Source organism: Streptomyces sp. NPDC005803, assembly GCF_040630435.1.
Taxonomy (GTDB): Bacteria; Actinomycetota; Actinomycetes; order Streptomycetales; family Streptomycetaceae; genus Streptomyces.
Genome location: NZ_JBEXXO010000009.1, coordinates 1 through 57671 on the forward strand (window position 1 = coordinate 1; position 57671 = coordinate 57671).

Annotated in this window: 35 protein-coding genes (1 of these 35 running past the window's edge); 27 read left to right on the forward strand and 8 right to left on the reverse strand. The window is 73.4% G+C overall.

All coding sequences use genetic code 11. The annotated features are described in order from the left end of the window. Positions 1–164: 164 nt before the first annotated feature. Positions 165–1340, reverse strand: a complete 1176-nt coding sequence (locus tag ABZ454_RS14735; RefSeq protein WP_359538086.1) for a macrolide family glycosyltransferase — start codon at positions 1338–1340, stop codon at positions 165–167. A gap of 426 nt (positions 1341–1766) precedes the next feature. Beyond that, on the reverse strand, positions 1767–3173 hold the full coding sequence (locus ABZ454_RS14740) for a lipase family protein (RefSeq protein WP_359538087.1): 1407 nt from the start codon (positions 3171–3173) through the stop codon (positions 1767–1769). A gap of 420 nt (positions 3174–3593) precedes the next feature. On the opposite strand from ABZ454_RS14740, the gene ABZ454_RS14745 reads away from it, so the two are divergent. Next, positions 3594–5123 (forward strand): glycoside hydrolase family 43 protein, encoded by a 1530-nt coding sequence (locus ABZ454_RS14745; RefSeq protein ID WP_359538088.1) that lies wholly within the window; start codon positions 3594–3596, stop codon positions 5121–5123. Between the two features lie 69 nt (positions 5124–5192). Here ABZ454_RS14745 and ABZ454_RS14750 read toward each other — a convergent pair whose 3' ends face one another. Continuing rightward, the gene (locus tag ABZ454_RS14750; RefSeq protein ID WP_359538089.1) at positions 5193–5903 is read right to left on the reverse strand and encodes a hypothetical protein; all 711 of its coding nucleotides are present in this window, start codon (positions 5901–5903) and stop codon (positions 5193–5195) included. Between the two features lie 298 nt (positions 5904–6201). Beyond that, positions 6202–6786: a TetR/AcrR family transcriptional regulator gene (locus ABZ454_RS14755; protein WP_359538091.1), complete on the reverse strand. Its 585-nt coding sequence runs from the start codon at positions 6784–6786 to the stop codon at positions 6202–6204. Positions 6787–7085: 299 nt separating this feature from the next. Here ABZ454_RS14755 and ABZ454_RS14760 point away from each other — a divergent pair, with 299 nt between their 5' ends. The 3 genes from ABZ454_RS14760 to ABZ454_RS14770 all read left to right on the forward strand — a co-directional run bounded on the left by ABZ454_RS14760 (position 7086) and on the right by ABZ454_RS14770 (position 10900). After that, positions 7086–7646, forward strand: a complete 561-nt coding sequence (locus tag ABZ454_RS14760; RefSeq protein ID WP_356321581.1) for a hypothetical protein — start codon at positions 7086–7088, stop codon at positions 7644–7646. Between the two features lie 314 nt (positions 7647–7960). After that, positions 7961–9433, forward strand: a complete 1473-nt coding sequence (locus ABZ454_RS14765) for a DNA/RNA helicase domain-containing protein (protein ID WP_359538093.1) — start codon at positions 7961–7963, stop codon at positions 9431–9433. Positions 9434–9718: 285 nt separating this feature from the next. Next, entirely contained in the window at positions 9719–10900 is a 1182-nt protein-coding gene (locus ABZ454_RS14770) for a PP2C family protein-serine/threonine phosphatase (protein WP_359538094.1), read from the forward strand. Positions 10901–11083: 183 nt separating this feature from the next. On the opposite strand, the gene ABZ454_RS14775 is transcribed toward ABZ454_RS14770, so the two are convergent. The 3 genes from ABZ454_RS14775 to ABZ454_RS14785 form a co-directional block, all read right to left on the reverse strand. Further along, a complete protein-coding gene (locus ABZ454_RS14775) occupies positions 11084–11605 on the reverse strand; it encodes a hypothetical protein (RefSeq protein ID WP_356321584.1) in 522 nt (173 codons plus the stop codon). 225 nt (positions 11606–11830) lie between these two features. Further along, positions 11831–12712 carry an ABC transporter permease gene (locus tag ABZ454_RS14780; protein WP_359538096.1) on the reverse strand — a complete coding sequence of 294 codons (882 nt, stop codon included), beginning with the start codon at positions 12710–12712 and terminating at the stop codon, positions 11831–11833. Continuing rightward, positions 12709–13323, reverse strand: a complete 615-nt coding sequence (locus tag ABZ454_RS14785; protein WP_356321586.1) for an ABC transporter ATP-binding protein — start codon at positions 13321–13323, stop codon at positions 12709–12711. Before ABZ454_RS14785 ends, ABZ454_RS14780 begins: the two co-directional genes overlap by 4 nt. A gap of 533 nt (positions 13324–13856) precedes the next feature. On the opposite strand from ABZ454_RS14785, the gene ABZ454_RS14790 reads away from it, so the two are divergent. Continuing rightward, positions 13857–15224 carry an NAD(P)-binding domain-containing protein gene (locus ABZ454_RS14790; RefSeq protein WP_359538099.1) on the forward strand — a complete coding sequence of 456 codons (1368 nt, stop codon included), beginning with the start codon at positions 13857–13859 and terminating at the stop codon, positions 15222–15224. A gap of 156 nt (positions 15225–15380) precedes the next feature. Here ABZ454_RS14790 and ABZ454_RS14795 read toward each other — a convergent pair whose 3' ends face one another. Next, positions 15381–16730 (reverse strand): hypothetical protein, encoded by a 1350-nt coding sequence (locus tag ABZ454_RS14795; RefSeq protein WP_359538100.1) that lies wholly within the window; start codon positions 16728–16730, stop codon positions 15381–15383. A gap of 774 nt (positions 16731–17504) precedes the next feature. Here ABZ454_RS14795 and ABZ454_RS14800 point away from each other — a divergent pair. The 22 genes from ABZ454_RS14800 to ABZ454_RS14905 form a co-directional block, all read left to right on the forward strand. Next, positions 17505–18737 carry an SDR family oxidoreductase gene (locus ABZ454_RS14800; protein WP_359538101.1) on the forward strand — a complete coding sequence of 411 codons (1233 nt, stop codon included), beginning with the start codon at positions 17505–17507 and terminating at the stop codon, positions 18735–18737. A gap of 33 nt (positions 18738–18770) precedes the next feature. Continuing rightward, positions 18771–20354 (forward strand): PfaD family polyunsaturated fatty acid/polyketide biosynthesis protein, encoded by a 1584-nt coding sequence (locus tag ABZ454_RS14805; RefSeq protein WP_359538103.1) that lies wholly within the window; start codon positions 18771–18773, stop codon positions 20352–20354. A 56-nt stretch (positions 20355–20410) separates the two neighbouring features. Beyond that, the gene (locus ABZ454_RS14810) at positions 20411–26461 is read left to right on the forward strand and encodes an SDR family NAD(P)-dependent oxidoreductase (protein WP_359538105.1); all 6051 of its coding nucleotides are present in this window, start codon (positions 20411–20413) and stop codon (positions 26459–26461) included. A gap of 42 nt (positions 26462–26503) precedes the next feature. Next, complete coding sequence (locus ABZ454_RS14815) at positions 26504–33298, forward strand: beta-ketoacyl synthase N-terminal-like domain-containing protein (RefSeq protein ID WP_359538107.1); 6795 nt, start codon at positions 26504–26506, stop codon at positions 33296–33298. Between the two features lie 671 nt (positions 33299–33969). Further along, positions 33970–35448, forward strand: a complete 1479-nt coding sequence (locus ABZ454_RS14820; protein ID WP_359538109.1) for a sugar transferase — start codon at positions 33970–33972, stop codon at positions 35446–35448. A gap of 70 nt (positions 35449–35518) precedes the next feature. Continuing rightward, positions 35519–36835: a nucleotide sugar dehydrogenase gene (locus ABZ454_RS14825; RefSeq protein ID WP_359538111.1), complete on the forward strand. Its 1317-nt coding sequence runs from the start codon at positions 35519–35521 to the stop codon at positions 36833–36835. Continuing rightward, the gene (locus ABZ454_RS14830; protein ID WP_359538113.1) at positions 36825–38090 is read left to right on the forward strand and encodes a glycosyltransferase family 4 protein; all 1266 of its coding nucleotides are present in this window, start codon (positions 36825–36827) and stop codon (positions 38088–38090) included. The genes ABZ454_RS14825 and ABZ454_RS14830 overlap by 11 nt, the downstream gene beginning before the upstream one ends. Continuing rightward, positions 38087–39481 carry a Wzz/FepE/Etk N-terminal domain-containing protein gene (locus tag ABZ454_RS14835; protein WP_359538114.1) on the forward strand — a complete coding sequence of 465 codons (1395 nt, stop codon included), beginning with the start codon at positions 38087–38089 and terminating at the stop codon, positions 39479–39481. Before ABZ454_RS14830 ends, ABZ454_RS14835 begins: the two co-directional genes overlap by 4 nt. Continuing rightward, on the forward strand, positions 39478–41007 hold the full coding sequence (locus ABZ454_RS14840; protein WP_359538115.1) for a Wzz/FepE/Etk N-terminal domain-containing protein: 1530 nt from the start codon (positions 39478–39480) through the stop codon (positions 41005–41007). Before ABZ454_RS14835 ends, ABZ454_RS14840 begins: the two co-directional genes overlap by 4 nt. Positions 41008–41010: 3 nt before the next feature. Continuing rightward, a complete protein-coding gene (gene asnB, locus ABZ454_RS14845) occupies positions 41011–42945 on the forward strand; it encodes an asparagine synthase (glutamine-hydrolyzing) (protein WP_359538116.1) in 1935 nt (644 codons plus the stop codon). A 17-nt stretch (positions 42946–42962) separates the two neighbouring features. After that, positions 42963–45143: a bi-domain-containing oxidoreductase gene (locus ABZ454_RS14850; RefSeq protein WP_359538117.1), complete on the forward strand. Its 2181-nt coding sequence runs from the start codon at positions 42963–42965 to the stop codon at positions 45141–45143. Beyond that, on the forward strand, positions 45140–47083 hold the full coding sequence (locus ABZ454_RS14855) for an alginate lyase family protein (RefSeq protein WP_359538118.1): 1944 nt from the start codon (positions 45140–45142) through the stop codon (positions 47081–47083). Before ABZ454_RS14850 ends, ABZ454_RS14855 begins: the two co-directional genes overlap by 4 nt. Positions 47084–47281: 198 nt before the next feature. Next, positions 47282–48802 (forward strand): right-handed parallel beta-helix repeat-containing protein, encoded by a 1521-nt coding sequence (locus tag ABZ454_RS14860; protein ID WP_359538120.1) that lies wholly within the window; start codon positions 47282–47284, stop codon positions 48800–48802. A 1-nt stretch (position 48803) separates the two neighbouring features. Next, a complete protein-coding gene (locus ABZ454_RS14865) occupies positions 48804–50036 on the forward strand; it encodes an O-antigen ligase domain-containing protein (RefSeq protein WP_359538122.1) in 1233 nt (410 codons plus the stop codon). Positions 50037–50038: 2 nt separating this feature from the next. Then, the gene (locus ABZ454_RS14870; protein WP_359538124.1) at positions 50039–51313 is read left to right on the forward strand and encodes a glycosyltransferase; all 1275 of its coding nucleotides are present in this window, start codon (positions 50039–50041) and stop codon (positions 51311–51313) included. Then, positions 51310–52545, forward strand: a complete 1236-nt coding sequence (locus ABZ454_RS14875) for a class I SAM-dependent methyltransferase (protein ID WP_359538126.1) — start codon at positions 51310–51312, stop codon at positions 52543–52545. The genes ABZ454_RS14870 and ABZ454_RS14875 overlap by 4 nt, the downstream gene beginning before the upstream one ends. Beyond that, positions 52542–53351 (forward strand): glucose-1-phosphate cytidylyltransferase, encoded by an 810-nt coding sequence (locus ABZ454_RS14880; protein WP_359538128.1) that lies wholly within the window; start codon positions 52542–52544, stop codon positions 53349–53351. The genes ABZ454_RS14875 and ABZ454_RS14880 overlap by 4 nt, the downstream gene beginning before the upstream one ends. Beyond that, positions 53348–53995: a PIG-L family deacetylase gene (locus ABZ454_RS14885; RefSeq protein WP_359538130.1), complete on the forward strand. Its 648-nt coding sequence runs from the start codon at positions 53348–53350 to the stop codon at positions 53993–53995. The genes ABZ454_RS14880 and ABZ454_RS14885 overlap by 4 nt, the downstream gene beginning before the upstream one ends. Before the next feature lie 3 nt (positions 53996–53998). Continuing rightward, a complete protein-coding gene (locus ABZ454_RS14890) occupies positions 53999–55024 on the forward strand; it encodes an SDR family oxidoreductase (protein WP_359538132.1) in 1026 nt (341 codons plus the stop codon). Further along, positions 55012–56310: a DUF4910 domain-containing protein gene (locus ABZ454_RS14895; RefSeq protein WP_356321608.1), complete on the forward strand. Its 1299-nt coding sequence runs from the start codon at positions 55012–55014 to the stop codon at positions 56308–56310. Before ABZ454_RS14890 ends, ABZ454_RS14895 begins: the two co-directional genes overlap by 13 nt. 4 nt (positions 56311–56314) lie before the next feature. Next, positions 56315–57613, forward strand: a complete 1299-nt coding sequence (locus tag ABZ454_RS14900; protein ID WP_359538134.1) for a hypothetical protein — start codon at positions 56315–56317, stop codon at positions 57611–57613. After that, positions 57610–57671 carry the start of a glycosyltransferase family 2 protein gene (locus ABZ454_RS14905; RefSeq protein ID WP_359538136.1) on the forward strand. It continues 886 nt past the right edge of the window, so only the first 62 of its 948 coding nucleotides appear in the window; its start codon is at positions 57610–57612; its stop codon lies beyond the right edge, outside the window. Before ABZ454_RS14900 ends, ABZ454_RS14905 begins: the two co-directional genes overlap by 4 nt.

Sequence of the window (57671 nt, forward strand, 5' to 3'; positions counted from 1 at the left end):
CGGCGTCGTCGGCGACCTCTTCACCGTCGTGCCCCAGCTCACCGAGGAGATCACCGCCCGCAAGGGCTGACCCCGCAGCACGCCACACAGCACACGGCACGGCCAACGGCCCGGGGCCGCACGGTGAAACCCACCGCGCGGCCCCGCGCCGTCGTGCCGACCTGTCAGCCCAGCAGTTCCTCGACGAGGTCGGCGGCCCGCGGGGTGCCGCCTTCGGCCCGCGCCTCGGCCCGCAGCCTCGCCGAACGGCCGGCGACCTCGGGGTCGGCGACGAGTTCCGTCAGTGCCGTACGCAGCGCCTCGGCGGTGGCGTCCGCGGTGTCGAGGCGGCGGGCGACGCCCAGTTCCACGAGCCGGTCGGCATTCATGAACTGTTCGGCGCCCTGCGGGACGGCGATCATCGGCACTCCGGTGTACAGACCCTCGGAGCTGCCGCCCATGCCGGCATGGGTGACGAAGGCGTCAGCCTGTTCCAGGATCGCCAACTGCGGCACCCAGGAGTGCACTTCGACGTTGTCCGGAATGGTGCCGAGCTCCGCCCGGTCGGTGTGCCTGCCGACCTGGAGCACGACGTGCCAGCCGGGCAGGTCGCCGTACGCGGCCAGGCACTGCCGGTAGAACTCCGGCCGGTTGGTGTAAGCCGAACCCAGCGAGACCAGCAGGACGCGCTCCGCGGCCGCGGGGCGCGTCCAGCTCTGCTCGGCCGCGCGTCCCCCGAAGCAGGGGCCGACGAACGTCACGGTGTCCGTGTCGACGTCGTCGCCGTGCGGCTGCATCGCCCGGGGGATCAGGGCGAGGGTGTGCGCGGGCCGGCCGGAGAACGCCTCCATGTCGGTGGTGGAAGCGCCGCAGTCGGCCAGCCACCGGGTGAACCGCGCCCGGTAGGCGTCGGCACCGGGAAGTGCCCACAGCTGCGCCGACACGTCCTGTCCGTAGCCTTCCCAGGCGACGAGCGTCGGGGACAGCTGCATGAGGGGGCGCTTCTGCGACTCGGCCAGCGCACGCGCGGCGTAGGCGCCGATGTCGTACAGGTAGAGGTCGGCCGGGTCGTCGTCGTAGACGGCCCTCAGCTGCGGGAGGGCCTGGACGGCGTCGTCGAGGAAGAGGCCCATCGCGGCGATGGGATCGTCCGGCCAGTTGTTGTCGGCGACCGGCAGGACGGAGCCGTACGGGACGAACTCGGCGCCGGTGGCCTCGATCCGGTCGGCCACCGCCGAGTCGTTGGCGTACGTCACCCGGTGGCCGCGGGCCACCAGTTCACGGATGACCTCAAGACTGGGCAGGACGTGGCTGACGGCGGGGATGCCGACCATGGCGATGTGGGAACGGCGGCGTGACATGGAAGATCACTCCATTCAGATCTGCGGCGAAGAGGACACGGCTCACCCGCGCGTCGGCACCTCCGGCACGAAAGCCGGGCCGTGGGCGCGCACAGGGCATGCCGGACGGAGGCGGGGCGCTGCCCCGTCCCGCGTCAGCCGTAGAGCTGCTGGAAGATCATGCGCGGAACGCTATCCGGTGCCCCGGGCCCGCCGCACCCGGTTTTCGGCGGCCCCGGGCACGCCGTCACTCGGACGGGGCGGCGGCTTCGAGCGCGTCGACGGTGCCCGACATGATCGTGCGGACGTGGGCGGTGGGCCGGGGCGGCGGTCGGGGCCCGCGTCTTCCTCATCCCGGTTCGCGCCCGCGGAGGCCGTCGGTGTGGAGAACATGACTGCCGGACGGACCGGAGGTCCGCCCGGCAGTCCGGGTGAGGCGTCGGGGCGTCAGGGCTGGAGCGGCATCGTCCAGCAGTTGGACGAGGTGCCCTTGCCGGAGAGGCGGTCGGTCATCCAGGAGATCGCGTCGCCCTGGTCGGTGATCAGCGGGACCAGGTGGTTGGTCAGGAGCTTGTCGCCGAGGTTCGGCAGGACGATGGCGTCGTAGGTGACGTCGGCGCCCTTGCGGCACCAGTCGACGGCCAGTTGGCGCGCCTGGGCGTGGGGCACGATGTCGTCCTGCACGCCGGTCGCCAGGCGCACCGGGCCGGTGGGCTTCAGCGTGCCGATGCGCTGACGGTCGAGGGCGGCCTGCGCCCCGGGCTCGGCGGCTATGACGTCTCCGAGGGACTTCCCGGAGGTGGTCCACTTGGTGCTCTTGGTGAAGCCGTAGCCGAAGATCGCATCGCCGACGCACATGGTCGAGGCGTCCTTCAGCGCGGCCCGGCCGGCGTCGTTGACGTTGGCCTCGACGACATCCCTCAGATCGGGGTCGGCCTGGGCGAAGCCGTTGATCGACCAGGCCAGGGCGCCGGCGAGGGCGCTGCCGTCGATGCCCTTCATCACCGCGGTCAGGTCGGCCGGCGGGGCCCCGGCGTAGGTGCCGGCGAGCTTGACGTCCGGTGCGTAGGACGGCTGGAGTTCGGCCGCGGACGCGCTGGCCCCGCCACCCTGGCTGTAGCCGTACAGGCCGGTGCGCGAGTCGGGCGTGATCGAGGCGCCGGGCAGCTGGTGCGCGGCGCGGGCCGCGTCCAGCAGGGCGTGGCCCTGGTCGAGCCGGTTGACGTAGGTGTGGAGCCGGTCGGTCGTGCCCAGACCGACGTAGTCGGTGACCACGACGGCGACGCCGGCGGAGAGCAGCCGGTAGATCGCCAGGGTCTCGTAGCCGACGGACACGGTCTCGCCGCTCAGGGTCAGCGGGTACTGGAGGGTCATGGAGGGCGCGCACTGGTCGCCCTGTCCCACGGTTCCCGAGGCAAGCGCCACCAGCGGACGCGGACCGGAGCCCTTCCATGCGGCGGACGGCTCGATGTAGGCGCCGGTCACCGCGACGGCCTGCCCGCCCGAGTCGGTGGAGCGATACATCAGCCGGGTCGCCGTGCCCGGCATCGGGCGGCCGTCCAGCCCCGGCAGGCTCAGCCCGAGCGGCAGCGGCTCGTGGCGGATCACCGCGCCGTTGGCGGCGGGCAGCCCGGCCGGCGGGTTGTAGAAGGCCGGGATGGTGACCCCCCGGGACACCACGGGCTGCGACCCGTCGGTGGCGGACGCGGGCGCCGCGTACGCGGCCACGCAGGCCGCCGCCGTCACGGCGACGGCCACCGCGCGGATGCCGCCGGGGCGCGGCCGGCGGGCAGGGGGAACCAGGGGGGACGCGGTGGGGGCGGTGGAAGGCGAACGGGTGCTCTTGCGGCTCACAGCTCACTCCTCGCTCTGCTCGGAATGCGGGTGAACGCAAGCTAGCAGCGGCACTTACCGAAGGTAACCCGTCAGTAAGTTACGCTGTGGTAACTGTCTGACCGGCCCCGGCGGCGACGAGGGCGGCCCGCCGTTCCGACACCCGGCGCACAGGCGCCGGCCGCGCGTCAGCCCGCCGCGCACGCACGCGGTCCGGCATCCGGCGCCGGCGCCCGCCCCTGCAGGACCGGACGGCGTCTCCGCCCGCACGGACCGTCAGCTCCGCCCTCGCCCCGTCGGGAGCGAGCCGGACCGTTCTTCGAAAGCCGCCCGTTTTCCATTGACAGCGCCCCTTCCCCCTGCGAGCGTCGAAGCGCTTCGACGATCGTGGCGGTGCGGCGGGCAGCCGGTCCCGCCACCCGACCACCTCCTGGGACGGACATGGCCCTCTTCGACAACCCCGTGATACCCGGCTTCAGTCCGGATCCGAGCATCTGCCGGGCGGGCGACGACTACTACGTGGCGACGTCCAGCTTCGAGTACGTGCCCGGGGTGCCCCTGTGGCACAGCCGCGACCTGGTGAACTGGCGGCTGATCGGACACGCGCTGGACCGCCCGGGCCAGTTGGAGCTCCCGGAGACGGTTCCGGCCTCGTGCGGTGTGTACGCGCCCACCCTGCGGCACCACGACGGCCGCTTCTGGATGATCACGACCGTGGTCACCGACGCCGGCACCGTCCTGGTGACCGCGAAGGACCCCGCCGGGCCCTGGTCGGACCCGGTGACGGTCGGCGTGCCGGGCATCGATCCGGATCTGGCCTGGGACGAGGACGGCACCTGCTGGTGCGTGTACTCGGACGACGGCATCCACGCTGTGCGCATCGATCCGGAAACCGGCGAAGTGCTGAGCGAGCCGGTCGCGTTGTGGTCGGGCAGCGGGCTGCAGTACCCGGAAGGGCCGCACCTGTACCGGATCGGCGACTGGTGGTACCTGCTGTTGTCCGAGGGCGGCACCGAACGCGGCCACGCCATGTCGGTGGCCCGGGCCCGCAGTCTGCCGGGGCCGTTCGAGCCGCACCCGGACAATCCTGTGCTCTCCCACCGCAGTACCGGCCACCCCGTGCAGAACGTCGGCCACGGAGACCTCGTCCAGGCACATGACGACACCTGGTGGATGGTGCTTCTCGGCACCCGCCCCCGCGGCGACACCCCGAAGTACCACGGCCTGGGCCGGGAGACGTTCCTGGCGCCGGTCCGCTGGGAGGACGAGTGGCCGCTGCCGGGTCCGGTGGACCTGCGGGCGCAGGCCCCCGCGCTGTCGCCGCACCCGTGGCCGGACGAGCCGGAGCGGGACGAGTTCGACTCCCCCGCGCTCGCGCCGTGCTGGGTGTCCCTGAGGCGCCACGACCCGGCTGCCGTCCGCCTGGACGAGCGACCGGGTCATCTGGTGCTGCACGCCCGCGCGGACAGCCTCGACGTGCCCGGCGCGCTCTTCGTGGGCCGGCGCCAGCGGGACCCCGACTGCACGGCCCGTACCCGGGTCGACGTCGCCGCGGGCGGCCTGGGCGGGCTCGCCGTACGGATCGACGAGGCGCACCACTACCGGGTGGAGTCGGACGGCGCCGGCACGGTCCGCGTGGTCGCCAGGATCGGCCCGCTGTGCCGGACCGTGGCCGAACACGCCGTGCCGCCCGGCCCGTCGACCCTGCGGATCGACGTCACCACGAGCGTGGTCCTGCCCCCCTCCGTCACGGATCCGGCGGCGACGGCCCCGCCCGGCCTCCGCGTCGGCGGCCCCGACACCTTCCACCTGGGGTACGAGACGGACGACGGCCGCTTCGAGGTCCTGGCCGCGCTCGACGGCCGCTACCTCACCACGGAGGTCGCCGGCGGCTTCACCGGCCGGGTCATCGGCATGTACGCGACCCGGGGCAGTGCCGCGTTCGACTGGTTCGGCCTGCGCCCGGCCTGACACCGGGACGGGGACGGGACGCCCGCCCGCGGACGGCGCGCGTCCTGTCCCGTCGGCGCGGCGCGGCGCTCAGTTCTGGCAGACCGGCCAGACGGCCGCCGGGTCGCAGTGGGCGGGACACGCCAGCAGGTAGACCTCGTTGCCGAGGAACATGCCGTACGCGTCGGGCCCCACGCTGTAGGGCTGCTCCGGCAGGCCGGGACGGACCGCGAACTCCATGCCCTCGGGCACCTGGCACAGGTACTCCAGCTCGGCGCCGCACGCGCACGTGTAGGACTCGGGGTCCTGCGCCCAGGACGGCATACCCCCCAGCTTGAAGGTCTGGGCTCCGATCCCGCGGTCGTCGGGGGCGTCCACGAAGGGCCGCAGCGTCAACGGCATTGCGCGGACCGACGGTTCGGGCTCCGCGGCCGGAAGCGCCGCCTGCCGCTGGAGCAGAATGCGCCAGAAGGGCCGGGGGTACGGCAGTTGCGGGGCGTCCCAGTACCGGGGCACGAGCCGGCCCCCCGCGCACTCGGGCTCCGACGCGTCATTGTGCGCCCGGCAGTGGAACACCAGCAGATGGTCCCCGCCGAAGGGCTCCAGGCCCTGGGGAACGTCGAGTTGGAAGAGGAGAGCCAGTTTCTCCCCGCAGAAACACGAGGGCCACTCCTGCGCGTCGTCGAGGAACGGCCACCCCCCGACCGAGTCACGCTCCGGCCGGACCAGCGGCTCGTCCCCGACCTCTATCACGTGGGCGGGCAGCGCCGCCCGCTGTTTCTGCGCGTCCTGTACGTCCATCCGCTCACCCTAATCACTGCCCCGTGCCCCCCCGGCGGGCGCACGACGACCGCTACGGGGCCGCGCGCGGGTGCGGCCCCCGGGCGGGCGGGCCGGGCCGTGACCGGTGCGCCGGCATCGGGAAGCACCCCGCACCGTCGAGGAGTTCGAGGACGCGCTGCGGGCGCTGAAGGGGCTCGGCGGTGGCGCCGGGCCGTACGCCGCGGCCATCGAGGTCGCGCGGCTCAGGGACATCTTCCCGTGGATCGGTCCGCGCCGGCCGAGGGCGCCCGGCGGGGTGGCCCTCTCCGCGCGGCGCTCAGACGGTGCGCGCCCGCAGGATTCCTTCGACGCCCTGCAGGAAGGTTTCGGAGACGAGTTCCGGGTCGAAGAGACAGCCCTCCGTCATGGCGCCGTCCCGCAGCATGACGAAGTGCCGGCCGGCCGCGTCGGCGGGCACGTGGCCGGCCTGTGCCAGCAACTCCGTGACGGTGTCCAGGAACCATTGCCGGTGGGCCAGTACCGCTCGGTGGATGGGGTGGCCGGGGTCGGGGTATTCGGCCACCGCGTTGAGGAAGGCGCACCCGCGGAAACCGGGGGACCGAATGCCTTCGGTGATGGCCCGGCCGACGGCCCGGACCTTGTCGTCTGCCGACTCCCCGCCCGCCTGCGCGCCCTCGACCTGCGCCCGGATCCCCCGGTCGGCCTGGTCGAGATAAGCGAGGACGAGTTCCTCCTTGCCCGCGAAGTGCCGGTACAGCGTCGCCCGCGTGACCTGCGCCTCGGCGATGATCCGGTCGACGCCGACGGAATGGATGCCCTCCGCGTAGAAGACCCTCGTCGCCGTGCCGAGCAACCTGGATCGCGCCTCGGACGTGCTGCCGTCTTTCGTGCCCCGACTCATGCGGTCGAGACTACCAAACGGATGAGGGAGAACGTTCGGTCTTGACAGCCGCGGCGGCAGCCCCCTTAGATACGCAAGAGACCGAACGTTCTCCCTCATCTCTGGGGCCGCTCCGAAGCCGGTGCTCCCTTCATGGCTGACCGTCACCGGACCGCTCGCCGGGCCCCGCCCGGCGGGCGGGCGTCAGCTTCGTGGAGGGGACGGCCGGCACGGTCCGGTGCCCGGTCGAGCAAGCGGACCACGGCACCTGAAGCGCCCATTCATCCCGCACCGTTTCGACGTCACCGGAAGGCACAGCCATGGACACCCTCGTCCGCACCACCCCCGCCCCCGTTTCCGCGGCCCTGCGGAAGCTGTACTTCGTACGCTTCGCGTTCGCCGTCGTCTGGGCCGCCCTGCTGTTCACGACCGCCGACACGCTGGGCCCGTTGAGCGCGACCCTGCTGGTCCTCTACCCGCTGTTCGACGTGGCGTGCGCCGTCGTCGACAGCAGGTCCGCCCGCGCGAACGACGGCCCGGTCCGCGGCCTGTACGCGAACATCGCGCTCAGCACCCTCACCGCCATCGGCCTCGCCGTCGCCGCCACCTCCGGCACCCCGGCGGTCCTGCGCGTCTGGGGCGTCTGGGCCGTCACCGCGGGCCTCGTCCAACTCGTCGTCGGCGCCGCCCGGCGCCGCATGGGCGGCCAGTGGGCCATGATCGCCAGCGGCGCCATCTCCACCCTCGCCGGCGCGTCCTTCTTCGCACAGGCGGGCAAGGACGACGCCACCCTGGGCAACCTGGCCGGCTACGCCGTCCTCGGTGGCGTCTTCTTCCTCGTCTCCGCCCTCCGCCTGCAGCGCGCCGGCCACGACGCATGACCCCACCTGGGAAGAGGCGAAGCAGTCCGCCACCCCGGCCGACCTGCCTGCCGCCGCCGCGACGTCGGCGAACGCTGCTCCGGACATCTCGAACATGGGGAGGGCCGGTGCCACCCGCTACGCCGAGCGAGCCCTGCACCACCACGCCATGGTCACCCTCGCGTGCCTGCGACTGCGGCTTCCACGACCCCGCGGACCCGTCCTAGGATGAGCGAGATCATCTGCGGCCCGACGGGCTTCCGTTCCGCGTCAGCGGACTGAAGAGGACATGCCCCCACCCGCACGAGTTACTTCGTGCTGCCTGGGGGCATTCCTTGCTGTTCCGCGAGTCCGTCGCAACCGTCGCCGCCCGCACTCTTGAGGGGACGCTGGCGCTGCACCTGATGGAGAACTTCCAGCACGCGCACGGCCACCGCCCCGCAGCGTCCGAAGTGCGGTCCTGGGAGCGCAGCATTCCCGCTCTCACCGGTGCGTTGCGCGACGCCGGACTCGACGACGTCGAGATGCTGATCGAGTACTCCCTCCCCCTGACCAGCAAGCGCGCCGACGCGATACTGGCCGGAGTCCACCCGTCGACGGGTGAGCCGTCGTACGTCGTCGTGGAGCTCAAGCAGTGGAGCCAAGCCTTCGCCGAGGAGGAGGACCCGCTGCTCTGCCGGATAGACGCGTATCCGCGCCCTGTGCTCAACCCGATCGAGCAGGTCCGCGGTTACTGCTCCTACCTGCTGTCGTTCAACGGTGCGCTGGAGCGGATGCCGGAGTCGGTGGCCGGAGTGGCGTTCCTGCACAACGCGACGGAATTCGGCATCAGTTCCCTGCGTGAGGTTCCGGAAGACCTGCAAGGCCGCATGTACACAGCCGAGCAGCGCGGCGCGTTCCTCGACTTCCTGCGTTCGCGGCTCGCGCCCGAGTCCGGGGCGATGGCCGCCGACCTGCTCGTCCAGGGCCGGACGCGCCCGTCGAAGCAGTTGATGGCCGTCGCTGCGGCGGAAGTTCGCGACCGCGAGCAGTTCGTCCTCCTCGACGAGCAGCGGGTCGCCTACGAGTTGGTGTTGTCCGCGGTACGCAAGGCCAAACGGTCGAACCACAAGCAAGTGGTCGTGGTGACCGGCGGCCCAGGTTCCGGCAAGAGCGTCATCGCCCTGTCGCTCCTGGGCGAGCTGTACCGGCGCGGGGAAACGGCCCTGCACGCCACCGGTTCGGCGTCCTTCACCAAAACCATGCGTAAGATCGCCGGCGCCCGGAAGCCCGAGGTGCAGCAGCTGTTCAAGTACTTCAACAGCTTCATGGAGGCCGAGCCGAACGACCTCGACGTCCTCATCTGCGACGAGGCCCACCGGCTCCGTAGGACGTCCGCCAACCGCTACACCAAGGCCGCCCTGCGCACCGACCGCCCACAGGTGGCGGAACTGATCGACGCGGCCCGGGTGCCGGTGTTCCTGCTCGACCAGCATCAGGTGGTGCGCCCCGGCGAGATGGGGACGAAGGAGCAGATCCGGGACGCCGCCGCCGCTCAGGGGCTCGACTGCGTCGTGGTGGAGCTGGACAGCCAGTTCCGCTGCGGCGGCAGCGAGGCCTACGTGAAGTGGGTCGCCGGCCTGCTCGGTCTGTTCACCCGGGCGACCCCGGACGCCGACGTCCACCGTCTCATCCGCAACACGTACAAGGTCCTGCTGACCCGGGGGATGGTGGGGACGATGATCTACTCCACGGACCCGGAGACCCGCGCGAAGCTCCGGTCGCTCATTCACCCGATGACGGGGGTCGAGGCGGCCGCCCCCGTCTGATCCGGAGGGCGGTGCGGGAGCAACGGCTCGGCGCACTTCCCGCGTACGGACCGTACGGGCGGGAGAAAGCCGTCGGCGTCCACTCCCGTCGCCTCGGTGGACGTCGAGCCAGTGCGCAACGGCTCGCAGGGCCGGCGCACATCGCCCGTTGCGCGCCCACTTTGCCCCATGAGGCGACGGACAGAACGGGAGAAATACCACCAGAGCCGGACGCCCTGTGACGGACGCAGCAGGTGAGGTCGCGGAAACCCGGGGAACAAGTGGCGACAACGATGGGAGGTTGCCATGTATGCGAGAGACCTGGAACTAGGAGGACTGCTGGCCGCCGCGGAGTCCGCGCCGCCCGGGGAGTCCGTGGATGTGATCGCGCACGACCTGCGCAAACGTTTCGGGGCGGAGCGCGTGTCGTTCCTGTTCGTCGATCTCCTGGGGCAGCGGCTGCTGCGCCTGACCGCGCCCGAAGACGGTGACACGGCGGACGCGGCGGAGCAGATCGACTTGCGGAACACGGTCTACGAGAGGGTTCTCCTCACCCAGCGCCAGCACGTGGAACCGGACGGCCAGGGCGGACAGCGCGTGATCTCGCCGGTGACCAATCGCGGCGACTGCATCGGTGTGCTGGAGGTGACCCTGCAGAACGCCGACGAGGACGTGCTCGGGAAGCTCCGTGACGCGGCCCACGCGCTGGCCTACATCATCGTCACGGACCGTCGCTTCACCGACCTGTACCACGCGGGCCGGCGCACCACCCGGACCAGCCTGGCCGCCGAGATCCAGCACCAGTTGCTCCCCTCGGCCGCCTGCTGCGAGGCCCCCCAGTTCACCCTCGCCGCCGGACTGGTCCCCGCCGACGACATCGGCGGCGACACGTACGACTACACGCTCGACCGGGAAACGCTGCACGTGTCCATCACGGACGCCATGGGCCACGACACCGATTCCGCCCTCCTGGCCACGTTGGTCACGGGTGCGTTGCGCGGTGCCCGCCGCACCGGTTGCGACGCGCTCCGTCAGGCCGAGCGCGCGCACGAGGCCCTGCTGACCCACAGCCGGGGGCTGGCCACCGGACAACTGCTGTGCATCCGTCTCGACACGGGCACCTGCGAGCTGGTCAACGCGGGGCATCCCTGGCCCCTGCGGCTGCGGGCCGGCGCCGCCGAGGTCGAGGAGGTCCGGCTCGCCGTCAACCTGCCGTTCGGCGTGGCGGCCCCGACCTCCTACCGGCTGCAGGAACTTCAGCTGTCCCCCGGCGACCGCCTGATCCTGCTCACCGACGGCATGCTGGAACGCGGTGCCGCAGCCGTCGATCTGGCCTCTGTCGTGCGCGACACCCGGACCTCTCATCCGAGGGAGGCCGTCCGCGCCCTGACCACCGCGGTGCTGGAAGCCTGCCGGGGCAACCTCAAGGACGACGCCACCGTCCTCATACTGGACTGGCACGGTGCCTCCCGGCGTGATCACCGGTAGGAAGCCGTGTCGAGCCCGGCTCGCCGGTGCCTCGCTTCGTCGCCTTCCCGGCCTGCGACGGCCTGGACGGACAACTCTTCGCGGCCGTCCCGCGCCAGGCGCGGGACGGCCGCCTCGTGGAGGGGGTGGGCGGGCCGTCGCCGCGGGGGGAGCTCGACTCCGAGACCCCGTCGTCCGGTGCGGCTACCAGCCCGCCTTCGCCGTGGTGTAGGCCGTACGGCAGTCGGCGTTGGTGGCGTCCGCGGCCAGCTTCTCCATGGAGTTCACCCAGACCTTCTTGGCCACCTTCTCCATCTCCCGCGTCTCGGCGGGCACGTTCGGCGCGTACTTCTTGATCGTCGCCAGGGCGGACTTGGCGAACTTGTTGCACACGGGGCCGGCAGCGTTCCGGTAGCGGGTGTCCAGGTCCGTGGCGACCGCCTGGCCGTTCTGGGTCGCCCAGGCGTTCCAGGCCGCGCACGCCGTCTCGGTGAAGACCGCCTGATCGGCCTCGCTCAGCCCCAGGACCTCACCGAGCATGGTGTTCTGCGCCTTGTCGGGGACCGTGAAGTCGACGACGGGGAACTTGTCGAGGGTCTGGGTCAGCGCCTCCTGACACGCCGGGGGCAGGGGGGCCGCCTGGGCCGGGGAGGGGGCGGTCAGTGCGGAGGCGGACAGGAGAGCCGCGGTGAGGAGGGTCCGCTGGACGGTACGCGAAAGAGTCATGGGGGGTGGTGCTCCTTGCGGGAAGTGCGTGTCGGTCCGGGCACCGCGTCAGCGCCCGACGGCTACAGAACGATCACCCGCTTCCCTAGGTCACGGCCGCTGCGGGCGGCACGGCCCGTGGCCGGTCCGACAGACCGGTGCCCCGTCCACGGGCCGGTGACGCCCGGCGCCGTCGGATGTCCGTACGACGAACGAAGGCGCGTGGAGCGGCAGATGATCCGGCGATCACTCGGGGGGTACGCGCCGGGCCGCCGGAACGTGCTCCGCCCGGCGCGGGGAGCCCTGAGTGCCCTCGGCCGGTCCCGGCGCCGGCCCGGACGGAGCCGGAACGCGTAGCTCGCGTTCCGGCCGGAGCGCGTTGCGGGTGCGACGGCGGAAGACCAGGAACGCGGCGAACGCGGCCCCCACGAGCCAGAGGAGCTGGATGCCGAGGCCCTCACCCGCCGACGCGTCGGAGAAGGCCGCGGACATGCTGGCCTGCACGGCCCCGTACGTCGGCAGGAAGCGCACGACGGGGGTGTCCGAACCGGAGCTGGACAGGGGATTCTGCAGGGCGACGTCGAGGATGCTGATCATCAGGATGGCGAACATGCCCTCCACCTCGCGGCGGAGCACCGACCCGAGGACCACTCCGAGCGCGCCGTAGGTCAGGGCGGCGCAGAACAGCGCGGCGGCGAGGACGAGGGGTTGGCGAGGGGACCAGGCGAAGCCGGCGGCGGCCGTGGCGTACGCCGCGACGGCCGCACAGACCAGCGTGAGCGCGGAGAGCTTGGCGAGGACGAGGTGATACCTCGGGTACCCCGCCATCGCCAGGCGGCGGTCGAAAGCGCCCCCCGTGAAGGTGGCGGCGAACATCATGAACCCGGCGATCAGCGTGACCGCGTTCAGCGCGCCGGTGATCTGGGTGAGGTGGTTGCCGGGCGGGGACAGGACCTCGCCCGTGGCCCGCAGCCTGAACGGTGCCGGTTGGTCGGGAATGGCCACATAGGCGAGGCCGATCCATACGGGGATGTACACGACCACCAGCAGCATCGCGAACCGGTTGCGGGCATGCCCGGTCAACGCGTACCGGGACGCCGTGACGAACAGGGACCAGTGCCGCCTCATGCCGTCGCCTCCGCCCTCGGTTCCTGACGGTGCAGGCGCCCGCCCTCCAGGCGCCACAACAGGTCCAGCCGGTCGATGTCGTACGCCAGGTGCGAGACGACCAGCACGGAGCGTCCGGCGTCGCGCAGGCTCGTGGCCAGCTCCCAGAAGCGCAGGTACGTCTCCCAGTCGAAACCCTGGTACGGCTCGTCCAGCAGCAGTACGTCCGGATCGTGCATGAGCGCCAGCGTCAGGTTCAGCTTCTGCCGGGATCCCCCGCTGAGCAGGCCCGCCCGCTGGTCGAGGTACTCGGTGAAGGCCAGGGTCTCCATCACTTCGCCGGCCCGCCGCAGGTCCGCGAGCCCGAACGCGTTCCTGAAGAAGTCGAGGTGCTGACGGACGGTGAAGGAGTCGTCGAGGACCACGGACTGCGGGCAGTAGCCGAATCTGCCGCTGTGACGCACCGTCCCCCGGTCCGGGCTGAGTTCACCGGCGAGGACCTTCAGCAGGGTCGTCTTTCCGGCGCCGTTCTCCCCCACGACCCCGGCGAGGGTGCCGGGCCGCAGCCGGAGGTCGACGCCCCGGAGAACGGCGTGCCGCCGGTAGGAGTGGTGCACATCTCTGACGTCCATCGCGCTGCTCCGTCGTGCCGGTCTTCCGAGGATGGCGGCCGGTCCGCGTCAGCCGGCCGGCGGGCCCTTCCGGCCGGCCACCCGGCGACGTCACCGGCCCGCCCGTGCCCAACGAGCAGGTCACACAGCGGAAACGGCGCCGGAAGCGCACCCGTTCCCTGACGTCAACCCCGTGCACGGCGTGTCACGCGTGCGACGGGTTTGCCGCCCGGAACCGGCCTTGAACGGGCGGGGATGGCTAGCGTGACGGCTCCGGGGGCCGGACCGCCCGTCGACGGAGCACGGCCCGCCCTCCTGCGGCCCGTTCACGCGTGCCGGCGCCCTCGCCCACCTGTCCGCGACAACACGGCCCGCGGGCCACGTCACGCGCGTACCGGCGACCTCACACACACGGCCTGCGGCGCCACGCGCAGGCCGCAAGGCCGCGCACCACCGGCGCAGGCGCGTACACGCACACGCACACGCACACGCACACGCACACGCACACGCACACGCACACGAAAGAAGGTCGGTCATTCATGCGGAGAACGTGTGTGATCGGAGCCGGCCCGTCCGGCCTGGCCGCGAGCAAGGTCCTGGCCTCCCGGAACGTTGCCTTCGACTGCTTCGAGGCCGGTTCAGGAATCGGCGGGCTCTGGCGCTACGGCAACGACAACGGCATGTCGGGGGTGTACGCGTCCCTGCACGCGAACATCTCGAAGGAGAGCATGTCCTTCTCCTCGCTGGCCATGCCGGAGACCTACCCCGTCTTTCCGCACCACAGCAAGGTCCTCGCCTACCTGGAGGACTACGCCGCGTCGTTCGGACTGCACCGCCACATCGAGTGCGGCACGGAGGTCACCTCGGTGCGGCCCCTCGACGGCGGGGGATGGGAGGTGGCGCGCCGACGCCGCGGGGACGCGGGCGGGGAGGCGAAGACGCAGTGCTACACCGAGGTGGTGGTGGCCAACGGGCACCACTGGGACCCGCGCCTGCCCGACCCCGCCGTCCCCGGGGCCGAGGACTTCGAGGGGCCGGCTGTCCACTCGCACGCCTACCGCACCCCCGAGCCGTACGCCGGCCGGCGGGTGCTGGTGATCGGCATGGGCAACTCAGCGTGCGAGATCGCGGCGGAGATCTCCCGTACGGCGGCGCGGACGTTCCTCTCCGCACGCGACGCGGCGCACGTGTTCCCCAAGATGCTGCTCGGCCGGCCGGCGGACCACTTGCCGCGGAGCCCGCTGTCTCGTCTTCCGCAGTTCCTCAAGGGCCCGGCGATGGCGCTCCTCCTGCGGCTCACCCGTGGCGCCCCGGCTCAGTACGGGCTTCCGGAACCGGTCCGCGGGCCCCTCGCCGCCCACCCCTCCACCTCGGACGAACTCCTCGTGCAGCTGGCCCGGGGAGCGGTCACCCCGAAGCCCGGCGTCAGCTCCTTCGGCCGGGACACGGCGACATTCACGGACGGCAGCCGCGAACCCGTGGACGCCGTGGTGTACGCCACCGGCTACTCCCTCTCCTTCCCCTTCCTGGACCCGTCCGTCTTCGCCGCCCCGGCCGGCCGTACCGAGCTCTACCTGCGTACGGTCCCGCCCCGGCTCCCCGGCCTCTACTTCATGGGCCTGGCCCAACCGGGCGGTGAGGCCTTCCCGTTGCTCGAACCCCAGGCTGCATGGATCGCCGACCTGATCGAGGGCGCGGTCACCCTGCCGTCGCCGGCGGAGATGACGCGAGCGATCGCCCGTGAGCGGCGCCGCCATGACAGGACGTACGTGTCCACCTACCGTCACGGCATCGAGATCGACGTCCGCTCCTACCGCGGAGCCCTCCGCCGGGAACTGCGAGCGGGCAGGCGCCGGGCCCGCGGAGCGCTCCGGCCGCTGTCCGGTGCGGCCGGCCCCGCCCGGGCGGCCGACGCGGTGTGATGCTCCCGGATCCGGGCGCGACGGGGTGACCGGCGCGGAGGGGGTCAGGGGGGCCGGTGGCGCACCTCCTGCGCGACCTCTCCGCGCCGGCCGCTCGGCTCATTGGGGACCTGCGACGCGCCCCCTCCGCGAGCCGTCCGCGCCCGCCGCCCGGGCTCACACCGGGGCTGAGCTCAAGTCCAGTTCCTCCACGGCCTGCTCCCACAGCTCCGGCAGCAGTCCCCCCAGCGGAAGGGCGCGATCGGCGACGAAGGACACCTCGGCCCAGTCGCCGAAGAACGATAGGCCCACCCCGAAGAGGTGGCCGGGCACGAGCAGGGGCAGCAGCGCGGTGCCCGTCACCTGCGTCTCCCCCAGGCTCCCCCGGTCGGCGAGCGGCATGGAGGTGGCCATGACGTTGGTGAGGCGCGGGGAGAGCACCCTGCGCAGGTACCACTCCGTGGGGCGGCCCGGCATGAAGCGGACCAGGTCCTGAATGGCCTGCCGCCAGGTCTCGCCCCGCAACTTCCGGGTCGCGGCCATGACGTGGTCCAGACGCCGCAGGGGCGCCTCAGCGTCGGGGGACCCGTCCGGGTGGTGCGAGGCGGCCCCTACGGGCAACTCCAGCGGCAGGGCGAAACAGCGGTTCCCCCACGTCTGTTCCTCGTCGGCGCGGCGTGCGTCGACGGGCAGGACGGCCGTCACCCGCGGGAGCGGTACGCCGGACCGGGCCGACCAGGCCGACAACGCCCCGGTGAGTGCGGCGAGATGGACGTCGTGGGCCGAGCCGTCGCGCGCCGCGCCGATCCGTCGGAGGGTGTCCACCGCCACGCGGCCCCGCCACAGGCGCTGCTCCCCGGACGGGACGAACGCGGCGTCGGGACGGTACCCGCGGACGGCGAGGGAGCCCGCCACGAACTTCGTGGCCAGCCCGACGGCCGCGCCCACGCGCCGCGGCACCCCGGCCCCGCGGCCCCGGCCCGGCACCGGGCGGGCCGAGGGCTCCCCCTCGCCCAGCATGGTCCGGAAGGTCATGGCGGCGGCCGAACCGTCCTGGCAGGCGTGCCGGAAGCGGTAGCACACGGCGTACGCGTCGGGTGCGTGGCCGTGGACGAGCCAGACCCCCCAGTAGGCGCCCGGGGCGAACGGGGCGTTGAGCGCGGTGTTCAGAGCGGAGTCCCAGGCGTCGGGGCCGTCGGCGACGACCTCGTGCACGTGCCGTTCGACGGCGAAGTCGGCGTCCGGCTGCCACCGGGGCCGCCGGCCGCCCTCGACCCGGCTCGTGAGCAGGGGGAGGTCGCCCAGGCGGAAGCCGACGTACGCGCGGAGGTCGGCCAGGGCCGGGGGCGGGCCGCTGAGGTACGCGACGCCTCCGGCGTCCCAACGGACGTCCGGCCGGCGGCGTTCCAGGTTGAGGAACGCGCGGTCGACGGGGTGGGCGGGGTGGCGGGGAGCGGGTACGGACCGGCCGGGCCGGACGGAGGGATCCGAAGAGGCGGACCGGGTGGACTGATCGGAATCGGGCATGGGGCAGGGCTCCAGTTCTGGCCGGCGGCGAGCGGACCGGCGGGAGGAGGGCGGGCGGAGCACGAGCGGGGTGACAGCGACGGGCACCGGACCGGGCAGCCCGTCCGCCCGGGCCGGCCCTCAGGATGACCACCGGTCGTAGCGCATCCGTCCGGGGCCGGGACGCCGCCCCTGCCCGCAGCCGCCCCGCTCCTGCCCGCAGGCGGTGGACGGCCGCATCCGCTTTCCGGCCCCGCCGCACCCGTTCCCCCGTGCCGTGACTGGCCCGCTGCCCTTCGGGACCCGACGCCCCCGGCACCGGGCACCCGGGAAAGCCGCGCCCGGAACACCGCCTGGGAAATCCCTCGAAGGGGGGACCCACGCTCCGGGTACGTGCCGTCACCCCGTACGTACGGGTGCCCTGGCCTGCGGCGGGGTGTCGCCACAGGTGCGGAGCGCGCGACTCGGAGCGCGGTGTACTTCGTTCGGGTGAGCAGGTCGCCTCAGGGGGCCTGCCCTGCCCACGGTCTGACATCGTGTGCCGTGCGCCGGAGATCACCGGACCCGGCCTGAGGGGCCCTGGGCAGGGCCGGGGCGTCGGGGAACCGGCGAGCACGCGCCGCAACCGGACCGGCCAAACCCGTGGGGCCGCGCGCGGCACGACCGCCGGTGACACTCCGTGTCGTGGGACGGGCGGCGGCGTCCCGTTCCGCCGTTCCCCGGTCGCCACCCGGCGCCGTCCCTCGTTCATTCCCGCACACGGTCGCGGGACGCCCTTTCGATGCTTTTGGAGCCATGGTCGTGCACGTCGCCCTCACCGGCGCCACCGGATTTCTCGGACTGCGCCTGTTACGTCGTCTGCTCGACACGCACCGGACGCTGACGGTCCTGACCCACGCCGGGTCGGGAGACGCTCTGCACCGCGTCACCCGGTTCTTCGAACTGACAGGCGCTCCGCAGGCGTTCACCGCCGGTCTCCCCGGCCGCTTACGGGTGGTGGAGACCGATCTGGCACAACCCCGGCTGGGGCTGTCCGCGCGGAGGTTCCACGAGCTGGCCGACGACATCGGCGCGCTCTGGCACAGTGCGGGCAGCATCAATCTGGAGGGGGACCTCCCCACCCTGCGCCGGACCAACGTCGAAGGGACCCGGCACATCCTGGAGCTGGCCGCCGCGGGCCGGCAGCGACCCGTGGTCCATCACGTGAGCACCGCCTTCGTGGCCGGGGCGCGGCGCGAAGGGGTGGCGTACGAGGACGAGCTGGACGATGCCTGCGGCTTCGAGAACGCCTACGAACGCTCCAAGTACGAGGCGGAGCTGCTGGTCCACGCGTGGTCCAGGGAACACGGCCGCGCCGTCCTGGTCCTGCGGCCGAGCATCCTGGTCACCGATCTGCCGCCGCACCCCGAACTGCCCTCGCACCCGCTGATGGTCATCGAGCGGATCCTTCGTGACGCGCGGCGCGCCGCGGGCTCCGGGTGCGCGGACGGGGCCGCGCCGGACCGCGTTCCCGGGCCGCGCGACCAGTGCCGCGGCCTTCCGGACGGCGGCCCTTCCGGCCCCGTGGCGGTGGGCCGTCCCCGTGTCCGGACGGTGGGGCATCCGCACGGCCGGCTGAACCTGCTGCAGGTGGAGCACGCGGCCGAGGTCATGGTGCGGCTGGCCGCCCTGACGCCCTCGGGCGGGGTCGACACGTACCACGTCGTCCATGACCGCGATGTGCCCGTGCCGACGGTCGTGACCCTGCTGGAACGGCTGATCCCGCTCGCGATCGACCTGGTCGCCGAAAAGCCGGACGACCCGTCGGCGCTGGAGGCGCTGCTGGACTTCTACCCGGGCATGACCTCCTACCTCGCCCACCGGCGGCGGTTCGACGACACTCGGGTCCGGTCGTCGCTGGGGCCTTCGGCCATATCCGCCCCGGTGGGCCTCGACTACCTCTGGTCCGGCCTGGCCCGGCGGGGGCGGGCGCCCTCCGGGCCGGCGGACACGCCCGTGACCGCCTGCCCGCCCGTCCGACACGCCTGACCAGCAGACATCCTCTTCCGTTGGAGCCTCTCCTTGTCCGTCCTCGCAGCTCCCGGCTCCCCCGCCACGTCCCCGCCGGTCTTCTCCCCGCACGGGATCGCGGCCCTGGCCCGGCGGATCCGCGAGCCCGTCCATGTGGTCAGCGGGCCGGACGGCCGTGAGCTGGGGCTCGCGGCCGGTCCTTCCCCCGGTGGCAGGGTGCTCGGCACGCTGCCCCCGCTGTATCCCGAGTGGCTCGGCGGCCGTACGTTCTGCGAGGCGCACGGCGTCCGCTTCCCCTATGTGGCGGGCGAGATGGCGAACGGCATCGCCACCACCGCGATGGTGTCGGCGATGGCCCGGGCGGACATGCTCGGGTTCTTCGGCGCGGGCGGGCTGGCGTACGCAGAGGTGGAGCGGGCCGTCCACACGCTGGCCCACGAGCTGGGACCGCGCCCGAACTGGGGCGTGAACCTCATCCACTCACCGGCCGAACCGGCGCTGGAGTCGCGCGTCGCCGAACTGCTGCTGCGGTGCGGTGTCCCCCGGATCTCCGCGTCGGCGTTCATGGAGCTGACGCCGGCCGTCGTGTGGTGTGCGGCGCGGGGACTGCGCCGGGGTGCGGACGGCGACATCGTCCGGCGTACGCGGATGCTCGCCAAGGTCTCCCGGCCCGAGGTCGCCGAGAGGTTCCTGTCTCCCGCCCCGGCGGCACTCCTGGACCCGCTCGTCGCCCAGGGGAAGTTGACCCGGGAGGAGGCGGAGCTGGCGGCCCTGGTCCCGGTGGCCGAGGACATCACCGTGGAGGCGGACAGCGGCGGGCACACGGACAACCGGCCGTTGTCGGTCGTCCTGCCGAGGATCACGGTCCTGCGCGACACCCTGTGCCGCCGGTACGGCTACCGCCGGACGGTCCGGATCGGCGCGGCCGGCGGCCTCGGCACACCGGACGCGGTGGCCGCCGCCTTCGCCCTCGGCGCGTCCTACGTGGTCGTCGGGTCGGTCAACCAGACCGCCACCGAGGCCGGCCTGTCCGACGAGGCCAAGGCGATGCTCTGCGACGCGGACATCGCCGATGTGACCATGGCGCCGGCGGCCGACATGTTCGAACTCGGCGTGAAACTGCAAGTGCTGTCCCGGGGAACGCTGTTCGCCCAGCGGGCCGGCCGGCTCCACGCGGCGTACCGGGCGCACGGTTCGCTGGAGGAGATCCCGTCCGCGCTGCGCGCCCTTTTCGAACGGGACGTGCTGCGTGCCCCGTTCGACGAGATCTGGCAGCGCACACGAGCCTTCTGGGAACAGCGCGACCCGTCGGAGATCACGCGGGCGCAGGCCGACCCCAAGCACCGCATGGCCCTGGTCTTCCGCTGGTACCTGGGCAGTTCGAGCCGGTGGGCGATCACCGGCGACGCGGCGCGGCGGGCCGACTTCCAGATCTGGTGCGGGCCGGCGATGGGCGCGTTCAACCGGTGGGTGGCGGGCACCGTGCTGGCGGAACCGGCGAACCGGTCCGTGGTGCAGATCGCGCTCAACCTCCTCGAAGGGGCCGCGGTGCTCACCAGAGCCCATCAACTCCGCACCTACGGCGTGCCTTTGCCGCCCGACGCGTTCACCTACACGCCGTGCGAGCTGGCGTGAGCGGCCCCGACGGCGCGAAGGCGCCCCTGCCGGCCGCCCCACCCCGAGGAGAGACCGTGCACGCAACCCCGCCCCACCGCGTTCCCGTCGCCGTGGTCGGCGTGGGCGCCCTGGTGCCCGGCGCGATGGACGCGGCCGGGTACTGGCGGATCGTGACCGGGGGCCGTGACCTGATCACCGAGGTGCCACCCTCCCGCTGGCGGGTGGAGGACCACTACGACCCGGACCCGGCCGCCCCCGACAAGACGTACGCCCGGCGGGGCGCCTTCCTGCCGGAGGTGGACTTCGACCCGATGGCTTACGGGGTGCCCCCCGCCAACCTGTCGGCGACGGACTCCTCCCAGCTCCTCGCCCTGATGGTCGCCGACCAGGTCCTGGCCGACGCCGGCGGCTCGGCCGGGGTGGACCGGGACCGGACCGGCGTCGTCCTCGGCGCGGCCGCCCTGGAGCTCCTCCCGCACATGTACGGGCGCTCCCAGCGCCCGTTGTGGCTCGCCGGGCTACGGGAGAGCGGACTCGCGGAGAGCGAGGCGCAGGCCGTGTGCGACCGCATCGCGGCCCGTTTCACGCCGTGGCGGGAATCGTCCTTCCCCGGGCTGCTCGGCAACGTCGTCGCGGGCCGGATCGCGAACCGGTTCGATTTGCACGGCATCAACCACACCACCGACGCCGCCTGTGCCAGTTCCCTCGCGGCCCTGTCCACGGCGGTCGGTGAACTGGCGCTCGGCAGGGCCGACCTGGTGATCAGCGGAGGCGTGGACACGGGGAACGACATCGGCATGTTCCTGTGCTTCTCCAAGACGCCCGCGCTGTCCCCCAGCGGTGACTGCCGGCCGTTCTCGGCCGCGGCCGACGGCACCATGCTGGGTGAAGCGGTCGTCATGTACGCACTGAAGAGGCTGTCCGACGCCGAGCGGGACGGCGACCGGATCCATGCCGTGATCCGGGGCATCGGCACCTCGTCCGACGGCAGGAGCACGGCGATCTACGCCCCACTGCCCGACGGGCAGGCACGAGCCCTGCGACGTGCCTACGAGGCGGCGGGTTACGGACCGGAGACCGTGGAGCTCGTCGAAGCGCACGGGACCGGAACGAGAGCCGGGGACACCGCCGAACTGGCGGCCCTGAGCGAGGTGTTCGGCGCGTCGGGCCGTACGGACGGGCAGTGGTGCGCGATCGGTTCGGTCAAGTCGCAGATCGGCCACACCAAGTGCGCGGCGGGTGCGGCGGGGCTGCTCAAAGCGCTCATGGCGCTGCACCACAAGGTGCTGCCGCCGACCGTCAAGGTGGAACAGCCGAACCCGGCGGCCGCCGCCCCCGACGGCCCGTTCTACGTCAACACGGAGACCCGCCCGTGGGTACGGCCCGCCGGGCATCCGCGCCGGGCGTCGGTGTCGAGCTTCGGCTTCGGCGGCAGCAACTTCCACGTGACGCTGGAGGAGTACGTGCCCTCGGGCGCGCCGGGCCGCGCGGCCCTGCGCCACCGCACGGCCCCGAGCGAACTCGTCCTGTTCAGCGGCGACTCCCCGTCGGACCTTGCGCCGCCGCGGGACGACGGCCGTCCGCTGTCCGCGTCGGCACGGGAGAGCCACGCCTCCTTCTCGCCGGCCGCCCGGATGCGGCTGGCCGTCGTCGCCACCGACGGCGAGGACCTGCGGCAGAAGTCCGCGCAGGCGCTCGCGCTCATCCGGCAGCGGCCCGGCACGGCGTTCTCCACCCCCTCCGGCATCCGGTACGCGTGCGGGGAGCCGGCACCCGGCCGCATCGGTTTCCTGTTCCCGGGCCAGGGGTCCCAGTACGTCGCGATGGGAGCCGATCTCGCCATGCTGGCGCCGGCCGCCCAGGCCGTGTGGGACCGGCTGGGCGGCACCCGCTTCGACGGACGGCCCCTGCACCGGGCCGTGTTCCCGCCGCCCGCCTTCACCGACGCGGAACGTGCGGCCCGGCGGGACCTGCTGGACGCCACCGAGTGGGCGCAGCCCGCGCTCGCGGTGCACGCGATCGCGCTGCTGGAGGTGGTGCGGGAGCTGGGACTGCGGCCGGACTGCGTGGCGGGCCACAGCTTCGGTGAGCTGGTGGCGCTGCACTGCGCGGGGGTGCTGGACGCCGGGTCGCTGGTGGGTCTGGCCCGTCGCCGCGGGGAGCTGATGCGGGACGCGGCGCTCACCCCGGGCGCGATGCTGGCGGTGGCGGCGGACCGCGCGCGCGTGGCGGAGGTGCTGGCCGCCGGCGGGTTCGGCGACATCTGGACGGCCAACCACAACTCCCCGCGCCAGGTGGTGCTTTCGGGCGCGCGGGAGGCCGTCGGGCGCGCCGAGAAGGCGTTCGCGGCCGAGGGGGTGGGCACCCGTCGGCTGACCGCCTCGACCGCCTTCCACAGCCCGCTGGTCGCCCCGGCCGCCGAGCCGTTCGCCGCGTACCTGCGCACGGTGCCGCTCGCCGAGCCCGGCATCGAGGTCTACGGGAACGCCGACGCGGCACCGTACCCCTCGACGCCCGACGAGGTGCGCCGACGGATCGCCGGTCATCTCGCCTCACCGGTGCTCTTCCAGGACCAGATCGAGGCGATGTACGCGGCAGGGGTGCGCACCTTCGTCGAAGTCGGCGCGGGCGCCGCGCTGACCGGCCTGGTGGGGCAGATCCTCGGCGACCGCCCGCACACGGCCGTTCCGCTGGACCGGCCGGGCCGGTCCGGGGTCGGCGCCCTGCACACCGCGCTCGGTGAACTCGCCGTGCTCGGCGTCCCCCTCGATCTCGACTCTCTCTGGGCGCCGTACGGCTCGCCCGGAACCTCAGCCAAGGAGCACCAGCCCCGAATGACCGTGAAGATCAGCGGAGCCAACTACGGTCAGCTCCACCCGCCCCGCGCCGCAGCCGACGAAGCGCCGGCCGTACCGGACCGTGAGCCGGAACACCGGCCGCGGCCCGCCCCCGCGCACGTCCCCGCAGCCAAGACTCAGGCGGTCCCCGTTCCCGTGTACGCCCCGGCTCCCGTACCCGCCCCGCAGCCGCCGGCCGACGGGCAGGCATGGGCGCCGGAACCCGCGCACAAGGCCGGTCCCGCCCAGGGCGCCGAGGCCGGGGCCGCCGTCGGCGCCGACTGGTACGCCGCGGTCGAACAGGTCCAGCGGCACACCGCGGAGGCCCACGCGGCCTGTCAACGCATGCTGGTGGACAGCCACATGGCCTTTCTCCGGATGACCGAGACGACCATGGCCGCGATGCTCGGGGTGCCCCGCACGACGGAGGCGCCCGACGCCGTGGCTGCCCCCGTGCCGCTGCCGCTCCCCCGGCCCTCGTCGCCGCGCGCACCGGCTCCGGTCGTCGCCGGCGTCCCGGCGGCCGGGCAGGCCCCGGCCACCCCGGCGCCCACCGCGCCCTCCGCGCCGATCGGGGCCGGGACAACGCCCTCGCCCATGCCGGTCGCGACACGTGCGCCGGCACCAGCACCAGCACCAGCACCAGCACCAGCTGATGGTGCCGCGGCCCTGTCACCGTCGGAGCTGGAGGAGCTGCTCCTGTCGGTGGTGGCCCGGCTCACCGGCTATCCCACCGACATGCTGGACATGGACATGGAGCTGGAGGCGGATCTGGGGGTCGACTCCATCAAGCGCGTCGAGATCCTGTCCGCCGTACGCCGTCAGGTGGGTGACATGGCCGCAGGAGACCTCGGCCACCTCGGCAAGCTCCGGACGCTGCGGGAGATCGTCGAGGCGCTCATCGGCGAGGCCCGGCCTCCCGGGGGGCTCGTACCCGCCCAGGACGTGGCCGGCTCCCAGGACCTGGCCGACACCCCGGAGACGCCCGGCATTCCCGCCCTGCGCACCGACCCCGGAGGGCAGGCGGCGCTGGCCAGGCTGGTGCCGCGCGCGGTGGAGTCGCCGGCGTCCGGCCTGGCGACGGCGGGACTGCTCGACGGGCCGGTCGTGGTGACCGGCGAGGGCACGGGCGGCTCCGGGCTGACGGGCCTCGTCGCCCGCATGCTGACGGAGCTCGGCGCGGACGCCACCGCCGTGGCGGAGGTGCCCGCGGACGCACGCGCTGTCGTCCATCTCGGCGGGCTGACCGCGAGCGGCGCGCAGGACGAAGCGGAGGAGGTCCACCGGTCGGCGTTCCGTGCCGCGCGTGCGGTGGCGGCACAGGCGGCCGGAGGCGGCGCGCTGTTCGTGACGGTCCAGGACACCGGGGGCGACTTCGGCCTCGGGGGCCACGCGCCCGATCGCGCGTGGCTGGGCGGGGTCGCCGGTCTGGCCAGGACCGCGGCGAAGGAGTGGCCCGACGCCTCGGTCAGGATCATCGACTGCGAGCGGGGCGGCCGGGACGACGAGGAGGTCGCCGAGGCGGTCGTGCGGGAACTCCTCGAAGGCGGTGCCGACATGGAGGTCGGCCTCCGCGCGGACGGTACCCGCGCCCTGCTGCGGATGGCGCCCGAGCCGGTGACGCCCGACGGCACCCGGCGGATCACCTCCGCTTCGGTGATCGTGGCCACGGGCGGGGCCCGTGGGGTGACCGCCGCCGCCCTGCTGGACCTGGCCAGGACGCACCGTCCGCGGATCGTGCTGGTGGGCAGGACCGACCCGGCCGCCGAACCCGCCTGGCTGGCTCCGGCCGCCGACGAGCCGACGCTGACCCGTCTGCTCGCCGAACGCTCCACCGGGGACGCGGCGGACTCCTCGCCCGCCCGGATCGCGGAGCGGGCACGGGAGGTGCTGGCGGCGCGCGAGGTGCGCGCGACCCTGGCGGCGCTGGAGGCAGCCGGGTCACCCGTCCGGTACGTCCAGGTGGACGCCCGCGACGGTGACGCCCTCGCCGCCGCCCTGAACGACGTACGCGACGCATGGGGGCCGGTCACCGGCATCGTGCACGGTGCGGGGGTCCTGGCCGACAAGCTGATCGCCGACAAGGGCGCCGATCAGGCCGAGCTGGTGATGTCCACCAAGGTGGACGGTCTGCGGGCGCTGCTCGCGGCGACGGCGGACGACCCCCTGGACACGATCTGCCTGTTCTCCTCCGTGGCCGCCGTGTTCGGGAACCCGGGCCAGAGCGACTACGCCATGGCCAACGAGGTCCTGCACCAGGTCGCGTCTGCCGAACAGGCCCGCCGCCCCGGCTGCCTGGTGCGGTGCCTGGCCTGGGGCCCCTGGCAGGGCGGCATGGTCACGCCCGCCCTGGCCGCGCGCTTCGGCCGGGCCGGGGTCCCGCTCATCCCGCTGGAGCGGGGCGCGGCCGCTTTCACGGCCGAGCTGGACGGTGCCGTCGGTGAGGCCCGCGTCGTCCTGGCGGCCGGGGACGACCCGGCGGCCCTGTCCCCGGCCGGTGGTCCGTCCCGGGCCCAGGTGCTGGTCCGCTCGGACAACTCGCCGCACCTGGCCGACCACGCGCCGGCCGGCGTGCCCGTGCTGCCCCTGGCGATGGTCCTGAACTGGTTCGCGGGCGCGGCCACGGCGTGGCTGCCGGAACCCGGGCCGCTCGTCCTGCGCGATCTGCGGGTGTACAGGACGTGCGCCCTGCCGGAACTGGCGGGTGCGGGCCACCGGCTCACCGTGCTCGGCAGCCGGGGCGCACCCGGTTCACCGTCGGGTCTGGAGGCGGAACTGCGGGGCGAGGACGGCCTGGCGCACTTCCGGGCCGTGCTGGACACCGGAACCGGGGTGCCGGATCCGGCCGCGTGGGTCGCCCCGGACGGCCTCAAGCCGTGCGAACAGGCCGATGTGTACGAGGGGAAAACCCTCTTCCACGGCCCCCGGTTCCACGTCCTGCGCACCGTGCACGGCGTCTCGGAGCACGGAGCCGAGGCGACCGTCGCGGGCTTGCGGGCCCTGGACTGGGCGGGCGGGCCCTGGCCGCTCGACCCGGCAGCGGTGGACGGCGCGCTCCAACTCGCCCTGCTCTGGGGCGAGGCGGTGCTCGGGGCGGCGACGCTGCCGATGGCCGTCGCCGAATGCGCGGTGTACCGGCGCGGTCCGGTGGACGGCGCCGTGCGGTGTGTCGTGCGGGGACGGAAGGCGCACGCCACGGGGGCGCGCTGCGACGCGGCTCTGATCGACGCCGACGGGTCCGTCCTGGTGGAACTGACCGGTGTCGAACTCGTCCGTCGCCCCTCCTGACCTCGTCCCCGGCCCGCGCCCTGCCGTGAAGTGAGTACCCGTATGGATGTCGAACCGATCGCCGTCGTCGGCCGGGGCTGTGTGCTGCCCGGCGCGCTCGACCCGGACACGTTCTGGGAGAACATCGCCGCCGGCCGCAACAGCCTGTCGGCCGCCCCGGAGGGGCGCTGGCGGTTGCCGCGCCGCTGGGCGATGGGCTCGGTGGACGACTGCCTCGACCGCACCTGGACCGATGTCGGCGGTTACGTCGAGGGGTTCGAGTCCGTCTTCGACCCGAGCGGTTTCCGCCTCGCCCCGGAGCGGATCGCGTCGCTGGACCCGCTCTTCCACTGGGTGCTGTACGGAGTGCGGCAGGCGCTCGCGGAGGCGGGTCACGAGGGCCCGCTGCCGCGCGGCGGGCTGGTGCTGGGAAACCTGTCGTACCCCACATCGGCCGGGGCTGCCTTCGCCGAACACGTCTGGCTGTCGGCGCAGCGGGCCCCGGTCCGTGACGCCCTGCTGACGGGTGAGCGGCGTACGCGCCCCGACGCCCGCAACCGCTTCTCCTCCGGGCTGCCCGCCCGGCTCGCGGCCCGCGCGCTCGGGCTCGGCGCGGGCGCGTGGTCCCTCGACGCCGCCTGCGCGTCCTCGCTGTACGCGGTCAAGCTGGCGTGCGACCGGCTGCACGACGGCACGGCCGACCTGATGGTGGCCGGTGCGGTCAGCCGGCCCGACCCTCTGTTCCCGCACGTCGGGTTCTGCGGGTTGTCCGCGACCAGCCGCACGGGACGCAGCCGCCCCTTCCACCGGGACGCGGACGGGCTGGTGCACGGCGAGGGCGCCGGGTTCGTCGCCCTGACCCGGCTGTCCGCGGCCCGGGCCGCCGGCCTGCCCGTGCTCGGCGTGATCCGCGGGGTGGGGCTGTCCAACGACGGGCGCGGTTCGGGGCTCATCAGTCCGTCGGAGGAGGGGCAGGTCCGGGCCATGCGCCTGGCGTACGAGAGGGCCGGCGTCGCCCCCGGGTCGGTGTCGCTGGTCGAGTGCCATGCGACGGGGACGCCGGTCGGGGACGCGGTGGAGGCGCGCGGCATGGCCCGGGTCTTCGGGGCCGGTGCCGACGTGCCCATCGGCTCGGTGAAGTCCAATGTCGGGCACCTCCTCGCCTCGGCGGGCGTCGCCGGACTGCTCAAGGTGCTCGGTGCTCTGCGGGCGGGGGTCCGCCCGGCGACGCTCGGCGCGGGGCGGCCGCTGGACGCGCTCGCGGGCACGCCGTTGCGGGTGGTCACAGCGGCGGAGGAGTGGGCGGGGCCCCGCAGGGCCGCGGTGAGCGCCTTCGGGTTCGGCGGGACCAACGCCCACCTGATCGTGGACGCCGCGGACGACGCGCCCCCGTCCGCCGTGCGGCGGCCGGCGCGCGGGCCGGTGGCCGCGGTCCCGCTGCCCTCCGGACCGGCCGGCCCCGCCTCGGGCCCGGGCGCGGTTCCCGGACCCGGCGCAGCCGGCGGCCGTACGCCGGTGGCGATCGTCGCCGTCGGTGCCCGGGTCGGCGAGGGAACGTCAGCCGAGGACCTCCGCCGTGCGGTGCTGTGGGGTGAACGGCGGGGCCCCGCCACGGGGATCGCCGTGGAACTCACGGACCTGTGCTTCCCTCCGCTGGCCCTGGAGCGGACCGTGCGCCACCAGCTCCTGGTACTGGAGGCCGCCCGAGAGGCCGTACGGGAGGTGCGTCTCCCCCGCGAACGGACCATGGTGGTCATCGGGACGGGGGTGCACCCCGAGGTGGCCCGGGCGGGCGCCCGCTGGCGCGTTCCGTACTGGCTGGAGCAGGCGGGGCCGGCCTCCACCGTGCCGTCGGCGGATGCCGCCCGGGACGCGTTCGCGCCGCCCATGACGGCGGAGGGGGTGGTGGGCAGCTTGCCGAACCTCGCGGCGAACCGCATCAGCACCCAACTCGATCTGGGCGGCCCGGGGTTCACGGTGTCGGCCGAGGAGGCCTCCGGACTGGTCGCACTGCGACTCGCGGCTCGGGCCCTCCGGTCGGGCGAGGCCGACGCGGCGGTCGTCGGTGCCGCCGACCTGTCCTGCGAGGCGGTCCACCGGGCCGCCCTGCGGGAACTCGGGCGCGAGGACGTCCCGGGCGACGCGGCCGTCGTCCTGGTCCTCAAGCCTCTGGACGCGGCACGCAGGGACGGCGACACCGTCGTCGCCCTGCTGGACGACGAGCTCGACGAGGAGGCCGCCGACGCGCCCGACATGGTCATCGGCGACGGGCCCGACGCGGTGTTCGATCCCGCGGCGGCCTTCGGGCGCGCCCATGCCGCGTCCGGCCTGGTCTCCGTCGCCGTCGCGGCGCTCTCGCTCCAGCACCGCGCCGTGCCCCGTCCGGACGGGCCCGCGGACGCCGCGGCCGTCGCCCACACCGCGCGGGCGGTGGTGACACCGCTGGACGGGCCCGCCACGGGCGTACGCCTGCGCGCGGGGGACGTCCGGCCGTGGCTGCGGGGCCCCGCTCCACGCCTGCACGTCTTCTCCGGGGCCGGCCGCCAGGAGGTTCTGGCCGCGCTGGCCTCCGGCGCGGAGTCCAGCGCCGGACCGGCCCGGCTGGCCCTCGTGGCCGACGGCGACACCGCCCTGGCGGACCGCAAGGAGGCCGCCCGCCGCTGGCTGACGGAGGGCGGGGCCCGCCCGGCCGACGTGCTGTACCGGGACCGTCCGGTCACCGGGCAGACCGCGTTCGTGTACACCAACGGCTCGGCCGCGTACCCGGGGATGGGCCACGAGCTGATGCTCGCCCTGCCGTCCCTCGGCGAGGCCGTCCGGGAAGCTCACCGGGCGCTCGGCACGCGGCTGCGGGCCGCCCGGGAGCCGGGGGTGCTCGGCCAGATCTGGGCGGCCGCCGAACTGGCGACGGTCCACACCGTGTTCAGCCGCGAGGTGCTCGGACTGCGGCCGGACGCGGCGCTCGGGTACTCCTCGGGCGAGTCGACCGCGCTGGTCGCGCTGGGGGCCTGGCCCGACGCCTCGGGACTGTACGAAGCCACCCGGGACAGCGGCCTGTTCACGACCGAGCTCACCGGTGAGCTCCGGGCGGTCCGGCGTCACTGGGAGCGGCGGGGCATCGGGGGCACCCGGTGGTCGAGCTATCTGGTCGGCGCACCTGCGGACGTGGTCCGGGCGGAGCTCGCCACGGAGGCCGCGGTGCATCTGATGGCGGTGAACGCGCCCGGGATCTGCGTCATCGGCGGCGAGTCCCGGGCGTGCGCGGCCGTGGTGGGCCGGCTCGGCGCCGGCCTCGCGATCGAGCTGGAGTACGACATGGCCGCCCACGCACCGGAGTTGGCGGAGGTCCGGAAGGCGTGGCGCGAAGCCCACACCCGTCCCACGGTCGAGGTGCCCGGAGTGCGGTTCTACAGCGGGTTCACCGGGCAGGCGTACCGGCCGACGACCGAGCGCGCCGCCGAGGCGGTGACCGCCCAGGGGCTGAACACGATCGACTTCGCGGCCACGGTCGAGCAGGCGTGGGCCGACGGTGTCCGGGTCTTCGTGGAGCACGGGCCGCGCAAGCTGTGCACCGGCTGGATCAAGCGGGTGCTCGGCGACCGGGAGCACGTGGCCGTCGCGCTGGACGCCCCGGACGGCACCGGTCTGCGGCAACTGTGCCTCGCCGTCGCCGAACTCGTCGTCGCCGGAGTGCCGGTGCGGGCCGACGGGTTGCTCGCCCGGCTCGCCGAGGCCGCCACGGAGCTCCCGCGCCCCGGCCCCACCGTCACCGTCCCCGTCGTCGCGTCCCCGTGCCTGCCGTCCCTGGAGCCCGCTGTGACGATCCTGCCCCGGGCTCCCGAGCTGGCCCGGGTACCCGACGACGGCCCCGGCCGCGCCCCGGTACCGGACCGGAGCCCCGGCCGGCCCGTCGCCCCCGCCGTGCCCGTCCCCGCCGCCCCGCCCTCCCGGGATTCCGGCCGGCCCGCCGCCCCGGTCACCCCGCCGCGTCCGGACTCCGGCCGCGCCACCGTCCCGGCCACCGCAGCGCCCGCCCTTCCCGGCGCCGGTGACCAGCGGCTGCGGCCGCCTGCCGGAGGCCCGCGGGAGCAGGGGGCGGCGGGGGCCCGGGCCGCGGTCGCCCGGCAGAGCCGGCGCCTCGCCGCGCTGCACCAAGAGGTCATGGCCGGGGCCGCCGAGGCCCATCAGCGGTTCCTCCGGGTGTCGGCGCTCGCCGTCACGGCGCTGACGGCCGCCGGAACGGCACACCCCGGCCCCGTACGGCCGGCCGGCCCCGCCGCGCCTCGACCGGTCGTCCCGCCTCCGCCTCCGGCCGGCGCGCGCCCGGCACCCCGTGCGCTGCCGCTGCCCACTCCCGCTCCGGACGTGGCGCCCGCGCCGGCCACGAGGCCGGGGCCGGTGTTCGACCGCGCCCAGCTGGAGTACCTCGCCTCCGGTGAGATCTCCGCCCTGTTCGGCCCGCGCTTCGCCGAGCAGGACGGGTACGCGGTGCAGACCCGGATGCCCGGGCCACCCATGCTGTTCGCGGACCGGGTCACCGGCATCGACGCGGTGCCCGCGGCGCTCGCCCTGCCGGGTCCGGTGCGCACGGACGGCCGGATCTGGACGGAGACCGACGTCCTGCCCGGCAGTTGGTACCTGGACTCCACGGGGCACATGCCGGCCGGCCTGCTGATCGAGGCGGGTCAGGCCGATCTGCTCCTCCTCAGCTGGTTGGGGGTCGACCTCCTCAACCGGGGCGAGCGCGCCTACCGGCTGCTCGGCTGCGAGGTGACGTTTCACGGCGCGCCACCGAAAGCCGGTGACACCCTGTCCTTCGAGATCCATGTCGACGGCCACGCGGAGGCCGAGGGCGTCCGGCTGGCCTTCTTCCACTACGACTGCTTCGTGGACGGCGAACTCCGGCTCAGTGTCCGCGAGGGCCAGGCAGGGTTCTTCACCCCGGCCGAGCTCGCCGGCAGCGGTGGTGTGCGCTGGGATCCGGCCGAGGACGCACCCGGCGAGGGCCTGCCGCTCGATCCGCCCGCCGTCCGCTGCGAACGCAGCCGTTTCGGCGCGGACCGGGTCCGGGCCCTGGCTCAGGGGCGGCCCGCGGACTGCTTCGGGCCCGGCTGGGAGGCGACGGCCGCCCACATCCGCTCGCCGAGGCTCGACGGGGACCGGCTGCGGCTGCTGGACGAGGTGACCGCGTTCGACCCGGCCGCAGGGCCGTGGGGCCGGGGCTATCTGCGGGCCGAGACCTCGTTGTCGCCGGACGACTGGTTCTTCGCCGGGCATTTCAAGGACGACCCCTGCATGCCCGGCACCCTGATGCTGCAGGGCGGTCTCCAGGCGATGGCGTTCTACCTGACGGCCATGGGCTTCACCGTCGACCGGGACGGCTGGCGTTTCGAACCGGTCAGCGGACAGCCTTACAAGGCCATGTGCCGGGGCCAGGCGACCCCGGAAGGCCGGCAGGTCGTCTACGAGGTGTTCGTGCGCGGGGTCTCGGCCGGGCCGGTGCCGACGCTCCACGCCGACGTGCTGGGCTCGGTGGACGGCACGAAGGCGTTCCTGGGCCGCGGCATGGCGCTGCGCCTGGTGCCCGACTGGCCGCTGTCGCACTGGCGGCACTCGGGTCCGCCCGCCGTCCAGGCCGGCGGAGCCCCTGTGCCGCTCCCGCTGCTCGGCGGGCTGGCCGGGCACCGGGAGGAGAAGCCGGTGGCCACGGCGGCCGACGGATTCCCCTTCGACTACCCCTCGCTGCTGGCGTGCGCCTGGGGCCGGCCGAGCGAGGCGTTCGGCACCATGTACGAGCCCTTCGACGGCACCCGAAGGGTGGCCCGGCTTCCCGGTCCGCCGTACCACTTCATGAGCCGGATCGTCTCGGTGGACGGACCGCAGGCCGGGATGCGGGAGGGCAGCGCCGTCGTCGCGGAGTACGACGTGCCCGCGGAGGCCTGGTACTTCGAGCAGAGCGGTGGCCGCACCATGCCGTTCGCCGTGCTCATGGAGACCGCGCTGCAGCCCTGCGGATGGCTCGCCTCGTACGTGGGCAGCGCGCTGACCACCGACGTGGACCTGCTGTTCCGCAACCTCGACGGCTCGGGCACGGTCACCGGGGAGGTGACGCCGGCGACGCGTACGGTCCGTACCCGTGCCGAACTGACGCGCGTCTCGTCCGGCGGTGACATGGTCATCGAGTCGTTCCGGGTGTCGTGCACGGCCGACGGCACGCCCGTGTTCGAACTCTCCACGGCCTTCGGCTACTTCCCCCGGTCGGCCTTCGACGAGCAACAGGGTCTCGCGACGTCGGCGGACGACCGGGCGCGTCTGGACGAGCCCTGCGGCCGCACGGTCGATCTGACCGCCCGGCCCGCCCCGTACCGCACGGGGGAACCGCGTCTGCCGGGTCCCATGCTGCTGATGCTGGACCGGATCACCGGATACTGGCCTGAGGGCGGAAGCGCGGGACTCGGCCGGTTGCGCTCGGAGAAGGACGTGCGCCCGGACGCCTGGTTCTTCCGGGCCCACTTCTTCCAGGACCCGGTGCAGCCCGGTTCCCTGGGTGTGGAGGCCATGTGCCAACTGCTCCAGTGGTACCTGCTCGAACGCGGCGCGGCCGACGGCGTTCCCCGCCCGCGCTTCGAGCCGGTGCTGCCCGGCCGCGAGACGGCCTGGACGTACCGCGGCCAGATCACGCCCGCCCACCGGCTCATCCGGGTGGACATGGACGTCGTGGAGAGCGGCACGGACGAACGGGGCGCCTATGCGGTGGCCGAGGCGTCGCTGTGGGGTGACGACACCTGCATCTACCGGGTCCGGGGGCTGGGCATGCGCGTGGTCTCCGAGCAGGAACGGCCACCGGCCGTCAGGTGACCCGGCTCCCGCAAACCGTGCGCCGGTTCGAGGAGCGGGCGGCAAGCCCCCTTCCCGCCTCCGGCCTGGCCGGACAGCGGCGCGAGGGCCATCGGGCAGGGGCGCTCCGCGCGGAAGCCGGCTCCCGGGTCCGGGCGGTCCGCCGGGGTGCGCGGTGGTGCCAGAGGGCCGCAAGCGGTTACCGATGGGGGGCGCTTTCAAAGCGCGTCAACCAATTGCACACATCCCCTCCACACACTGGCCGTGATGGTCTAGATTGACCGTGCTTCAGCAGTTCGGGCACAGGACGACCCGTAATGATCTTCAGATCCGGCACCACGAAATGCCGGCAGCGGCGTTCCCGGCGCCCTACACGGAAATGATCAGTTCCTGAAACCCGACAGGGGCCTCGGGGGCGGAAAGCGCCCGGAGTTCCGGCGGGTTATCGCACACTTGAAGAGCCTGGCGGAACGTACGCGACCACTGCCGCCGGGCGGGTTGTTGACGTAGCACTGCAAGGGCCGTGATGTCGTGCGCGGGAGGTGGGGACCTCCCGGGGGAGGAACAGTGCGGCGCGGGAGGTGGGGACCTCCCGGGGGGAAGGGCAGTGCCACGCGGGGGGCTGGGGGCCTCCCGGGGGGAGGAACAGTGCTAGGCGAACACGTCGAACCACTGGGGACCTGGGGGGTCTTGTGCGGCAAGGGGGAACATTCAGCCCGATTCCGTCGTCGAGCGGGCGTCTGGCGAACGGGGCGATCAGCCGGCCCGCGAGCGACTGGGAGCAGCGGTACCGCCGTGCCGTGATGACCAGCGACACGGTGGCCACCGCCTTCGTGGTGGCGTCGATCGGCAACTTCTTCGGGGCCCGGGACGCGGCCAACTGGCACGAGAAATGGGGAATTCTCGCTTTCGGCACCGAACTGCTGGTACTGGTCGCCCTTACGGTGAGCCGGTCATGGGCTCCGGCCGTGCTCGGCCAGGGCGCCGAGGAATTCCGCCGGCTCGGACGCTCACTGTTCGCGGCGACGGTTGTTCTGGCGCTCGGCGGAATAGCCCTGACCTCGCGCAACATCAAACTCTGGATCTTCGTCGCGATTCCCGCGATCGCGCTCATCACCATGACCGCGCGGTATGTACTGCGTCTCTGGTTGCACAGACAACGGCAGGAAGGCCGGTGTCTGCGGCCGGTGCTCGCTGCCGGGAGTCTCGCCACCGTGCGCGACCTGATCACTCGGACCCGCAAGTTCCCGCACCTCGGCTGGCGGGTGGACGCGGTGTGCACGACGGACGGGCTCGGGTTCGACGGTGACCACGTGGACGGAGTTCCGGTCGTCGGCCGGCTGACGGACGTCGCGGGCCACATGCGCCGCGACGGCTACCGGGTCCTCGCGGTCACACCGGACCCGCACTGGTCGCCGGACCGGCTGCGGCGGCTGGCCTGGAACCTCGAAGGCAGCGACGCCGAGATGGTCGTGGCCCCCGTGCTGATGGAGGTGGCGGGCCCGCGGGTGCACGTCGACGCGGTGCTCGGGATTCCGCTGCTGCGGGTCAGCATGCCGACCTTCACCGGGGGCCGCCGGGCGGTCAAAGGGGTCGTCGACCGGATCGGCGCGGTGATCCTGCTGGTGCTGTTCGCGCCGCTGATGGTGTTCGTCGGACTGCTCGTGGTGGCGGACAGCCGGGGTGGCGCCTTCTACCGCCAGCGCAGGGTCGGCAAGGACGGCCGCGAGTTCACCATTCTCAAGTTCCGCTCCATGGTGGCCGGGGCCGACCGGGCACGTGCCGAACTGGCCGACCTCAACGAGGGCGCCGGCCTGCTGTTCAAGCTCCGCCGGGATCCGCGGGTGACCCGGGTGGGAGCGGTGCTGCGCCGGTACTCGATCGACGAGCTCCCGCAGCTCTTCAACGTGCTCACCGGATCGATGTCGCTCGTCGGTCCGCGGCCTCCGTTACCGGAGGAGTCCGCTGCGTACGGCCCCGACATCCGGCGGCGGCTCCTGGTCAAGCCCGGGCTGACCGGCCTGTGGCAGATCAGCGGACGCAGCGACCTGTCCTGGGACGAGGCGGTCCGGCTGGACCTGCGGTACGTGGAGGACTGGTCGCTCGCCCTGGACACGGTGATCTTGTGGAAGACGCTGCGTGCGGCGCTCTACGGCCAGGGGGCCTACTGATGCGCGGGGGACGTCCGGACGGTGCGCGGACCGCAGGCCACAAGGGCCTGCGTAGGGGGAGGAACGGGTCATGAGGGTCAGCGTTTTCGGGCTCGGCTACGTGGGCTGTGTGTCGGCCGCGTGCCTGGCCGACATGGGCCACGAGGTCATCGGGGTGGACGTGAACCAGGTGAAGGTCGACCTGGTCAACGAGGGCAAGGCCCCGGTGGTGGAGGAGCGCATCGGCGAGCTCATATCCGAGGTCGTGCGGACGGGAGCCTTACGCGCCACCGGCGACGTCCGCGAGGCGATCAGGGACAGTGAGATGTCGCTGGTCTGTGTGGGCACCCCGTCGGAGCCCAACGGCAGCCTGTGCACCACGTACTTGGAGCGGGTCACCGAGGAGATCGGCGCCGCGCTGGCCGAGCGCGGTGGGCGGCACACCGTCGTGTTCCGCAGCACCATGCTCCCCGGCACCTGCCTGAACCTGCTGGTACCGATCCTCGAGAAGCACGTCGGCGGCACAGCCGGGGTGGACATCGGGGTCGCGGTCAACCCGGAGTTCCTGCGCGAAGGCACGAGCGTGCGGGACTTCTTCGACCCGCCCAAGACCGTCATCGGCGAACTCGACCCGGCGAGCGGCGACGCGGTGACGGCGCTGTACGACGGCTTGCCCGGCGAGGTGTTCCGGGTGCCGGTCCCGACGGCCGAGGCGATCAAGTACGCGGACAACGCGTTCCACGGCCTCAAGATCGGCTTCGCGAACGAGCTGGGCGCGGTCTGCCAGGCACTCGGCGTGGACTCGCACCAGGTGATGGACGTGTTCCTGGCCGACCGCAAGCTGAACGTCAGCCCCGCCTATCTGCGGCCCGGCTTCGCCTTCGGCGGCTCCTGCCTCCCCAAGGACCTGCGCAGCCTGGTCCACGCGGCGCAGCGGGCCGACGTCTCGGTGCCCATCCTCGCCCATGTGCTGCCCTCCAACTCCGCGCATCTGCAACGCGCGGTGGAGCTGGTCGAGCGCACCGGCAAGCGGCGGGTGGGCCTGTTCGGGCTGTCCTTCAAGCCCGGCACCGACGACCTCCGTGAGAGCCCGCTCGTCGAGCTGGCGGAGAGACTCTTCGGCAAGGGCTACGACCTGCGGATCCACGACGCCAACGTGAGCCTCTCCCGGCTGATCGGCGCGAACCGCGAGTACATCGAGACCCGGCTGCCGCACCTGGCGCAGCTGCTCGCGGACTCCGTCGAGGAGGTGCTCGCGCACGCCGAGGTGTGCCTGGTCGGGACCAGGGACCCGGCCGTGCTCGCGGCGCTGCCCCGTGGCGGCGGCCCGGTGATCGTCGACCTCGTCCACCTTCCCGACGCCGAGACGCGCCGGACCGAGCCGGGGTACCTGGGCCTTGCCTGGTGACCCCATCGGCGGCGCCGGGGCGATCCGGCGTGCGCTGATTCTGGTGGAGAACCTGTCGGTGCCCTTCGACCGGCGGGTGTGGCAGGAGTGCACGACGCTGCGCGACGCGGGCTGGACGGTGCACGTCATCTGTCCCCGGGGGGAGAAGCGGGACACGGAACCGGAGGTGGTGATCGACGGGGTGCGGATCCACCGCTACCCGTTGCGGGCGGCCACCGGAGGACCGGCCGGCTACCTGCGGGAGTACGGATCGGCGCTGTGGCATACGGTCCGGCTGGCCCGGAAGGTCGGCCCGGTCGACGTGGTCCACGCCTGCAACCCGCCCGACCTGTTGTTCCTGCCCGCGCTGTGGCTGAAGCGGCGCGGAGCGCGGTTCGTCTTCGACCAGCACGACCTGGTCCCCGAGCTGTACCTCTCCCGGTTCGGCCGTGGCGAGGACGTCCTCTACCGCGCCGTGTGCGCGCTGGAACGGCTGACCTACCGGGCCGCGGACATCGTGCTCGCCACGAACGAGAGCTACCGGGACGTCGCGGTGCGCCGGGGCGGCCGGCGGGCGGAGGACGTCTTCGTGGTGCGCAGCGCGCCCGACACCGACCGCTTCCACCCCGTGCCGCCCGAGCCGGAGCTGAAGCGCGGCAAGCCTCACCTGCTGTGCTATCTCGGGGTCATGGGCCCGCAGGACGGCGTCGACTACGCCTTGCGGGCCCTCGCGAAGCTGCGCGACGACCTCGGACGGACCGACTGGCACGCGGTGTTCGTGGGCTCCGGCGACACCTTCGACGCGATGGTGGAGCTGTCGCGGCGGCTCGGGCTCTCGGAGCAGGTGCAGTTCACCGGCCGCATTCCGGACGCCGACCTGGTGCGCTACCTGTCCACCGCCGACGTGTGCCTCTCCCCCGATCCGCACAATCCGCTCAACGACGTGTCGACCATGAACAAGGTCCTGGAATACATGGTGATGGGCCGGCCGATCGTCTCGTTCGACCTCCGGGAGGCACGGGTCTCCGCGGGTGACGCCGCCCTCTACGCGCCCGCCGGCGACGAGGCCGGGTTCGCCGCGCTCATCGCGCTGCTGCTGGACGATCCGGAAGGGCGGGCCCGGATGGGCAAGACCGGCCAGGAGCGGATCAACGGGCAGCTTTCCTGGCGCAACTCGCAAGCGTCGCTGCTCGCCGCGTACGCCGCTGCCTGCCGTGACCAGGTTTCCGTGCCGGCGGGTGCCCGCGGCCGGACAGGGAGAAGGCCGCGCCGTTGAGCGATGACACGATACGCCTGGTCACGATCGGGCGGATTTTCCGTCGGCGGTGGCGGCTCCTCATCGTCCTCACGGTGGTGGGCGCGCTCGCCGGCTACGGCGTCTCGCTGCTGGTGCCGCCGCGCTACACGGCGTCGGCGTCGGTCCTGCTGCCGGGGCAGTGGGAGGAGCGCGCGCTGCTGACGCAGGCGGAGGTCGCCACGAGTTCGGAGGTCGTCGACCGCGCGGCCGCCGCGCTCGGCCGGCCCGGCGTCAGCGGCGCCGAGCTGCGGGACCGGGTGAGCGCCAAGGCCACCGACGGGAACATCGTCAAGATCTCGGGTACGGCGGAGACCCCGGAGCGCGCGCAGCGGCTCACCGACGAGGTGGCCCAGCAGTTCGTCACCTTCGCCGCGCGCATCGCGGGCGACAGCACCGACCCCGACGCGGCGGGCCCCGAGGCCCTGCGGAAGAAGGTGGAGCAGACCGACCGTCGCATCACCGAACTGGCCGATGCGACCGATCCGGGGCAGACCGTGGAGAGCGTGCAGGCCCGCACCGAGCTCGAGAAGCTGCGCACCGCGCTGCGGGAGGCCATGAAGAAGCTGGATGAGGCCGACCTGGCGACCAGCAAGGCCGGCATGGTCGTCATGGGGCCGGCGGCCCGGCCGACGGGCGAGGCGCCCCCGACGCGGACGCAGCTCATCGGCGCCGGGGCGCTGCTGTTCTTCCTCCTCGCGATCATCGGCCATCTCACCGCCGCGCGGATGGACCGCCGGCTGCGCACCGAGACGGAGATCGCCGCGGCCCTGGGCTCGGCGCTGCTGGGTACCGTCGACGTACCGGGTGGACTGCCCGCGCACCGGCCGCGAGGCCGTGGACCGCTTGCCTGGGTCCGCCGGCTGCTCGGCGTCGGCACCCGGTGGGACATGCCGGCCCCGCGGGTGTCCGGCGACGAGGCCGGCGTGCGGATCCGCTACCAGCGGGTGTGCGCGCGCCTCCGGGACCAGCTGCCGGCTCCCCGGCGGCTGCTGGTGGTCGTACCGGCCGGCGACGAGCTCGCCCGCCGGGCCGCCGGGCAGCTCGTCGCCGAGGCCGAGAGCGATCTTTCCGCGAGCGCCTCGGGCACGGGACACCCCGTGCTGCGCGTGGTCGAGGTGTCGGTGCCCCGGCCGATGGTGCCGGACCGTGCCACCGAGTCCGGTGTGCTGGTCGTGCTCAGCGCGGGCAGCTGGACCGCGGAGGAGCTCGCCGGCGTCGCCGAAGCGTGTGAGGACGGCAGGCACGAGGTCGTCGGCGTCATCGTCGCCGGCCCGGTCCTGGGCCGTCCGACGCGGTCCGCGGGCCGTCGTCGGGACGACGCCCCGTCGGCGCTCGCGGTGTCCGGTCACGTGACGGGGGGTTCCGCGTGACGACGGGAAGGACGTCGGAGCCGTCGGACGCCGCTCCGCTGCTGGACCTGCAGGCGCTGGTGGTCGCCGTGCGCCGGCGACGCCGGCTCTGGTGTTCCCTGGCGCTGCTGGGTCTGCTGGCGGGCCTGGCGGTGGCGGTGCTGCTGCCGCAGCCGCCGGCCGCGGTGACCATGGTGCTGGTCGCGCACAAGGAGGACCAGCCGAACGACACGGGGACGCTGATCCGCACCGACGTCGAGCTGCTGCGGACCACGCGGATCGCCGGCCAGGCGCTGCGGTCCCTCAAGTCGCCGCAGGACCCCGAGGACTTCATGCGGGACTACCGGGGCACCGGTCTGACCAACAACCTGCTGCAGATCGAGGTCACCGGTGACAGCGACGCGCAAGCGGTGGCCCGGGCCAAGGCGCTGGCCGACGCGTTCGTCGCCGACCATGTGAGACGGATGCGGGAGGGCGCGAAGGCGGAGGCCGACGCCCTGCTCGACCAGCGTGACCTCATGCGGGACGAGCTCACCCAGGTGAACAAGGCGATCGGGGACGGCTCGCCGGAGAGCGACCCGAAGGCATCGGCCCGCATCGAGTCGCTCTTCGCCCGCCGGGCCGAACTCGACTCGCGGATCGCCGAGTTCGACCAGCGCGCCGCCGAGGCCCGCACCGGCACACCCCGGGTCGTCGCCGGCACGCAGATCGTGGACGCCCCGCACGCGGTGCGGCGCTCCCTGCCGAAGACCGCTGCCACCCGTGCCGCGATCGGGCTCGTCCTCGGACTCGCCCTCGGGCTCGCGGTGGCGGCGGTCAGCACGGTGGTGGCCGACCGTCCCGTGCTGCGCCGGGAGATCGCGGCGAACCTGGGCGCCTCGGTCATCGCGGAGCTGCGCCGCGTGCCCCGCCGGCCGGCCGGGCCGTGGCAGCGCCGGCGGACCCGGGCGGCACGCGACCGGCTCACCACGACCCTGGCCCGCACCGTGCGGGACTCCGCGGAACCGGTGTCGCTGCTGGAACTGGGCTGCGCGCGCGGCACGAGCGTGATCGCCCTGAACGTCGCCAGGGAACTGGCGGCGCGGGGGCCGGTGGTCGTCGTCGACGGTCTGCCCGGCCCGCAGCTCACCCGCCGCCGCCCCAAGCCGGGAGATCCGACCGTGGTGCGCGGCGAACACGACGCGGCCGTGTCCCCCGAGGAACGCCGGATCGGCGTCGGCTCGGTGGCGCCCGGCGCGGCGTGGACCGGCCTTCCGCATCTCGGCACGCGCACCGTGCTCGTCGTGCGCGCCGGGCACAGCAGCGCCGCGTGGCTGCACACCGTGGCGCGGCAGCTCGCGGACCAGCGCGTCGCGGTGATCGGTGTGGTGCTGATCGACCCCGATCCGCGTGACCGGACCGACGGCACCCTGTGGGACGGGCCGCGCACCGCCCCGCGCGGCCGGAACGAGCGGCCGGCCCGGGAGAACGGAACGGGCCGGCGGGGGACGAAGCGGCTGCCGGTGTGGGCGGCGCAGGTCCCGGACAGTGACCAGGAGGCTCGGTAGCACATGTGTGGCATCGCAGGCACGTACCGGTGGCCGGACGGGAAAGCCGTGACCGACCGGCTCACCGACACCCTCGCCCACCGCGGTCCGGACGGGGCGGGCCGGTACGGCCACCCCGTGGGAGACGGCGAAGTGCATCTCGGGCACCGCAGGCTGGCCATCATCGACCTGTCCGGGACCGGGGCCCAGCCGATGGTCTCGGGCGGCCTCGCCCTCACGTACAACGGCGAGCTGTACAACGCGCCCGAGCTGCGTGCCGAGCTGGCGGCCGCCGGGGTGCGCTTCCGCGGCACCTCCGACACCGAGGTGCTGCTGGAGGCCTGGCGGCGCTGGGGCACGGACTGCCTGCCCCGGCTGCGCGGCATGTTCGCGTTCGGAATCTTCGACGAGCGGACCGGCGACCTGGTGCTCGCCCGCGACCAGTTGGGCGTCAAGCCGCTGTTCCTGCTCCGGCGCGGCGAGGGTCTGGTGTTCGCCTCGGAGCTCAAGGCGCTGGCCGCCGTGACCGGCGGGTCGCTGGAGGTGGACCACGCGGCGATGGTGGCCTCGCTGCTGTACTACTGGGTGCCGGACTCCCGGTGCGCGTTCCGCGAAGCGGAGAAGCTGCCGCCGGGGAGCTGGCTCCGGTGCCGGCCCGACGGCCGGGTGGAGCGCGGCCGGTACTGGGATCTGAAGGACGTCGCGGCCGAGGCGCAGGAGCGGGCCCTGGCCGGCGAGCGGCCGGATGTCGCCGCCGTCGTCGAGGAGTCGACCCGGCGCCACCTGCTCTCCGACGTGCCGGTGGCGACGTTCCTCTCCGGCGGGCTGGACTCCAGCTACCTGACGGCGCTGGCGGCCCGCGACCGGCCCGGGATCTCGGCGTACACGATCGGGTTCCGCGCCGAGGACGCCCGGTTCGAGGCGATGCCGGACGACCTGCGCCATGCCCGGCGGGTGGCCGAGCAGTTCGGCGTCGATCTGCACGAGATCGAGATCGCCCCGAACGTGCTCGACCTGCTGCCGCGGATGACGTACCACCTGGACGAGCCGATCGGCGATCCCGCCGCGATCAACACCTTCCTGATCTGCTCGGCCGCCCGGGAGGCCGGGGTCAAGGTGATGCTCTCGGGGATGGGCGCCGACGAGCTGTTCGCCGGCTACCGCAAGCACCTGGCCAACCTGCTCGCGCTGCGCTACCAGCGCGTCCCGCGGCCCCTGCGGGGCGCTCTGGCCGGGGCCGTGGACCGGCTGCCGGTCGCCACGGCACGCCGGGGGTACCGGTCGGTGCGCTTCGCGAAGCGGTTCCTCTCCTTCGCCGATCTGCCGGAGGAGACCGCGTTCCGCCGCAGCTACACGATGTACGACCGGGAGGAGCTGCTCGCCCTGGTCGATCCGGACCTGGCCGGCACGGTCGGGGACGTGCTGACCGAGCATGCGGACGTCTACCAGGACAACGAGCTCGACGACTTCGTCAACCGCATGTGCCTGGGCGACGCCCGGATGTTCCTGCCGGGCCTGAACCTCGCGTACACGGACCGGTCGAGCATGGCCGCGTCGACGGAGGTGCGGGTGCCGTACGTGGACGTCGAGGTGGTCAAGGCGGCGTTCGCCGTGCCCGGTGACCGCAAGATCGTCGGACGGCAGGGCAAGGCCGTCCTCAAGGAGGCCGCCTCCTCGGTCCTGCCCCGGGAGATCGTGTACCGGCCCAAGGGTCTGTTCAGCGCTCCGCTGCGCGCCTGGATGAGCCGGGATCTGGCCCCGCTGGTGCGCGAGGTGGTGCACGACGGCGTGCTGGTCCGTTCCGGGTTCCTGCGCCGCGACGCGCTGGCCCGGATGGTCGCCGAGGACGCCGCCGGGCACCGGGACTTCTCCAAGCATCTGTGGCATGTGCTGACCCTCGAGTACTGGTACCGGGGCGCGACCTCCGGGACCGGCCAGAACGCGCCCTCACCGGCTTAGAGACAAGAGGACTTCGGGTGAAACAGGTTGTGCAGAACTACAGGAGTGGCGAGCTGGCGCTGCTCGACGTGCCGGCGCCGGGGTGCAAGCCGGGCGGTGTGCTGGTGCGGAGCGCCTACTCGCTGATATCCACCGGGACCGAGCTCATGAAGGTGTCCGAGGCCGGCATGTCGATGCTGGGCAAGGCCCGTTCCCGGCCGGACCAGGTGGCCAAGGTCGTGCAGAGCGTGGCCACCAACGGGGTGCCCGCCACCTACCGCAAGGTGATGGGCAAGCTGGACTCCTACACGCCGCTGGGCTACTCGCTGTGCGGGGTGGTCGAGCAGGTCGGCGCCGGGATCGACGATGTGGCGGTCGGTGACCTCGTGGCCTGCGCCGGCAACGAGCACGCGTTGCACGCCGAGCTGAACTGGGTGCCGAAGAACCTCTACGCCCCGGTGCCGGAGGGTCTCGCGCCACAGCACGCGGCCTTCGGCACCGTCGGGTCGATCGCGCTGCAGGGCGTCCGCCGCGGCGAGTCCCAGCTGGGCGACGTGGCCCTGGTCATCGGCCTCGGGCTGATCGGGCAGCTGGTGGTGCAGCTCCTCACCGCCTCGGGGGTCCGCGTCGTCGGGGTCGATCCCGATCCGGTGCGCTGCGAGCTCGCCGAGCGGCTGGGCGCGGCGGCCTGCGGCGATCCCGCCTCCTCGGCCGTGGAGAACGCCGTCGTCGAACTCACCGGCGGTCACGGCGTGGACCAGGTGTACCTGGCCGCAGGCGGCGACAGCAACCAGCCCGTCGAGCTGGCCGCCCGGCTGAGCAGGGACCGCGGCCGGGTGGTCGACATCGGCAAGTGCCGCCTGGACCTGCCGTGGAACGCGTACTACGAGAAGGAACTCGACGTGCGGTTCTCCCGCTCGTACGGCCCCGGGCGCTACGACCCGGAGTACGAGCTGGAGGGGCGGGACTACCCGATCGGCTACGTGCGCTGGACCGAGCGCCGCAACCTGGCGTGTTTCCTCGATCTCCTGGCCCTCGGCCGCGTCGACGTGGAGCCCCTGGTCTCCCACACCGCCGACTTCGATGACGCCGTCGAGACGTACCGGAGCCTGAAGGACGGCGGTCTGAAGGCGGTGGCGGTGCTGTTCCGGTACCCGGACCACGTGGAGGAGGCGCAGGCCCCGGCGGTGGCCGTGCCCGCCGTGCGGCGCGTCGGCGCGGGGCCCGCCCCGGTCCGGCCGGCCAAGGCGTCGGTGCGGCTGGCGTTCGCCGGCGCTGGAAACTACGCGACGTCCATGCTGCTGCCGCACCTGGCCCAGCGCGACGGCGTCGAGCTGTCCACGGTCGTCACCACGACGGCGCTGTCGGCGGCCAACGCGAAGCGGAAGTTCGGCTTCGCCGAGGCGACCACCGATCTCGACGCCGTGCTCGGCGACCCGTCCATCGACGCGGTGTTCGTGGTCACCCGCCACAGCTCGCACGCCGAACTGACCCGCAGGGCGCTGCTGGCCGGCAAGGCGGTGTTCGTGGAGAAGCCGTTGGCGCTCACCGAGGACGAACTGGCCGGCGTGCTCGCGGCGGTGGAGGAGTCCGGCAACGACCGGCTTCAGGTGGGCTTCAACCGCCGGTTCGCGCCGCTGCTGCAAGAGGCCCGGAAGCGGTTCGGCGCCCGGACCGGGCCCGGGTGCGTCCGCTACCTGGTCAACGCGGGCCGGCTGGAGCACGGCAGCTGGTACCTCCGGCACGGCGAGGGCTCGCGGTTCGCCGGCGAGGGCGGGCACTTCATCGACACGGCGAGCTGGCTGCTGGGGGCCGACCCGGTCTCGGTGTACGCGGTCACCTCGCCCGGCGACGAGGATCTGCAGGTGGTGCTGCGCTACCCGGACGGGTCCACGGCCACCCTCAGCTACGTGACGACCGGCCCGGCCGGCTTCCCCAAGGAGACGCTGGACCTGGTCGCGGACGGCCGTGCGCTGCGGCTCGACGACTTCGTCCGGGCCTCGGTCTACGACGGCCGCAAGCGGTGGAACAGTTCCCGGCTGCCGAGGGCCCGGGACAAGGGCCAGTCCGCCGAACTGGCCGCGTTCATCAAGGCCGTGCGGACGGGCGGGCCGATGCCGGTGCCGCTGGAGTCGCTGGTCGCCACCACGGCGGCCACCCTCGCCGTGCAGGCCGGCCTGGCCGGCGGCGCGCCGGTGACGTTGACGGGAGCGCGATGACCCTCAGCGCGGGCTGGTACCTGCGGCGGCTGTCCCGGATGGGGCCGCGGGAGGTCGGCGGCCGGGTGGGCGACGCGGTGCGCAGGCGGCGGTGGCGGTCGGCGCCGCCCGGCTGCCCGCGCGTGACCGGCGCCCGGTTCACCGCCGTGCTGCCCGCGGGGGCGCTCGGCGCGGTGCCACCCGACGCCGCGAAACGCCTCGTCGCCGAGGCGGACCGGCTGATGGACGGGCACGCCGAGTACTTCGGGGTGGTCCGGGACGACCTTTCCGACCCGGACTGGTCGTACGACCCGAAGACCGGGCGCCGGGCTCCCTGGGGCTACGCCTTCGACGTGCCGTACCGGAACGAGGACGCGGTCGGGGACGTCAAGCAGATCTGGGAGCTGTCCCGGCACCAGTACCTCACCGTGCTCGCCGCCGCCTACGCGCTCACCGGGGACGAGCGGTACGCCGAGCGGGTGGCCGCGCACCTGCGGTCGTGGTGGGCGGCCAACGCGCCGCTGCGCGGCGTGCACTGGATCAGCGGCATCGAGCTGGGGATCCGGCTGCTGTCCTGGGTGTGGATCCGGCGGCTGCTCGACGGCTGGCCGGGCGCGGCCGGGCTGTTCGAGGGCAACCCGGTGGCGCTCCGGCAGATCTGGCACCACCAGCGCTGGCTGGCCGCCTTCCCCAGCCGGGGGTCGTCGGCGAACAACCACGTGATCGCGGAGGCCGCCGGGCAGTTCGCCGCGGCCTGCGCCTTCGGCTGGTTCCCCTCGTCGGCGCGTTGGCAGACCGACGCGCTGCGGTCGCTGGAGAGGCATCTGCGGAGCAACACCTTCGCCTCCGGCCTCAATCGCGAGCTGGCCGGCGAGTACCACGGGCTGGTGCTGGAGCTCGGGCTCGCCGCGCTGGCCGAGGCGGATGCCGCCGGCCTGCCGGTTCCCGCGTCGGTCCGGCTGGTGCTGCTGCGCATGACGGACGCGCTCGCGGCCGTCGTGGACGACCGGCTGCGGCCGCCGCGCCAGGGGGACTCGGACGACGGGCACGGGCTGGTCGTGGACGGGGCGGGCACCGACCGCTGGGGCTCGCTGCTGGCTACCGGGGAGGCCGTGTTCGGGCGGCTCGACTGGTGGCCGGCGGTGACCGGCACCGATGTGCGCACCCCGATGCTGGCCGGACTCATCCGGCCCACCGCACCGCCCGTGTCCCGCCCGGCGAGCCGGCCGTCCCATTTCGCCGACGCGGGCCTGACCGTCCTGCGGGGCCCGGCGGGGATCTGGTGCCGCTGCGACGGTGGTCCGCACGGATTCCTGTCGATCGCCGCGCACGCCCACGCGGACGCGCTGTCCGTGGAGGTCCGGCACGACGGGGTCGATGTGCTCGCCGACCCGGGGACGTTCTGCTACCACGGGCAGCCCGAGTGGCGGCAGTACTTCCGGTCGACCCTCGGCCACAACACCCTGGAGCTGGACGGCGCCGACCAGTCCGTCTCCGGCGGCCCGTTCCTCTGGACCCGGCAGGCCCGCAGCCGCGTCGTGGACGTGGACACGTCCGACGCGGGGGCGGCCCGCTGGTGCGCCGAGCACGACGGTTACCCGCGCTCCACGCACCGCCGCCGGGTGGAGCTGACCGCCGCGAGCCACGAGCTGAGGGTGGTGGACGAGGTGCGCGGTCCGCGCCGGGCCGTACGGATGGCGTTCCACCTCGGCCCGGCGATCACCGCGGACCTGGTGGGGAACCGGGCCGTGCTCACCTGGAGCCGGGACGGCGAGGACCGCTCCGCGGCGCTCGACCTGCCGGGGCAGCTGAGCTGGCAGGCGCATCGCGGCGAGAGCGATCCGCCGCTGGGCTGGTACTCCCCCGGCTTCGGGCGCAAGGAACCGGCCACGACGTTGGTCGGCACCGGCTTCACCGACGGCGCGCAGGGGTTCACCACCGTACTCGGATTCCGCGGCTAGGGGCCTTCGATGGATGTCCGTGGAGGAAGGAGCGCCCGCCGCGCGGCGGCCGGGCAGCGTCGCCGGTGCGTGCTCTCGGCGTGCCGGACGGGATCCCTCGTACGGGGCGTGCTGGGGCTTTCGGCCGGTGCGCAGAGCCTGCGTGCCGGGCGTCGCGACGCCGCGGAGATCCGTCGGAAGTCCCCGGAGCCAGGACGCGTGGGGATCAGGTGGCGGCACTGGGCGTGGCCGGCCGCGCCGGTGGCGCTGGTGCTGCTGGCGGCGACCGGCTGCGAGAGCGCGCCGGAGGTGCGGCCCAAGCCGACCGCCGCGCCGTCCGCGGGCGTGGCCCGGGTGTGTGCCGAGCCCCCGGCCGGGCCGGCGCGGGCGCCGGCGGGCGCGGTGACGGTCGATCCCGGGGTGGCCGGCGACCTGGCCGCGAAGACCAGCAGCAGCCCCCCGCACACCACGTTCTGGCTGCGGCCGGGCACGCACAGGCTCGAGTCGGACCGGTACGCCCAGGTCGTCCCCAAGGAGGGGAACAGCTACCTCGGCGCCCCGGGCGCGGTGCTCGACGGCCGAAAGACCAACCAGTACGCGTTCGGCGGCACCGCCCGCGACGTCACGATCCGCTATCTGACCGTGCAGCGTTTCGTCGCGCCGCACGACGAGGGCGTGGTCAACCATGACTCGGCCGACGGGTGGGTGATCGAGCACGCGACGATCCAGGACAACTCCGGCGCCGGGCTGATGTCCGGCGCCCGCCAGCGGGTCAGCGCCAGTTGCCTGCGCGGCAACGGTCAGTACGGCATGAACGCGTACAAGGGCACCGGCCGTATCGGCGGCCTGGTGGTCGAGGGCAACGAGATCGTGGGCAACAACACCGACGACTGGGAGCGGCGGCGGCCGGGCTGCGGCTGCACCGGAGGCGTCAAGTTCTGGGCCGTCGACGGCGCCGACGTACGCGGCAACTGGGTGCACGACAACCGCGGAGCCGGGTTGTGGGCGGACACCAACAACAACGACTTCCGCATCGAGGACAACGTGCTCGAGGCCAACGACGGTGCCGCGCTGATCTACGAGACCAGTTACAACGCGGTCATCCGGAGGAACACGATCCGGCGGAACAACTGGGTCGAGGGCCGCAGGTACGCCGAGCGCGGCGACACCTTCCCCTTCGCGACCGTCTACCTGTCCGAGTCCGGCGGCGAACCACGGGTCCGCGCCCGCACGGACAAGATCGAGATCTACCGGAACGTGCTGGAGGACAACTGGTCCGGGATCACGTTGTGGGAGAACGCCGACCGGTTCTGCAACAGCCCGGCCAACACCTCGTCCGGTGAGTGCACCCTGCTGGTGAAGGACACCGGCCGCTGCGCACAGCCGGCGATCGCCACCGCACCGCTCTACGCCGACTGCCGGTGGAGGACCCAGCGGGTGGACATCCACGGCAACCGCTTCGTGCTGGACAAGTCCGTCCTCGACTGCACGGCGAAGTGCGACCGCATGGCGGTGCTGGCCAACTACGGCACCTATCCCGACTGGTCGCCGTACCGGGGCGAGCGGGTGGCGGAGGCGATCACCCATGAGCAGCACAACCGCTGGCACGACAACGTCTACGTCGGACCATGGAAGTTCGTCGCCCACGACCCGAGCCGGGTCCTCGACGCCGGGGAGTGGCAGGGCACGCCGTACCGGCAGGACGCGGGCAGCACCTTCCCCGCACGGGAGGGTGGCTGAGATGGACACGGGCCACACGCCGAAGATCGTCGGGACGGCCTGGGGGCTGCTGATCCTCAACACGCTCGGCTCCGCCGGGGCGGAGACCATCATCCCGCTGCCCCGCTCCCTCATCCAGATGGTCACCATGGGCGCGCTGGTCGCCGCGTTCACGCTGGCGCTCGCGGTCAATCCCCGGCTGCGCATCCGGGCCGGCGCCTTCGTGTTCCTGCTGACCCTGCTGCTGGTGTCGAGCGTGCTGTCCAGCGCGGACCTGGCGTCCGGATTCGGCGCGTTGTTCCGCTGCGCCCGGCTGGCTCTCTTCGTCAGCACGCTGTGGCTGCTCAGCCGCTGGTGGGACGGCGGCCTGACGTTCGTCCGGCATCACATCCGGATGTACTTCCTGGTCCTCGGGTCGGTGGCCGTGGGCGCCGCCGTCTCGCCGGGGGCCGCCATGCCCGAGCTCTACGGCGGGCGGCTGGTCGGCGCGCTGTGGCCGCTCACCCCGCCGCAGATCGGGCAGTACGCCGCGGTGATCATCGGGCTCGCCGTGCTGCTCGTCCTGGGCCGCCGGACCGACAGGGGCAGTGCGGCGGTGGTCATCGTCCCGGCACTCGTGCTGCTCGCGCTGACCCATACCCGGACGGCCACGCTCGGTCTGCTCATCGGGCTGGCGTTGGCGATCGCCTCGCTCATCCTGACCAGCGCCGCCGCCCGCCGGTTCTTCGCCTGGACGGTGCTGTGCGCCGCCGTGGCCGCGGTGGCGTTCGGCTCCGCGGTGCAGGCGTGGTTCCTGCGCGGGCAGAGCCAGGAGAACTTCACCAGCCTCACCGGCCGGCAGAAGGTCTGGGACGCCCTGCTGGCAGCGCCCCGGACGCCTTCGGAGTACCTGTTCGGCGCGGGCCTGGGCGACAAGTCGTTCGACGGGCTGCCGATCGACAACAGCTGGCTGGCCGTCTACCAGGAGCAGGGCATGACCGGCGTCGTCCTGGTGGCGGCGATCGTCGTCGTGCTGGGCGGCGTCGCGCTGCTGAGGCCGCCGTCGCTGTCGAGGGCCTGCGCGATCTTCCTGATCAGCTACTGCGCGATCGCGTCCTACACCGAGGCCGGGCTGGGCGACGCCTCCCCCTATCTGCTGCATCTGGCGGTGGCCGCCTCGCTGCTGGCGACCCCGGCCGCGACCGCTCCCCTCGCCACGCCCGAAGCCCCTCGACGACGCGTCCCTCGGTGGGCCCGGAGACCGGAGGTGATCTGAGCATGCACGTGCTCGTGGTGCACAACCGCTACGCATCGGCGCAGCCGAGCGGGGAGAACAAGGTCGTCGACCAGGAGGTGGCGCTGCTGCGCGGCGCAGGCCACCGCGTCGAGTTGTTCGAGCGGCGCAGTGACGACATCGCCGCCCGGTCCCTGCCGGGCAAGGCCGCGCTGCCGCTGCTGGTGCCGTGGAACCCGGCGGTGCGCGCCAAGCTCGCCGCCCGGCTCCGCGCCGAGCGGCCGGACGTGGTGCACGTCCACAACGTCTTCCCGCTCCTGTCGCCGGCGGTGCTGGCCGCGTGCGCCGACGCGGGCGTGCCCGCCGTCGCCACGCTGCACAACTACACCCAGGTCTGCCCGCCCGGCACGTTGCAGCGGGACGGCCGGCCGTGCACCGAGTGCGTCGGGTCCTCGCCCCTGCCCGCCGTCCGGCACGGCTGCTACCGGAACTCCCGGCTGGCGACGGTGCCGCTCGCGGTCAGCCTGTCGGTCAACCGGCGGCGGTGGTGGTCCGGTGTGGAGCGGTTCTTCTGCATCTCCGCGGCCCAGCGCGACGTCCTGGTGGCGGCCGGCATGCCGGCCGAGCGGCTGGCGGTGAAGCACAACTTCGTGCCCGACCCGGGTTCCGGCCGGGCGGGCGCGGGCGAGCATCTGCTCTTTCTCGGCCGGCTCGCGGAGGCCAAGGGCGTGCGGCTGCTGATGGCCGCGTGGGACGAGATCGCCGCTGACGGCGGAGTGGGCGTGCCGCTCGTGATCGCCGGCACGGGGCCCCTGGAGCGCGAGGTGGCCGCCTGGGCGGCGGGCCGGGACGACGTGCGGTACGTCGGCCTGTACGGCCCGGCGGAGTGCCGGCAGGCCCTTGCGCGGTCCGTCGCCGTGGTGGCTCCCTCGACGTGGCTGGAGGCGTTCGGCCTGGTGGTCGTGGAGGCGATGGCGGCGGGGGTCCCGGCCGTCGCCGCCGGTCACGGCGCCTTCGTCGAGCTCGTCGAGGACGGGGTGACCGGGCTGCTGCACCGGCCGGGTGAGGCCGCCTCGCTCGCGTCCTGCCTGCGCCGGATCACGGCCGGGCCGGACAGCAACCGGGAGATGGGCCGGGCGGCCCGGCGCCGTTACGAGCGGGACTTCAGCCCGGCCGTCGGGCTGGAGCGCCTGGTGGACGGGTACCGCACCGCGATCGCGGTGCGGCCCGGCGGCGGGGACGGCCCGCCGCCGGCAGGGGACGAGAACACTGGCCCGCGGCGGGGGCATCCGCGCGGGCGGGATGGGGGCAGCAGATGACACGATGCCGACTCTGTGGCGCGGCGGCGCCGGTGAGCGTCGTCGATCTCGGGGCGACACCGCCGTGCGAGAGTTTCCTCGCCGCGGACCAACTGGACCTGCCGGAGCCGGCGTACCCGCTGCACCTGCGGGTCTGCACCGACTGCTGGCTCGCGCAGATCCCTCCGCTGATCACGCCGGAGGAGACGTTCACGCAGTACGCGTACTTCTCCTCCTACTCGACCTCCTGGGTGGAGCACGCGCGTACGTTCGTCACCGGCGCCGTGGAACGGCTGGGGCTCACCACCGACGCCTTCGTGGTCGAGGTCGCGAGCAACGACGGGTACCTGCTGCGGCACGTGAGGGACCGTGGGATCCGCTGTCTCGGCATCGAGCCCTCGGTGAACGTCGGCGCCGTGGCGCGGGACGCGGGTGTCCCCACGCTCACGGAGTTCCTGGACCCGGCCACCGGCTCGGCCGTCCGCGCCGAGCACGGCCCGGCCGATCTGGTCGTGGCCAACAACGTGTACGCGCACATCCCCGACGTGGTCGGGTTCACCCGGGGGCTGCGGGCCCTGGTCGCCGACGACGGGTGGGTCTCCATCGAGGTGCAGCACCTGCTGACCCTGATCGAGGAGAACCAGTACGACACGATCTACCACGAGCACTTCCAGTACTACACGGTCGCGTCCGCGAGCCGGGCGCTGGCGACCGGCGGACTCGCGCTCGTGGACGTCGAGCTGCTGCCCACGCACGGCGGCTCCATCAGGCTGTGGGCCCGGCCGGCCGAGGTGGCCGGCGAGCCGACCGGGCGGGTGGCCGACGTGCTGGACCGGGAGAAGGCCGCCGGGCTGCAGGAGCTGGCCGGGTACACCGAGTTCTCCGCCCGGGTGGCCAAGGTGCGCCGGGACCTGCTGCGGTTCCTCATCGAGGCGGCCGAGCGCGGCGAGACGGTCGTCGGCTACGGCGCCCCGGGCAAGGGCAACACCCTGCTCAACCACTGCGGCATCCGGCCCGACCTGCTCCCGTACACCGTCGACCGCAACCCCTACAAGCACGGCAGGTTCACGCCGGGCACCCGCATCCCGATCCTGCCGCCCGAGCGGATCGCCGCCGACAAGCCGGACTACGTCCTGGTCCTCCCGTGGAACCTGCGGGCGGAACTGGTCGAGCAACTGTCGTTCGTGCACGCCTGGGGCGGCCGGCTCGTCTTCCCGATACCGGAACTGAGCATTGTCGAGGTCAAGTCATGAAGGTCGTACTGTTCTGCGGCGGCTACGGGCTGCGCATGCGCAGCGGAGCCTCCGACGACGTGCCCAAGCCGATGGCGATGGTCGGGCCGCGGCCGCTGATCTGGCACGTCATGCGCTACTACGCCTACTTCGGGCACACGGAGTTCATCCTCTGCCTCGGGTACGGGGCCGATCACATCAAGAACTTCTTCCTCAACTACGAGGAGACGACGTCCAACGACTTCGTGCTGCGGGGCGGGCGGACCGAGCTGCTGTCCACCGACATCGCGTCCTGGACCATCACGTTCGTGCAGACCGGCATCGAGTCACCGATCGGGGAGCGGCTGCGCCGGGTGCGGCACCACCTGGACGGTGACGAGATGTTCCTCGCCAACTACGCCGACGTGCTCACCGACGCACCGCTGCCGGAGATGATCGACCGGTTCGCGCGGCGCGACGCCGGTGCGTCGATGATGGTGGTGCCGCCGCAGTCCTCGTTCCACTGCGTGGAGCTGGGAGAGGACGGCCTGGTGGGGGGCATCACCGCGGTGAGCGAACTGCCGCTGTGGGAGAACGGCGGCTACTTCGTGCTCCGCCAGGAGGTCTTCGACCACATCCCGGAGAACGGGGACCTGGTCGCCGACGGATGCGCCCAACTGGCCAAGCAGGGGCGGCTGGTGGCTCACCAGCACCGTGGTTTCTGGAAGCCGACCGACACCGTCAAGGAGCGGGCCGCGCTCGACGACGCCTACGCCCGGGGCGACCGCCCGTGGGCCGTGTGGGAACGGGGCGGCGCGGGGGCGGCCGCCGGGGTGAGGACCGCGTGATCCGGCTCGGGGCGGGGCGCCTGGACCGGCTGGCCGCGGTGGGCGCGCACTGCGACGACATCGCCATCGGCGCCGGCGGCACGCTGCTGACGCTGTGCCTCGCGCGCCCGGGCATCCGCGTCGACGCGCTGGTGCTCTCCGGCGGTGGCGGCGAGCGGGAGCGGGAGGAACAGGCCGCGCTGGCCGCCTTCTGCCCCGGCGCCGACCTCCGGCTGACCGTGCTCAAGCTGCCGGACGGCCGGCTGCCGACGCACTGGGACGAGGCCAAGGCCGCGGTAGAGGAGCTGCGCGAGCGGACCGACCCGGATCTCGTGCTGGCCCCGCGCACCGATGACGCGCACCAGGACCACCACGGCCTGGCGCGGCTGATACCCACCGCGTTCCGCGACCATCTCGTGCTCGGCTACGAGATCGTCAAGTGGGACGGCGATCTGGGCCGTCCGGCGGCGTACCAGCCGCTGTCGCCGGAGATCGCCGAACGCAAGGTGCGGCTGCTCCAGGAGCACTACCCCTCGCAGCGGCACCGGCCCTGGTACGACCGGGAGGCCTTCCTCGGGCTGGCCCGGATCCGTGGCATCGAATGCCACGCGCGCTACGCCGAGGCGTTCGCCGTCAACAAACTCACTCTCGATCTGGGGGAATGAACCTTGCGCGTACTGCTGACCGGACACCAGGGCTACCTGGGCACCGTGATGGCCCCGGTCCTCGCGGCCGCCGGGCACGAGGTCGTCGGTCTCGACGCCGGCCTGTTCGCCGACTGCGTCCTCGGCCCGCCGCCCGTGGATCCGCCCGGCCCGCGGGTCGACCTGCGCGACGTCACCGCCGCGCACGTGGCCGGGGTGGACGCCGTGATCCACCTGGCGGCGCTGTCCAACGACCCGTTGGGCTCGCTGGCGCCGGAGCTCACCTACGACATCAACCACCACGCGTCGGTGCGGCTGGCCCGGCTGGCCCGCGACGCCGGGACACGACGCTTCCTGTACGCGTCGACCTGCTCGGTCTACGGCGCCGCCGGCGGCGACGACCTGGTCGGCGAGGACGCCCCGCTGCGCCCGGTGACGCCGTACGCGGAGTCCAAGGTGCGGGTGGAGGACGACCTGCACGCGCTGTCCGACGGCGACTTCACCCCGGTGTTCATGCGCAACGCCACCGCCTTCGGCTACTCACCCCGGCTGCGCGCCGACATCGTGCTGAACAACCTGGTGGGACACGCCCTGCTGTCCGGCGAGGTCCTCGTGCTCTCCGACGGCACCCCGTGGCGCCCGCTGGTGCACGCCGCCGACATCGCACGGGCCTTCACGGCCGCGCTGGACGCGCCGCGGGAAGCGGTGCACGACCGGGCGTTCAACATCGGCAGCGAGATCAACAACGTCACGGTCGCCGAGATCGCCGGGCAGGTCGCCGAGGCGGTGTCCGGCTCGCGGGTGGTGATCACCGGGGAGACCGGGGCCGATCCGCGGTCGTACCGGGTGGACTTCTCCCGGTTCCGCGCCGCGGTGCCCGGATTCGACTGCGAGTGGACCGTGAAGCAGGGCGCGCTCGAACTCGCCGACGCCTACCGGAAACACGGGCTGACCCGGGAGGACTTCGAGCGCCGCTTCACCCGGCTGGCCGTGCTGCGCGCGGCGTCCGAGGCCGGCGCCGTCGACGACACCCTGCGGTGGCGCCGGTGAGCGCGCGGGACGGGAAGAGCACCGGCGAGCAGATGCACGCGCTGGTGGAGCGGCTGTATCCGCTGTGCCGGAGCATCACCGGCGACGGTGTGCGCGCCACCTTGGACATCGTCGGCGAGTACGTCCCGCTGCGGGTGCACGAGGTGCCGACCGGCACGCAGGTGCTCGACTGGACCGTGCCGCAGGAGTGGAACATCAAGGACGCGTACGTCGCCGACGCCGCCGGCCACCGGGTGGTGGACTTCGCCGCGTCGAGCCTGCACGTGCTCGGCTACAGCGTGCCGGTGTCGGCGACCATGCCGCTGGCCGAACTCCGGCCGCACCTGCACACCTTGCCGGACCACCCGTCCTGGGTCCCGTACCGCACCAGCTACTACAAGCCGGAGTGGGGGTTCTGCCTGGCGCAGGAGACCCTGGACGCGATGCCGGACGGTGAGTACGAGGTGCGCGTCGACTCCACACTCGCCGACGGCCACCTCACCTACGCCGAGCACGTGGTCCCCGGGCAGGTGAGCGACGAGGTGATCGTCTCCTGCCACGTCTGCCACCCGTCGCTGGCCAACGACAACCTGGCCGGCATCGCGGTGGCCACGTTCCTCGCCCGGGCGCTGGCGGAGCGGACGCCGTACTACACCTACCGGTTCCTGTTCGCGCCCGGCACCATCGGGGCGATCACCTGGCTGGCCCGCAACCGGGAGCGGCTGGAGCAGGTCCGGCACGGGCTGGTGCTGGCCTGCGCCGGGGACCCGGGCCGGCTGACGTACAAGCAGAGCAGGCGCGGCGACGCGGAGATCGACCGGGTGATGCGGCACGTGCTGGCCACCTCGCAACGCCCGCACCACGTCGCCGAGTTCACTCCGTACGGCTACGACGAGCGGCAGTTCTGTTCGCCCGGGTTCGACCTCGGCGTCGGCTCGCTCAGCCGGACCCCGTACGCCGGCTACCCCGAGTACCACACCTCGGCGGACAACCCGGACTTCGTCTCCCCCGAGGCGATGGCGGACACGCTCGCCGTCTGCCGGGAGGCGTTCGCCCTCCTCGACCGCAACCGGCGATACGTCAACCTCAGCCCTTACGGCGAACCACAGTTGGGGCGGCGCGGGCTGTACGACGCGCTCGGCGGCCGCAGTGACGCCCAGCAGGCCCAGATGGCCATGCTCTGGGTGCTCAGCCTCTCCGACGGCGAACACAGTCTGCTGGACGTGGCCGAGCGGTCGGGGCTGCCGTTCGACACCGTGGCCGTCGCGGCCGACGCCCTGCACGGCGCCGGGCTGATCAAGGCATGACGCGATGACCACCGGGAGCGAGAAGACGACGGCCCCCGCCGGCCGGGCCGCGCCCGGCCGGCGGGCCGTCGTCGGCCGGCTGTCCTGGGGACTGGCCGACCAGGCGGCCTCCAGCCTGTCCAACTTCGTGGTGGGCATCTACGTGGCGCGCTCGCTGGGGCTGACCGCCTTCGGCGTGTTCAGCCTGGCCTGGGTGACCTACGGCGTGGTGCTCAGCGTCTCCCGCGGGCTGGCCACCGACCCGCTCGTGGTGCGCTTCAGCGGCGTCGCGGAAGCGTCCTGGCGCGGGGCGGTCGCCCGGTCGTCGGGTACCGCGCTCGGCGTCGGCGCCGTCATCGGCGCGACGTGCCTGGTGGCGGGGCTGTGTCTGGGCGGCCGTGTGGGGCCGGCGTTCGCCGGCCTCGGAGTCATGCTGCCGGGGCTGTTGCTGCAGGACGCCTGGCGGTACTCCTTCTTCGCCGCCGGCAACGGTCGCAAGGCGTTCGTGAACGACGTCGTGTGGGGCGTCGCGCTGGTCCCGGCCATGGTGGTGGCGGCCCGCGTGGGCAGCGTGACCGCCTTCGTGCTCGCCTGGGGCGGGTCCGCCACGGTGGCCGCGCTGTACGGCTGCTTCCAGTCCGGCATCCGTCCCCGGCTGACGGGTGCGCGCGAGTGGCTGCGCGACCACCTCGACCTCGGCTCCCGGTACCTGGTCGAGAACGTCGGCGTCAGCGGCGCGAGCCAGCTGCGGGCGTACGGGCTCGGCGCGATCGTCGGGGTCGGCGCGGTGGGCGTGGTCCGGGGCGCCGAGCTCCTGCTCGGCCCGTTCCTCGCCGTGCTGATGGGGCTGTCGTTGGTCACCGTCGCGGAGGCGGCACGGGTGGTGCGGCAGGCCCCGCACCGGCTGGGTCCGTTCTGCCTCCTGCTGGGCGGCGGGCAGGCCGTCGCCGCGCTGCTCTGGGGCGCGGCGCTGCTGCTGATGCCGGACCGGCTCGGCGAGCTCGTTCTCGGTGACGTCTGGAGCTCCGCTTCGGCGCTCATCGTGCCGGTCACGCTCGGCGTCGCGGGCGCCGGCCTCGGCACCGGTGCGGCGGCCGGGCTGCGCGCGCTCGCCGCGGCCCGGCGCAGCCTGCGCTGCCAGTTGTTCGCCTCCGCCTGTTACGTGAGCGGCGGGCTCGGCGGGGCCGTCGCGGCCGGAACGGTCGGCTCGGCCTGGGGCGTCGCCTCCGCGGCCGCCTGCGGCTCGGCCGTGTGGTGGCTGCAGCTGCGGTCCGCCCTGCGCGAGCGGAACCACCCCATCATCTCCGAAGAGAGGACGCCATGACCGCGCATCCCCGGTTGAGCATCGGCCTGCCCGTGTACAACGGCGAGGAGTACCTCGC

Bases quoted from the DNA above. Each gene is read 5' to 3' on its own strand.
- ABZ454_RS14735 (WP_359538086.1), bottom strand. From the start codon at position 1,340: ATGTCACGCCGCCGTTCCCACATCGCCATGGTCGGCATCCCCGCCGTC.
- ABZ454_RS14745 (WP_359538088.1), top strand. From the start codon at position 3,594: ATGGCCCTCTTCGACAACCCCGTGATACCCGGCTTCAGTCCGGATCCG.
- ABZ454_RS14750 (WP_359538089.1), bottom strand. From the start codon at position 5,903: ATGGACGTACAGGACGCGCAGAAACAGCGGGCGGCGCTGCCCGCCCAC.
- ABZ454_RS14755 (WP_359538091.1), bottom strand. From the start codon at position 6,786: ATGAGTCGGGGCACGAAAGACGGCAGCACGTCCGAGGCGCGATCCAGG.
- ABZ454_RS14760 (WP_356321581.1), top strand. From the start codon at position 7,086: ATGGACACCCTCGTCCGCACCACCCCCGCCCCCGTTTCCGCGGCCCTG.
- ABZ454_RS14770 (WP_359538094.1), top strand. From the start codon at position 9,719: ATGTATGCGAGAGACCTGGAACTAGGAGGACTGCTGGCCGCCGCGGAG.
- ABZ454_RS14775 (WP_356321584.1), bottom strand. From the start codon at position 11,605: ATGACTCTTTCGCGTACCGTCCAGCGGACCCTCCTCACCGCGGCTCTC.
- ABZ454_RS14780 (WP_359538096.1), bottom strand. From the start codon at position 12,712: ATGAGGCGGCACTGGTCCCTGTTCGTCACGGCGTCCCGGTACGCGTTG.
- ABZ454_RS14785 (WP_356321586.1), bottom strand. From the start codon at position 13,323: ATGGACGTCAGAGATGTGCACCACTCCTACCGGCGGCACGCCGTTCTC.
- ABZ454_RS14795 (WP_359538100.1), bottom strand. From the start codon at position 16,730: ATGCCCGATTCCGATCAGTCCACCCGGTCCGCCTCTTCGGATCCCTCC.
- ABZ454_RS14800 (WP_359538101.1), top strand. From the start codon at position 17,505: ATGGTCGTGCACGTCGCCCTCACCGGCGCCACCGGATTTCTCGGACTG.
- ABZ454_RS14815 (WP_359538107.1), top strand. From the start codon at position 26,504: ATGGATGTCGAACCGATCGCCGTCGTCGGCCGGGGCTGTGTGCTGCCC.
- ABZ454_RS14825 (WP_359538111.1), top strand. From the start codon at position 35,519: ATGAGGGTCAGCGTTTTCGGGCTCGGCTACGTGGGCTGTGTGTCGGCC.
- asnB (WP_359538116.1), top strand. From the start codon at position 41,011: ATGTGTGGCATCGCAGGCACGTACCGGTGGCCGGACGGGAAAGCCGTG.
- ABZ454_RS14855 (WP_359538118.1), top strand. From the start codon at position 45,140: ATGACCCTCAGCGCGGGCTGGTACCTGCGGCGGCTGTCCCGGATGGGG.
- ABZ454_RS14865 (WP_359538122.1), top strand. From the start codon at position 48,804: ATGGACACGGGCCACACGCCGAAGATCGTCGGGACGGCCTGGGGGCTG.
- ABZ454_RS14870 (WP_359538124.1), top strand. From the start codon at position 50,039: ATGCACGTGCTCGTGGTGCACAACCGCTACGCATCGGCGCAGCCGAGC.
- ABZ454_RS14875 (WP_359538126.1), top strand. From the start codon at position 51,310: ATGACACGATGCCGACTCTGTGGCGCGGCGGCGCCGGTGAGCGTCGTC.
- ABZ454_RS14880 (WP_359538128.1), top strand. From the start codon at position 52,542: ATGAAGGTCGTACTGTTCTGCGGCGGCTACGGGCTGCGCATGCGCAGC.
- ABZ454_RS14900 (WP_359538134.1), top strand. From the start codon at position 56,315: ATGACCACCGGGAGCGAGAAGACGACGGCCCCCGCCGGCCGGGCCGCG.